This window comes from Caulobacter sp. GW822-FHT01G02 (assembly GCF_058802865.1).
Window position 1 is genome coordinate 167641 of the sequence record NZ_JBXAON010000008.1, and the last position, 56158, is coordinate 223798.

The 56158-nt window shown below is 66.2% G+C and carries 55 protein-coding genes and 1 pseudogene (2 of these 56 running past the window's edge); 26 read left to right on the top strand and 30 right to left on the bottom strand.

Annotation, left to right across the window (positions count from 1 at the left end):
- A protein-coding gene (locus AC1RNC_RS22205) for a hypothetical protein (protein WP_062098335.1) crosses the window boundary here: on the bottom strand, window positions 1-1080 show its 5' portion. Its footprint begins 75 nt before the window's first position; 1080 of the gene's 1155 nt are visible here — the first part of the coding sequence; it begins with the start codon at window positions 1078-1080; the stop codon falls past the left edge of the window.
- A gap of 210 nt (window positions 1081-1290) precedes the next feature.
- Between AC1RNC_RS22205 and AC1RNC_RS22210 the strand changes: the two genes are divergently transcribed.
- From AC1RNC_RS22210 to AC1RNC_RS22235, 6 genes are all read left to right on the top strand, one after another.
- Window positions 1291-1545: a hypothetical protein gene (locus AC1RNC_RS22210; protein WP_062098333.1), complete on the top strand. Its 255-nt coding sequence runs from the start codon at window positions 1291-1293 to the stop codon at window positions 1543-1545.
- Window positions 1546-1685: 140 nt separating this feature from the next.
- A complete protein-coding gene (locus AC1RNC_RS22215) occupies window positions 1686-2090 on the top strand; it encodes a hypothetical protein (protein ID WP_156447795.1) in 405 nt (134 codons plus the stop codon).
- A 34-nt stretch (window positions 2091-2124) separates the two neighbouring features.
- Window positions 2125-2442 carry a DUF7673 family protein gene (locus AC1RNC_RS22220; RefSeq protein ID WP_062098329.1) on the top strand — a complete coding sequence of 106 codons (318 nt, stop codon included), beginning with the start codon at window positions 2125-2127 and terminating at the stop codon, window positions 2440-2442.
- Between the two features lie 157 nt (window positions 2443-2599).
- Window positions 2600-3232 (top strand): DUF6088 family protein, encoded by a 633-nt coding sequence (locus tag AC1RNC_RS22225; protein WP_492888313.1) that lies wholly within the window; start codon window positions 2600-2602, stop codon window positions 3230-3232.
- A 144-nt stretch (window positions 3233-3376) separates the two neighbouring features.
- The gene (locus AC1RNC_RS22230) at window positions 3377-3874 is read left to right on the top strand and encodes a hypothetical protein (protein WP_492888314.1); all 498 of its coding nucleotides are present in this window, start codon (window positions 3377-3379) and stop codon (window positions 3872-3874) included.
- A gap of 87 nt (window positions 3875-3961) precedes the next feature.
- On the top strand, window positions 3962-5242 hold the full coding sequence (locus AC1RNC_RS22235; protein WP_492888315.1) for a hypothetical protein: 1281 nt from the start codon (window positions 3962-3964) through the stop codon (window positions 5240-5242).
- 60 nt (window positions 5243-5302) lie between these two features.
- Here AC1RNC_RS22235 and AC1RNC_RS22240 read toward each other — a convergent pair whose 3' ends face one another.
- A complete protein-coding gene (locus AC1RNC_RS22240) occupies window positions 5303-6529 on the bottom strand; it encodes a hypothetical protein (protein ID WP_492888316.1) in 1227 nt (408 codons plus the stop codon).
- Between the two features lie 168 nt (window positions 6530-6697).
- Between AC1RNC_RS22240 and AC1RNC_RS22245 the strand changes: the two genes are divergently transcribed.
- A complete protein-coding gene (locus tag AC1RNC_RS22245) occupies window positions 6698-7537 on the top strand; it encodes a hypothetical protein (protein ID WP_492888317.1) in 840 nt (279 codons plus the stop codon).
- A 129-nt stretch (window positions 7538-7666) separates the two neighbouring features.
- Here the strand turns inward: AC1RNC_RS22245 and AC1RNC_RS22250 are convergent, their stop codons facing one another.
- On the bottom strand, window positions 7667-7864 hold the full coding sequence (locus tag AC1RNC_RS22250) for a LuxR C-terminal-related transcriptional regulator (RefSeq protein ID WP_492888318.1): 198 nt from the start codon (window positions 7862-7864) through the stop codon (window positions 7667-7669).
- Between the two features lie 334 nt (window positions 7865-8198).
- Between AC1RNC_RS22250 and AC1RNC_RS22255 the strand changes: the two genes are divergently transcribed.
- The 5 genes from AC1RNC_RS22255 (at window position 8199) to rplI (ending at window position 13632) form a co-directional block, all read left to right on the top strand.
- Window positions 8199-9254, top strand: a complete 1056-nt coding sequence (locus tag AC1RNC_RS22255) for a type IV toxin-antitoxin system AbiEi family antitoxin (protein ID WP_492888319.1) — start codon at window positions 8199-8201, stop codon at window positions 9252-9254.
- On the top strand, window positions 9239-10108 hold the full coding sequence (locus tag AC1RNC_RS22260; RefSeq protein ID WP_295113436.1) for a hypothetical protein: 870 nt from the start codon (window positions 9239-9241) through the stop codon (window positions 10106-10108). Before AC1RNC_RS22255 ends, AC1RNC_RS22260 begins: the two co-directional genes overlap by 16 nt.
- Window positions 10109-10296: 188 nt before the next feature.
- Window positions 10297-11466 carry a hypothetical protein gene (locus AC1RNC_RS22265; RefSeq protein WP_492888320.1) on the top strand — a complete coding sequence of 390 codons (1170 nt, stop codon included), beginning with the start codon at window positions 10297-10299 and terminating at the stop codon, window positions 11464-11466.
- Window positions 11420-12571 carry a hypothetical protein gene (locus AC1RNC_RS22270; protein WP_492888321.1) on the top strand — a complete coding sequence of 384 codons (1152 nt, stop codon included), beginning with the start codon at window positions 11420-11422 and terminating at the stop codon, window positions 12569-12571. Before AC1RNC_RS22265 ends, AC1RNC_RS22270 begins: the two co-directional genes overlap by 47 nt.
- Window positions 12572-12594: 23 nt before the next feature.
- The gene (rplI, locus tag AC1RNC_RS22275; protein WP_492888322.1) at window positions 12595-13632 is read left to right on the top strand and encodes a 50S ribosomal protein L9; all 1038 of its coding nucleotides are present in this window, start codon (window positions 12595-12597) and stop codon (window positions 13630-13632) included.
- Here rplI and AC1RNC_RS22280 read toward each other — a convergent pair.
- From AC1RNC_RS22280 to AC1RNC_RS22295, 4 genes are all read right to left on the bottom strand, one after another.
- The gene (locus AC1RNC_RS22280) at window positions 13629-14399 is read right to left on the bottom strand and encodes a hypothetical protein (protein WP_492888323.1); all 771 of its coding nucleotides are present in this window, start codon (window positions 14397-14399) and stop codon (window positions 13629-13631) included. The genes rplI and AC1RNC_RS22280 overlap by 4 nt on opposite strands.
- 69 nt (window positions 14400-14468) lie before the next feature.
- Window positions 14469-15251: a hypothetical protein gene (locus AC1RNC_RS22285; RefSeq protein WP_492888324.1), complete on the bottom strand. Its 783-nt coding sequence runs from the start codon at window positions 15249-15251 to the stop codon at window positions 14469-14471.
- A gap of 3 nt (window positions 15252-15254) precedes the next feature.
- Complete coding sequence (locus AC1RNC_RS22290) at window positions 15255-18122, bottom strand: Eco57I restriction-modification methylase domain-containing protein (RefSeq protein WP_492888325.1); 2868 nt, start codon at window positions 18120-18122, stop codon at window positions 15255-15257.
- Between the two features lie 37 nt (window positions 18123-18159).
- Window positions 18160-18615, bottom strand: a complete 456-nt coding sequence (locus AC1RNC_RS22295) for a MerR family transcriptional regulator (protein WP_492888326.1) — start codon at window positions 18613-18615, stop codon at window positions 18160-18162.
- Between the two features lie 330 nt (window positions 18616-18945).
- Between AC1RNC_RS22295 and AC1RNC_RS22300 the strand changes: the two genes are divergently transcribed.
- A complete protein-coding gene (locus tag AC1RNC_RS22300) occupies window positions 18946-19551 on the top strand; it encodes a hypothetical protein (RefSeq protein WP_492888327.1) in 606 nt (201 codons plus the stop codon).
- On the top strand, window positions 19552-20346 hold the full coding sequence (locus AC1RNC_RS22305) for a hypothetical protein (RefSeq protein WP_492888328.1): 795 nt from the start codon (window positions 19552-19554) through the stop codon (window positions 20344-20346). It abuts the gene before it with no gap.
- A 48-nt stretch (window positions 20347-20394) separates the two neighbouring features.
- Here the strand turns inward: AC1RNC_RS22305 and AC1RNC_RS22310 are convergent, their stop codons facing one another.
- The 3 genes from AC1RNC_RS22310 to AC1RNC_RS22320 all read right to left on the bottom strand — a co-directional run bounded on the left by AC1RNC_RS22310 (window position 20395) and on the right by AC1RNC_RS22320 (window position 21445).
- Window positions 20395-20670, bottom strand: a complete 276-nt coding sequence (locus AC1RNC_RS22310; protein WP_492888329.1) for a hypothetical protein — start codon at window positions 20668-20670, stop codon at window positions 20395-20397.
- 101 nt (window positions 20671-20771) lie between these two features.
- Window positions 20772-21269, bottom strand: coding sequence for a hypothetical protein (locus AC1RNC_RS22315; RefSeq protein ID WP_492888330.1), 498 nt, complete (start codon window positions 21267-21269; stop codon window positions 20772-20774).
- Window positions 21266-21445, bottom strand: coding sequence for a hypothetical protein (locus tag AC1RNC_RS22320; protein ID WP_492888331.1), 180 nt, complete (start codon window positions 21443-21445; stop codon window positions 21266-21268). The genes AC1RNC_RS22315 and AC1RNC_RS22320 overlap by 4 nt, the downstream gene beginning before the upstream one ends.
- Before the next feature lie 302 nt (window positions 21446-21747).
- Between AC1RNC_RS22320 and AC1RNC_RS22325 the strand changes: the two genes are divergently transcribed.
- Window positions 21748-24249 (top strand): PAS domain S-box protein, encoded by a 2502-nt coding sequence (locus AC1RNC_RS22325; protein WP_492888332.1) that lies wholly within the window; start codon window positions 21748-21750, stop codon window positions 24247-24249.
- A gap of 20 nt (window positions 24250-24269) precedes the next feature.
- On the opposite strand, the gene AC1RNC_RS22330 is transcribed toward AC1RNC_RS22325, so the two are convergent.
- The 12 genes from AC1RNC_RS22330 to AC1RNC_RS22385 all read right to left on the bottom strand — a co-directional run bounded on the left by AC1RNC_RS22330 (window position 24270) and on the right by AC1RNC_RS22385 (window position 33144).
- Window positions 24270-25625 carry an MFS transporter gene (locus AC1RNC_RS22330; protein WP_295105851.1) on the bottom strand — a complete coding sequence of 452 codons (1356 nt, stop codon included), beginning with the start codon at window positions 25623-25625 and terminating at the stop codon, window positions 24270-24272.
- Between the two features lie 5 nt (window positions 25626-25630).
- Window positions 25631-25984: a PhnD/SsuA/transferrin family substrate-binding protein gene (locus AC1RNC_RS22335; protein WP_295105848.1), complete on the bottom strand. Its 354-nt coding sequence runs from the start codon at window positions 25982-25984 to the stop codon at window positions 25631-25633.
- 149 nt (window positions 25985-26133) lie between these two features.
- Complete coding sequence (locus tag AC1RNC_RS22340; protein WP_295105846.1) at window positions 26134-27171, bottom strand: flavin-containing monooxygenase; 1038 nt, start codon at window positions 27169-27171, stop codon at window positions 26134-26136.
- A gap of 220 nt (window positions 27172-27391) precedes the next feature.
- Window positions 27392-27721, bottom strand: coding sequence for an ArsR/SmtB family transcription factor (locus tag AC1RNC_RS22345; RefSeq protein WP_295105843.1), 330 nt, complete (start codon window positions 27719-27721; stop codon window positions 27392-27394).
- A complete protein-coding gene (locus AC1RNC_RS22350; protein WP_367119555.1) occupies window positions 27705-28031 on the bottom strand; it encodes a FecR/PupR family sigma factor regulator in 327 nt (108 codons plus the stop codon). The genes AC1RNC_RS22345 and AC1RNC_RS22350 overlap by 17 nt, the downstream gene beginning before the upstream one ends.
- A gap of 108 nt (window positions 28032-28139) precedes the next feature.
- A complete protein-coding gene (locus AC1RNC_RS22355; RefSeq protein WP_066683144.1) occupies window positions 28140-29429 on the bottom strand; it encodes an arsenic transporter in 1290 nt (429 codons plus the stop codon).
- An 88-nt stretch (window positions 29430-29517) separates the two neighbouring features.
- Complete coding sequence (locus tag AC1RNC_RS22360; RefSeq protein ID WP_066683143.1) at window positions 29518-30558, bottom strand: substrate-binding domain-containing protein; 1041 nt, start codon at window positions 30556-30558, stop codon at window positions 29518-29520.
- Between the two features lie 26 nt (window positions 30559-30584).
- Entirely contained in the window at window positions 30585-31001 is a 417-nt protein-coding gene (arsC, locus tag AC1RNC_RS22365; protein WP_066683142.1) for an arsenate reductase (glutaredoxin), read from the bottom strand.
- A gap of 36 nt (window positions 31002-31037) precedes the next feature.
- Window positions 31038-31574, bottom strand: coding sequence for an arsenate reductase ArsC (locus AC1RNC_RS22370; protein ID WP_066683141.1), 537 nt, complete (start codon window positions 31572-31574; stop codon window positions 31038-31040).
- A complete protein-coding gene (locus AC1RNC_RS22375; RefSeq protein WP_066683140.1) occupies window positions 31571-31942 on the bottom strand; it encodes an ArsR/SmtB family transcription factor in 372 nt (123 codons plus the stop codon). The genes AC1RNC_RS22370 and AC1RNC_RS22375 overlap by 4 nt, the downstream gene beginning before the upstream one ends.
- Before the next feature lie 78 nt (window positions 31943-32020).
- Window positions 32021-32761, bottom strand: coding sequence for an arsenical resistance protein ArsH (gene arsH / locus AC1RNC_RS22380; RefSeq protein WP_066683139.1), 741 nt, complete (start codon window positions 32759-32761; stop codon window positions 32021-32023).
- Between the two features lie 56 nt (window positions 32762-32817).
- Window positions 32818-33144: an ArsR/SmtB family transcription factor gene (locus tag AC1RNC_RS22385; protein WP_066683138.1), complete on the bottom strand. Its 327-nt coding sequence runs from the start codon at window positions 33142-33144 to the stop codon at window positions 32818-32820.
- A gap of 82 nt (window positions 33145-33226) precedes the next feature.
- Here AC1RNC_RS22385 and AC1RNC_RS22390 point away from each other — a divergent pair, with 82 nt between their 5' ends.
- Window positions 33227-35050: a Tn3 family transposase gene (locus AC1RNC_RS22390; RefSeq protein WP_492888333.1), complete on the top strand. Its 1824-nt coding sequence runs from the start codon at window positions 33227-33229 to the stop codon at window positions 35048-35050.
- A 53-nt stretch (window positions 35051-35103) separates the two neighbouring features.
- Here AC1RNC_RS22390 and AC1RNC_RS22395 read toward each other — a convergent pair.
- The 3 genes and pseudogenes from AC1RNC_RS22395 to AC1RNC_RS22405 all read right to left on the bottom strand — a co-directional run.
- A pseudogene (locus AC1RNC_RS22395) lies at window positions 35104-35610 on the bottom strand (aquaporin); the annotation flags it as partial.
- A gap of 4 nt (window positions 35611-35614) precedes the next feature.
- Entirely contained in the window at window positions 35615-36148 is a 534-nt protein-coding gene (locus AC1RNC_RS22400) for an arsenate reductase ArsC (protein WP_101714486.1), read from the bottom strand.
- A gap of 11 nt (window positions 36149-36159) precedes the next feature.
- Complete coding sequence (locus AC1RNC_RS22405) at window positions 36160-36516, bottom strand: ArsR/SmtB family transcription factor (RefSeq protein ID WP_101714487.1); 357 nt, start codon at window positions 36514-36516, stop codon at window positions 36160-36162.
- Between the two features lie 56 nt (window positions 36517-36572).
- Between AC1RNC_RS22405 and arsH (AC1RNC_RS22410) the strand changes: the two genes are divergently transcribed.
- Together arsH (AC1RNC_RS22410) and AC1RNC_RS22415 are read left to right on the top strand one after the other, a co-directional pair.
- Complete coding sequence (gene arsH / locus AC1RNC_RS22410) at window positions 36573-37307, top strand: arsenical resistance protein ArsH (protein ID WP_492888334.1); 735 nt, start codon at window positions 36573-36575, stop codon at window positions 37305-37307.
- On the top strand, window positions 37304-37813 hold the full coding sequence (locus AC1RNC_RS22415) for an arsinothricin resistance N-acetyltransferase ArsN1 family A (RefSeq protein WP_101714488.1): 510 nt from the start codon (window positions 37304-37306) through the stop codon (window positions 37811-37813). Before arsH (AC1RNC_RS22410) ends, AC1RNC_RS22415 begins: the two co-directional genes overlap by 4 nt.
- A 112-nt stretch (window positions 37814-37925) precedes the next feature.
- Here AC1RNC_RS22415 and AC1RNC_RS22420 read toward each other — a convergent pair whose 3' ends face one another.
- The 4 genes from AC1RNC_RS22420 to AC1RNC_RS22435 form a co-directional block, all read right to left on the bottom strand.
- Complete coding sequence (locus AC1RNC_RS22420; protein WP_492888335.1) at window positions 37926-41063, bottom strand: error-prone DNA polymerase; 3138 nt, start codon at window positions 41061-41063, stop codon at window positions 37926-37928.
- On the bottom strand, window positions 41060-42535 hold the full coding sequence (locus AC1RNC_RS22425; RefSeq protein WP_492888336.1) for a DUF6504 family protein: 1476 nt from the start codon (window positions 42533-42535) through the stop codon (window positions 41060-41062). The genes AC1RNC_RS22420 and AC1RNC_RS22425 overlap by 4 nt, the downstream gene beginning before the upstream one ends.
- Window positions 42498-43259 (bottom strand): ImuA family protein, encoded by a 762-nt coding sequence (locus AC1RNC_RS22430; protein WP_244906800.1) that lies wholly within the window; start codon window positions 43257-43259, stop codon window positions 42498-42500. Before AC1RNC_RS22430 ends, AC1RNC_RS22425 begins: the two co-directional genes overlap by 38 nt.
- A gap of 204 nt (window positions 43260-43463) precedes the next feature.
- Window positions 43464-43856, bottom strand: coding sequence for a MerR family transcriptional regulator (locus tag AC1RNC_RS22435; protein WP_099504407.1), 393 nt, complete (start codon window positions 43854-43856; stop codon window positions 43464-43466).
- 690 nt (window positions 43857-44546) lie between these two features.
- Between AC1RNC_RS22435 and AC1RNC_RS22440 the strand changes: the two genes are divergently transcribed.
- The 8 genes from AC1RNC_RS22440 (at window position 44547) to AC1RNC_RS22475 (ending at window position 55751) form a co-directional block, all read left to right on the top strand.
- Complete coding sequence (locus AC1RNC_RS22440; protein WP_492888337.1) at window positions 44547-45800, top strand: TolC family protein; 1254 nt, start codon at window positions 44547-44549, stop codon at window positions 45798-45800.
- Window positions 45797-46996: an efflux RND transporter periplasmic adaptor subunit gene (locus tag AC1RNC_RS22445; RefSeq protein ID WP_099504403.1), complete on the top strand. Its 1200-nt coding sequence runs from the start codon at window positions 45797-45799 to the stop codon at window positions 46994-46996. The genes AC1RNC_RS22440 and AC1RNC_RS22445 overlap by 4 nt, the downstream gene beginning before the upstream one ends.
- A gap of 12 nt (window positions 46997-47008) precedes the next feature.
- Window positions 47009-50251 (top strand): efflux RND transporter permease subunit, encoded by a 3243-nt coding sequence (locus tag AC1RNC_RS22450; RefSeq protein ID WP_099504401.1) that lies wholly within the window; start codon window positions 47009-47011, stop codon window positions 50249-50251.
- 100 nt (window positions 50252-50351) lie between these two features.
- A complete protein-coding gene (locus AC1RNC_RS22455) occupies window positions 50352-50663 on the top strand; it encodes a DUF190 domain-containing protein (protein WP_338064190.1) in 312 nt (103 codons plus the stop codon).
- Between the two features lie 45 nt (window positions 50664-50708).
- Window positions 50709-51980 carry a calcium:cation antiporter family protein gene (locus AC1RNC_RS22460; protein WP_099504397.1) on the top strand — a complete coding sequence of 424 codons (1272 nt, stop codon included), beginning with the start codon at window positions 50709-50711 and terminating at the stop codon, window positions 51978-51980.
- A gap of 67 nt (window positions 51981-52047) precedes the next feature.
- Entirely contained in the window at window positions 52048-52920 is an 873-nt protein-coding gene (locus AC1RNC_RS22465; protein ID WP_206679138.1) for a cation efflux transmembrane domain-containing protein, read from the top strand.
- Window positions 52921-52974: 54 nt separating this feature from the next.
- Complete coding sequence (locus AC1RNC_RS22470) at window positions 52975-55188, top strand: methyltransferase domain-containing protein (RefSeq protein ID WP_246842001.1); 2214 nt, start codon at window positions 52975-52977, stop codon at window positions 55186-55188.
- Window positions 55185-55751: a hypothetical protein gene (locus AC1RNC_RS22475; protein ID WP_099504452.1), complete on the top strand. Its 567-nt coding sequence runs from the start codon at window positions 55185-55187 to the stop codon at window positions 55749-55751. Before AC1RNC_RS22470 ends, AC1RNC_RS22475 begins: the two co-directional genes overlap by 4 nt.
- Before the next feature lie 56 nt (window positions 55752-55807).
- Here AC1RNC_RS22475 and AC1RNC_RS22480 read toward each other — a convergent pair whose 3' ends face one another.
- A protein-coding gene (locus AC1RNC_RS22480) for an aspartyl protease family protein (protein WP_168193568.1) crosses the window boundary here: on the bottom strand, window positions 55808-56158 show its 3' end. 801 nt of this gene lie beyond the right edge of the window; the window shows 351 of its 1152 coding nt (coding positions 802-1152); its start codon lies beyond the right edge, outside the window; its stop codon occupies window positions 55808-55810.

The window sequence follows — 56158 nt, forward strand, 5'->3', positions numbered from 1 at the left end:
CCGGTTGAAGGACCATCCTGTCTCCGCGGTCAGGTCCGAGGCCAGCTTGATCGCGCGCCAGGCGTCGAAGTCGTGGAACGGGTTTAGGCCGATGATGTTGCCGCGACGCGGATCCTGGGCGCTTGGCCCCGACTGCAGCTCGACAAAGAGCCGCCTGGCGGCGCGGCGGTCATAACCGGTGCGAAACAGCAGCAGCGCGCTCAGCGCCAGAAGCGCCGACGGCGCGCCCACGCTCGCGAACCTATGGGCCGGGACCTTCGGCTCGTGCAGGTCGGCGTGGATGGCGATGAACTTCGCCAGGTCCAGGGCCGCGGCATATTCGGCGCGCAAGGCCCCGCGGTCGAACTCGTCTTGGCCGTCAAGCTTCGCCGCCAGCTTCGCGGCGGTCTTCACCGACGCCTCGGAGATCCCGTCAAGGCGCTGAACGACCGGCTGGTCACGCCGCGTCACCTCATCGACGGCGGCCCTTCGCCATTTGAAGGTGGGGAGGTCGCCGAAAGCCGGATCGAAGGCGTCCAGGTCGTCGGGCGGTCCGTCGGCCGAACGCGCGGATGGCTGACGGGCCTGGGTCGCCAGCCAGGTGAAGATTTCGGGCCGCGCCACCACCTTGAAGCGGCTGGCGACCTTGGCCTCGAAATACCAGCGCCGCATCGCCTGCATCTGTTCGGACGTGAAGACCTCGCGCTCAATGCCGCGCGAGACAAGCTCACCGACGGCGCGGGTCAGCGCCGAGCCGGCCGTGCTGCTGAACCGGACCTTCTCGGCTCCGGTCGGCTGCCCCGTCTCATTGCCGTAGAATTCGCACAGCCGATGGTGAGCGTCTTCGCCGGTCAGGGATCGAAAGCGGAAATGGCCCTGACGCACGAGGCGCCCGGTCTTGTTCCGGCCGGCCCGGACCACCAGGGCCCCATCGACCGAGCAGCAGGTGCAAATGACGTCCCGCCGGATCCACGCGCGCTCCGCCTCGCTCACCTCGCCCTTGGGATCGACCTGCGTCAACGCCACCTCGCGCAGGCGCGCCAGCAGCTGCTGAAGGTCCAGTTCTTGGGCGAAGGTCTTGGAATAGGCGGTGGCCGGCATGCTCAAGCTCTTGTTTGGTCGCGGCTTTGTGGCGCGCCTCGACCCTGTGAAACCCGGTGAAGCGAGCATCCAAAATGGCGTGGCGCAAGGTCGCGCGGCGCAGCCTACGGCAGGTGGCGGCCGCTCGCCGACCCCGGAAAGTTATAGGGTTGCCATCAAGGCCGGCCGCGGGCGACCTAGCGGCGGGCGCAACAGGGAACCGAGCCGGCAATGTCTCCAGGGCCCTGGAATCGCGATGACGAAAGCAAGATCGACGTCCTGGGCCGCATCCTGCGGATCATCGGTCTGGTCCTTTGCGTCGTCGGTCTATGGCAGCTGACGCAAGGCTTTCTCGCGGCGCAAAATCCCGCCATTGCGCCGGCCGCGTCCTGGGCCGCGCCGGCGATCCTGGGCGGCGTCCCCATCGGCCTGGCCTGCCTGGCGCTGGCCAATCTTCGACGCGGTCGCCGCCGGCGGGGCGGGTAGGCGGGCGCGGGCATCCGATCCAGCCTCGGTTCTGGCTTCGGATTTCGCCGACTCGGGCCCATCATCATGGTTCAGCCCAACAGCTTATGGTCCGAGCCATGGCGTCCGAAGTCCCTCCGAGCGATCTGACAGAGGCGTCGGTGACGCTTGACCCGGCGCTGGACGCCTTCTTGCGGGCCAGGATTGAAACCTCTGGACGCTCGATCGCCGGGGAGATCATCGCCGTGCTCGTCGAGGCCATGCAAGCGGCCGAGGTTCCTCCGCCGCCGACGAACGCCAGGTTCGTGTGCTCCGAGGAGCTGATGGCGCAAAAGGCCGAATGTCAGGACTGCCATCAGGCGATCCGTCACAACGCCAAGCTCTGGGCCGAGCGGCACGTCGCCGAGACCGGCCATGTCGTCCATGTTTCGCTTCACTTCGACATGCGGGGCCAGGGCTGGCAGGACCGGCTCTCGGCCGAGCGCCGGGCCGAGATCCAGGAGGTTCAGAAACCCGGCGTCGGTCAGGCGCTCGCCCAGTCCCTCCTGGTGAAGACCAAACACTAGCCGACCGGCCGCGCGTTGGTGGTAGGATGAGCTGATGGTGCAAGCTGTTGCCTTCATGGACCCTGCGACGTTCGCGGCGATCGAGCGGCTGATCCGCGCCGCGCGTGGCGACACCCACCAGTCTCGGTACGCCGCCAATTTTCTGCTGGCCTGGTGGAACGCCAAGGACCTGGGCGGCTTTGACCTGACCGACATGTGGGGCGTCGACGAGGCGCTCAGCGACGACATGGTGAGCGTCTTCCGCTTCGTGTCGCGCCACAATGAGTACCCGAGCACCTATAGCTTTCGGTCCGAATTCGAGGAGTTGGTGAGGCTGTGGCGGCCGCATCTGTTCGAGCCGGCCGACGCCTGACCCTCTTAGGGCGCTGGCGTTGCCCAGCGGCCGGATCGTTGGCGGCCGTCAGGCGGACGGAGGCGCGGCGTGGACCATGGAGCTGACCGCGCCAATGTCCGAAATTTGTCTACATATTTCGGACATGAGCAGCGGGCGATCACAACTGAGCTCAATCATGGACGAGCGGATCGCCAAGGCGGCCGGCCGCCAGGTGTGGACGCCGTCGGACTTCACCGACCTTGGCGGTCGCGACGCCGTGGACAAGGCGCTGCAAAGGCGGCACGCGCAAGGGGTTCTTCGCCGGATCGACCGGGGGCTCTACGACAAACCCAAGCTCAACAGCCTGACCCAGCAGCTGAACCCGCCGGACCCGTCCGCCGTGATCGACGCGGTGGCGCGCCGCGACCAGATCCGGCTGCTGATCGACGGCATGACGGCGGCCAACGACCTGGGCTTCACCAACGCCGTGCCGGCCAAGATCGTGGTCCATGCCGACGCGCGCCTTCGGTCGATAAGCCTTGGCCAGATGGCCATCACCTTCCGGCCGACGGCCGCCAGCAAGCTTTACTGGGCCGGCCGCCCCGCCATGCGCTTGGTCCAGGCGCTCCACTGGCTGCGCGACACGCTGGGCCAGGAGGAGGTGGGCCAGGACTATGCGCGACGAGTGGCCCATTTGCTGGCCGATCCCAAGACCGGACCCGCCCTGCGCAAGGACCTGGCCGACGGCTTCGCCACCCTTCCCAGCTGGATGCAAGACCTGGTCCGCCCGCACATCGCCGATGAGCTGGCCCAGACCCCGACGTCCTGATGAACCTCGCCTTCGACCAGGGTCGCGCGTTTGGAGGCGCTGCTGAACGCGCCCAACGTGATCTCGCGCGCCTAGCTCAGGCATCTTTACGCTTACGACGTTTTGTCGTAGCTTCTATACGACAAAACGTCGTAAGGAGCGGTCATGGATATCGTCGTGAACGAGGCCGTCGAAGCCGCCCGGTTCCGCGAAGCGATCACGGGGCTGGAGCTCAACCAGAGCCGCTTCGCGGGCCTGATGAACGCCTTGGGCGATCGCCGCGAGATGAAGACCATCCTTCGAAGCATCCAGCGCATGGCGGGCGAGGAGGCGCGGGTCTCAGGCGAGATGCAGGTGATCCTGACGCTTCTGGAGCGCGAGCAGGCGCGGGCCCAGCGCTTGGTCGCCGCCACCGAATGGCGCCCACGCGGCGACGGCGGTTATGTCGCCGAGATCCAAGGGGTTCGCTTGTCGATAAGTCCGCAGTCGCGCGGCCGCTGGCAGATCCACGCCCAGCACGTGGCCGAGGGGCCGGGCGGATACTCGCCGTCGATCCCCCACTGGCGTAACAGCCTCGAGGAGGCCAAGCTCCGCGCCGTCCTGGCGGTGGATGAAACCCTCGACCATATCGAGCGGATCAAGGCCGAGCTGGCGGACCGCTGACGGCGGGCGGCCCGCGCCCTGGGCAGAGCGCTTTCGCACCGCTGGGCGCACGACCACCTGGCAAGCGCCGCCTATCGAGAAAACGCCATGTTCGAGCCGACTAAGTTTCAGGGCCAACTGACCGACGGGCAAAGCGCCCTCGATGTGGCCTTCACCGCCACCATCGACAACACCGGCGCCCTTGGCCTGGCGTTCGAGACCCAGATGCGCTCGCGGGAAACCGCGATCCTGCATGGCGAGGGAGAGGGGCGAAGCGTCAAGTACCTGCGGCTGGAAGCTCGCGCCAAGGACGGCGCGGCCTTCGCCTCCGACAGCTTCTACATCACCCACTGGGGGTCGCGCAGCGACGAGACGGGCTCGGTGATCGAGTTCCGCGGCGGCTGCGCCCAGGCCCAGATCACCCGCAAGCTCGACAAGCCGGTGACGTTTCATCAGCTGACCTGGTTCGTTCGCCGCCTCACCGGTTTTGGCCGACCGTCCCGGTCAACGCCCCTGGGCGACGTCTATCTGCTGGCGGAATCGCAGAAAGCCGAGAACCCCCAAAGGCTGACCGGGTCGATTGGGCTCCAGGGCCAGGGCGCCGCGCCTGACGGGTGGTTCGACGAGGCCGACGAGGCCCTGGCCCACGTCGCACGCGTGATGTCCTTCGCCACCGGGATCGTGCTGCGCCCCTATGTCGAACGTCGTGTCGACGGCGATGCCGAGAGGGTGACGATCACCCAGCGCGCCGACACCCCCGAACCGCTGCTCGAGCCCTTCGTCTTCCTGAACCAGGAGCCGATCTTCGCCCACGCCTGCGCCATGGACGCCGACGCCCGCGCGCGGTTCAAGACGCTCGACGGCGCCGTCAGCTGGCTGCTCGCGCCCGGATACTATGACGAGATCCGCTTGATCTCGGCCATGACGGCGCTGGAAAACCTGGTGGACGAACTGGGCTCGGACGATGCTGCGTTTCTAGCCAAGGGCAGGGCCTGGGATCGCTTCGCCTCGGCCGTGCGGGCGCTCATCAAGGAGCACGACATGCCCGAGGCGATGCGCAACAAGGTCGCCGAGCTCAAGCGCCGGTCCTTCATCGAGAAACTGGACCTCCTGCTTGAGCAACTGGACGTTGCTCGCCACGACATCGCTCCCGAAGCGGTCACCGCCATGATCGGAGCGCGCAACACCGTCGTCCATACCGGGGTCTATTTTGATCCTGGCAAGGCCGATCAGGCGGACCTGTGGGACCACCTGCTGCTTGCACGCGAACTGGTGACCCGCATCCTGCTGGCGGCCCTGAAGTTCGAGGGCAACTATTTCGCGCCGCTCTACAGCCCACAGGAGCAGCTGCGCTTTCCCAGCTGCCAGCCCCTGACCGCTCCTCGGTGACCCAGGCCGTGGAGACCTGTGCGGCCGCTCAATAGTCCCTCGCGCGTGACGCGGCTCCAGCTAGACGCCCTCCTCGGGCTCGCCAAGATAAAGGTGATGCAGACCGGTCAGGAACGGAAGCCGAAGGCGCCACATCCTCTTGCGCAGAACGCCGGCGAGGTCCGAGCCCGGCTCGAAGTGCGCCTCATCGAACACCTCCGTCAAATCCACCCGGGTCATCTGCCGTCCCTTGGCGAGGGGCGCGACCGGGTCGAGGACCGCCAGCTTGTCGACGGCCATGACCTCGAAATTGGGGTTGTCCAGACGTGAAGGGTCGTAGACGGCGCGGATTTCAACGGCGTGGGCGCCCTCGGCGACCAGGGCGGGAATCTGGACGACGAGGGCGTCTTCGAAGGCCTTCAGCAGCGAGAAGTATCCGTTCTCGATGCCGGCGGCGCGCAGGCCCTCTATCCGGGACTTGTGACGACGCACCGTCTCGCCGAAATCCCAGTCGCCGAAGGCTTCGCAGGTGAAGGAGATCGATGCGCTGTAGCTCCCGCCGCGACCGATATAAGGAGCCAAGCCCTCGTCGAAGAGCTCCAGCGCCCTGGCCGGATCGGTCTCATGAACGATCTTGTCCATGACCTCGATGGCTTCTTCCATCTCGAACTGCGTCGATTGAAGCTTGCGTTTCTCGGCGTAGAACTCGTCCGGGATCGAACCCCAGCCATTGAAGACCGGCAGGGTATAGTCGAAGTCGATCTGCTCCTTGCCCAGCTTGATATAGCGACCGCTCAGCAAGAACCTTCGATTGGCGCGGAAGTCGGCGTTCTTCAGCGCGTGGTCGATCTGGTCGAGCGCCTTGGAGCGAAGGCCGACGGCGTAGGCCGGACTGGCCAGGATCGCCGCGCCGGCGACGACGTAATCGCCGTCCTCGTTCAATCTGAATATGACGGCGATGTCCTTGGCCGACAGCAGGAACATCTTCGGATCGTCCTCCGCGCCGGTGCAGACCAGCGCGAAGAACTCCGCGTGCGGCGCGCCCTTGGCGTCGAGCACATAGGCCGATGGGATGGTGATGGTGGTCCTGCCATCCTGAATGAACTTGACCTGGATGATCCCGAGCCGCGGCGGGTCGGTGTCCATGAAGTTGGCGTTGGTCAGCTTCCGCTGAATCAGGAAGTCCACCCCCTGAATGTCGACCGATCGCTCCAGCACCCAGAACCGCTCGAGCAGAAAGGCCCGGGCGCGCGCTTCGCCAAGGGCGCCATTCTCCATCCGCTTGAGCCACGCGGGTCGGTCGGTCATGCACGTCTCCATGGACGGCCGCCTTAATGCGAGGTGGCTGCCAGATCCAAGCTTAACCGCTGAGGACCGCGCCGCCATCAGCCAGTTCGCCAAGACCCGGCCGATGGTCCTTTCGCGTCGCTCTTTGCGCAGCGCGTCGCCGATTTGGCGCACCCGCCTCGTCTCGACTTGACGATCGCGCGCGCTCTTCTGGTAGAGCTACGGGAGTTCGTCCTCATGAACAGTTTAGATTCATGCACCATGGGCGAGGCGGGCGGTTGTAGCCAGTTGAGAGCCAAGATGAGCGAGCAGGGGCGTTCGGGCCAAATTCAAAGCCCCGTTCGGACCATGGCCGCGCTGTGGTCGATCGCCGCCCTGGTCGCCGGATGCGGCCCGGCGCCGGCGGCGTCCGAAGCGCCTGACAAGGTGACGCCGGTCGCCCGCTTCGAGGGCGCGCCATTGTCCGGCGGACCGGCCGACGCCAAGGGCGCGGGCTATACCGACTGCGCGATCCCCGACGGCGGAAACGGATATTATGGTTTTACCTGCGCCAAGCCTAAGCCAAGCATCGCCGGCGTCGCCGCCCTGAGCGCCAAGCTTTCCCTCGGCTACGATAGCGCCGCGACCGAGGCCGACCGGGTGCCCGAAAAGTCTCGTTACCAGGGCCTGACCTTCGAGTTCGCCGAGGCCCATGAGACCTATCCCTGTGAAGTCGAGGGTCCATTCGGTTGCCCCGAAAACCCCGACCAGCCGCTGGTTCGGCTGGCCCGCAACCTGATCGCGGACGGCTGGCTGTGGGAGTCGACCCGATATGGCGATGACTTTTACAAGCCTGGCCAGCTCATCCTGCTGCGCATGTCATCGCGCCACGACGATGGCAGGACATCCGTCGAGATCTCCGAGATCTCGTCGACGGACCTGGCCGAGCACCTGGGCCGGATTGCCGCGCGCAGGAACGCACAGCTGAAGGACCACGAGGCGAACGCCAAGTTCATCCAGTCGATGAAGGCGGACGCGGCAAAGCCGTAACGCGCCGCGATTTGCCCGCTTGCGCGCCCGGGGATGGCGCGGGTGCGCACGCGAGATTGGCAAGGCGACATAAAGCGCAACGAGAGCTTGACCATTGTTAACGCCGCCGCCTAGCGCATGGGGAGCGCGTTACGCAGTTTGATTTTGTCGAGCAGCCGCGAACGCTGCCACGATGGAGAGGCGGCGAGGGCAAATGATGATCGTCTGCATGAAGGTGTCGACCGACGCCGGCCCGATGCCGAGCAGGGGTCCGATCTGTTTCGAGGTCAGGTGTTGCGCGGCCAGGTCGAGGATTTGGCGCTCCCGGTCGGTGAGGCGCTCAATCATGCGATTTTCCGCCGGAGATAAGCCGAAACCCTACAACCATAGGTTATTTTGGCCCTAGGCTGCACAGGGGTCAAGGGTCGCGGAAAGCGCGTGTCCTGACAAGTTGCGTCGGCTCGGCCCTTCGCCGGTAAAAGCTTACTAGGTTTAAGACCTCGACGCTCGACGCATGGGCTCGGTCGGCTTCCCCGCGTCGGAGGCACACGCCGCGGCCTAGCGCCGGATTTCAGTGGATCGTGCCGTTTCATCGTTCGCTGAAAACGTAAGTTCTGGTGAAACGCTTGACACGTTTCAGTAGATGACGCACTTTCAACGCATGTTGAAATACCCCGATCCAATGAAAACCGAGGAGGAGACGATCGCCGCCCTGGCGGACCTGATCGAACACATCCCGATCGCCCGCCTCCAGAGCCTGGTTCGCGACGCCGCGATCGAGGACCGCGGCGTCGACGCGGTCTTCGAGCTCGATGTCGCTGACCGTCGCTACCGTCTGGTTTGCGAAGTCAAGAACGACGGCCATCCGCGCGCCGCCCGCATGGCGATCGACCAGCTGAAGCACTGGTCCTTGACCCGTCCCCGCGCCGAACTGGTGTTCATGGCGCCTTACATCTCTGAGCAGGCCCGCCAACTGTGCGTGGACGCCGGCGTCCACTACCTGGATCTTTATGGCAACTATCGCCTGGCGCTGGACAACCTCTTCATCGAGCGCTCGGTCGCCGACAAGCCGCCGGTGGAACGCCGGGATCTGAAGTCGCTGTTCAAGCCCAAGTCCGCGCGCGTCCTGCGCTGGATGCTCAAGGCTCCGGACCGCCCGGCGCGCCTGAAGGAAATCGCCGAGGGCGCGCGGGTCAGCCTGGGTCAGGTCCACAACGTCAAGGAGGGCCTGCTGGACCGCGAATGGGCCGGCGCCACGGCCGACGGCCTGGTCCTGACCGATGCGGACGGGCTTCTCGACGCCTGGCGGGAGGCCTACGAAGCGCCCGGCCAATCGCGTCGCTACTACACGATCCATCACGGCGACGCGCTGCTGGCCAAGCTCAAGGCTCTGATGGGCCGCGACGGCGAGACGCCCAGGCTGGCCCTGGCCTCCTATTCGGCGGCCAACTGGCTGGCGCCGTATGGCCGCAGCGAGACCACCTACCTCTACGCCTGGCCCGACATCCTGTCCGAACTGGAGGCGGCGCTTTCGCTCACCCAGACCGCCAAGGGGGCCAATGTGCTGGTCACCGTCCTGGACGACGAGGGCGTCCTGCTCGACGCGGTCACGCCGGCCCCGCAGGTCGTGACGACCTCCCCGGTCCAGACCTATCTCGACCTCAACGACAGCGGCGATCGCGGCCGCGAAGCCGCGGAGTTCCTCCGCCATCAGGAGCTCCAATGGCCAAGACCGTGATTGAAGATCATCCCCCCGCCTATGCCTACGACGACCGCACGATCAAGGCGGTCAAGTCCGTGCTGCTGGAGATCGGCCAGGTCCTGGGCAGCTACCGCAACAAGTTCGTGGTCGTCGGCGGCGCGGTGCCCTGGCTGCTGCTCGACAACCCCCAGATGCGTCATATCGGCTCGCTCGACGTCGATCTGAGCCTGGACCCGGTCGCCCTGGGCGATGGCGAGTACGCCCAACTCGTCGACGAGCTCAGGAAGCACGGCTACGCCCACAACGAGGATCCGAAGAAGAAATTCCAGATGATCCGCACGATCGAGGCCAATGACGAGGGCCCGCCGATCCAGATCGTCGTCGACTTCCTGATGCCGCGCGACGCCAAGTTCGAAAAGAACGTTCCGCCCCTGGTGGAAGGGTTCGCCGTTCAGCGCGCGGACGGCGCGCGACTGGCGATGGCGTTCAGCCAGGGCCTTCCCCTCGAGGGCGAAATGCCCCGAGGCGGCAAGAACCGCATCGAGATGAAGGTCGCTTCGATCCCGGCCCTCCTGGCGATGAAGGGCTTCGCCCTGGAGGGGCGCCTGAAGGACAAGGATGCCTACGACATCTATTATTGTGTCAGGAACTATCCCGGCGGCGTCGAGGCCTTGGTCGCCGACTGCGCGCCCCTACTAGACGACCCCGAAGCGCTCACCGCCTACAAGATCATCGCCGAGAAGTTCCTCGAGCGCGACTATCACGGCCCCAAGAGCGTCGCGCGCTTCGCCGCCGAGGGAAAGATCCTGGACGACCGCGACGAGGATCAGTGGCAGACCGACGCCTTCGGGCAGGTCAACGCCTGGCTTCGCGGCCTCGGGCTCGCCTGATCGACCCGGCGCCCTCGCCGACGAGCGCGGCGGCCGCGGCGCAAGCCGCCTCGCCGGCCCGGCCTGACCGCCAGGGTCTGTTGCAACCGTCCACAGGTTCGATCGGCGCGGGCCCTTTCCGCCACCCGGCGATGTTGCATCCTGTCGCTGGATGCGACGCGATTCGCTATGGCCGCCGGGGTTCCCCATTGGCGCACGAGCTAAAGACTTCGTCGGCCGGCCAGGTGCGCCTGGTCCTCGCGATCCTGTCGCGCGACGAGCGGGCGCGCTTTCGCCAGGCCATCCTGCGCCGACGGCTCCAGGTTCTCGACCGCGCGCTCACGCCCGCCGATGATCGACCCTGCGCCCTGGCGCTTCTCGGCGAAGGCGGACGCAGCGAGGTCTTCTTCAATGGGCCCGCCGACGGTCTTGCGGACCTGGCGCCGGTGCGGCGCGCCTTGCAGGCGCTGATGGCCAGCGCGCGCTTCCACGACGGCGCCCTCCTGGTCCTTGGCCGCGACAGGCCGCGCGACCTGCCCAAGGCCCAGGCCTTCTATCCGCACTTGCTGGTCGAATTGCGCGAGGCCAGGGACGCCGGCGAGCGTCGTCAGCTCTGCGATCTGGGCCTGGCGGGCCTGCCGCGGGACGAAGCCTCGGCCGTCTCGGCCCTGCTGTGCTGGGAACGGGCGCGATTGAACGCCGGCGTGCGGCCCGAGGCGGCGATCTATGATTTCGCGCGGGCCGCGTCCGATTTCAGGGCGGCCGCGGCGCCGGCCCGGGCGCGGGCGGCCCTGCGATGGGCGCGGCGCCTCGAGCGCGACCGCCAGCTTGACCTCTTCGACGGCGCCCAGGACATCGCCGCGCCGAGCGCGCGCTACGAGGTCGTGCCGGCCATGCTCGCCGAGGGCGTGCTGGCCGCGCCGTTCGACGCTTCGAAGGACGAGGCCGGCATCTGGAGCGCCGTTGGCGAGGTGCGGCTCGACGCCGAGGCGCTCGACGCCGCCGACCTGCAGGAGGCGCCCGTCATCACCCAGGCGATGCCCGTCCGGGTGTTGGCGGCCGATGCCTATGAACTGTCCTTCAAGGTCGATTTGTCGCCGCGGGCCGCCTTGGGGCTTGGCGTCAATCCCGGGCTGCAGATGTTATGCGCCTTGAGCGCCGACGCCTGCGAGGTCACGCCAAGCGTCCAGCCTGTCCCCGCCGGCGCGACGGCGCGGTTTTATTTGACGGGTCTAATCGAGGACCAAACGAATCTTAGCTTGACCGTGGTGGCTGAGAGCGGACAGACTTCGCAGCTCAGAGTTGTTCTGATCGCATCTCCAAGGGGAGGACATGCCAGAATACGCCTATGTGGGACTGGTGCCCGTCGAGCCGCCTAGGCCCACGCAAGGCGGCATCTGTGTCTTCGTCAGGTCCACGCGCGTCGGCAGCGGCTCGGCGCTCTATTGGCGAACCCACTTCCACTTCCCCGACCGTGAGCCCATCATCTTCCTGGCCGAGCAGGAAAGGCTCAACAACAGTTTGCCAGGCCTCCTGGCGGACTTGGATGACGCCCTCAAACCCGGCCGTAGCCCGGCCAAGGCGCAGTCCGACGTGCACGACATCGGACGCCGGTTCACCGCTCTGCTCCTGGAGACGGCGCCCGGCGGCGACGCCCTGGACCAGCGCACGGCCCTGGCCCGAGCCCTGCGCGACCATCCCGACCAACCCATTCAGGTCAGCCACAACCTGCCGCTGCCGCTGGAGCTTCTCACCCTGGAGGCCCCGGTCGGCGGGATCGCGCCGTTCGAGACGATGCTCGGCGGGCGGGCGGGCATCCATTACCCGACCAGCACCCGACACGGTCGGCCGCCGGGCGCGGGGGCGGCGTTCTTCCACGACGCGGAAATGAGCAGCGTCGAAGACGACCATTGGCGCGACGCCTTGGGGCAGGCCTTCGGCCTGGTCGATCAGCATGCCGAGCTGGTCGTCGGCGACCTGGCGGGCGCGACCGCCGAGCTCAATCGGCTTTACGGCGGAACCTCCGCCTGGGCGCATTTCCAGTGTCACGCCATCTATTCGAAGTTCGCCAAGAAGCTGCAGCTCACCCGCAAGTTCGAGGTGGACGAGGAACGCTTCCGCGGCGGCGGCCGCTATCTGGTGGCGGTGTTCCTGAACTGCTGCCGCGCCACCGAGCTGAGTGAGGACGTCACGGTCCCGCCCCTGGAGAACGCCCTGCGCGGCAGCTGGAGCGAACATTTCAGTTCGGTCGGTCTCGTTCCGGCCGTCATCGGGCCGTTCTGTAGTCTGGAGGACGAGGAAACGGTGGAGTTTGGCCGGGCCTTCTACAAGGCTCTGGCCAGCAGCGAGGACGTCTATGACAGCTTCGTCGCCGCGCGCGCCGAACGGCTTGCCGAAGGCCATGCCGCGGCGCTTGTCTATCGCTTCCTGGGTCATACCTCCGTGCAACTGCCGTTCGCCAACCGCCAAGCGCTCGCCGCCTGAGGAGCATCGCGATGAAGGTCATCTTGCTTGAGAGACTCGCGGGACATGGCGACCTGGGCGACGTCGTGACCGTCAAGGACGGGTTCGCACGCAACTTCCTGCTGCCCCGCCGCAAGGCCATGCGCGCCACGGCCGAAAGCCTCATCCATTTCCGCGCCCAGCGCGCGGCGATCGAGATGCGGGCGGCCACCGCGTTGATGACGGCGCGGGCCAAGGCCGAGCAGATCAGGGACCTGACCGTGTTCCTGGTCGAACAGGCCACCGCCGACGGCCAGCTCTACGGCAGCGTGCGGCCGCGCGCGATCGCCAGGGCCCTGGCCATGCAAGGCGTGGCCGTGCGGTCCGAGGAGATCCTGCAGCCGCTGACCATCCGCGCCCTTGGCCGTCATGTCGTGAAGATCCAGCTGCACCCGGACGTCATCGCCCATGTCGACCTGGTGGTGGCCCGCAGCGAGGCCGAGTTCGGCGACCTGGGGATCGCCGATCTCACCTGGGACGAGCGACGCGACCGCGCCATCGCCATCCTTCAGGCCCTGGCGTCGGACGCCACAGCCCTGAACGACGCCACCGAATCCTTGGTCAAGGTGGCCCGGTTCGCCGACGACGCGGCCGGCGAGCGCGCCTGGAACGCCGTTCGCGACGACAAGAGCACCGATTTCGAGGAGACGGTGAAGAGCGTGCTGGGCCTGTTGGAGGTCAACTGCCTGGTGTCGCTGAAGGGCGATTTCGACGCCTACGACACCTCGCTCATCCATATGCAGATGGCGTTCCGCGGCGCCCTGCCGACGCGGCTGGGCAATGATCGCACCTTCCGCCTGCTCAGCAGCGAGGCGATCGATCGCGCCCAGATGGATCTTTCCCTCTATGCGGTGAACGCCATACCGACCGGCGAGGTCGAGCGCGAGGTGTTCACCGCCAATGACGGGGCGACGGCCGGCGTACGCCTCAGCCAGACCCTCAAACGGCTCGACCGGCACAGCGGGGACGAGCCTTTGGAAGTCTGGGCGATGGCGCAGGTCAACGGCGCCTGCGTGCACCGGCGCGTCTGGACCTTCGCCTAGCGGAAGTCCAGCGTGTCCCCGGCCACGCCGGTGGCGGCGACATATTCCGCGTGGAGGTCCTGACCGGGCGTCTCGCCCATGAGCTCGCGCGGCCCCTTGGGATAGACGATCCGCAGGCCGCCGCCGAAGGTCTTGGGCTGGAGGACGATGCAGCGCACGGCGAAGACCACGGGGGTCGGATGCGTGACCTCCAGCCCCCCCGACTTGCTGACCTCGACCTTGGCGCCCAGCTCGGCCGACACCGCGTCGGCGGCGTCGGCTTGGGCCGAGACCGAGCCGCCGTCGGCGTCCACGAGCTGGATCGTGTAGCGCGTCGTGGAAACCACCGCCGTGATGACCACGCCCGCCAAGCCGCGCGCCAGCGGACCGTCGGGACGGATCTTGCTCTTCAGGATCGCGCGGTCCAGCCCGCCCTGATCGGCTTGGACAAGCTGCCCCTCGACCCAGCGGAAGGCCACCTGACGAGCGCCCTTGGCGGCCAGGGCGCCCTTGGCCTTGGCCACCAAACCGGCCAAACCGCCGACGCCGCCCTTGGCGTCGAGATTGTAGTCCCGCGAGACGGTCCGGTTGAGGTCGGCCAGATCGCTGACGTCCGACGTGGTCAGATCGCTAAAATCGCCGTCCAGCAGGTCCGCGAGCGTGTAGGCGCCGACCGGCCGTCCGTTGTCCTGAGCCTGGACGTCGAAAACCTTCACCCCCGTGCGCGGCAGGCGCAGCTGGTGCAGGCCGGTGTCGGCGAACAGAACCTCTTCGAACGATTTGGCCACGAGATCGACCCCAAATTGCGCCCGCACCAGATGCGACCCAGGAGCGCCGACGTCAAGGCTCAGCTTTCCCTATGCGCCCGGACCGGTCGCTGATCGGACCTCGGGGCGGGTGGGATTGGCGGTCGCTCGAGATGGGGCGGCCATGTCGATCCATAGGTGGCTGATCTGGATGGCGCTCAGGGCGCCGGCGCGGGCGTGCGTCGACTCCAACCGCATCAGAAGGGGGTCGGGGCGGGCGACGCTGCGCAGCGCCTCGCTGTCGGTCCAGTCCAGGCCGTTGTCGGCCACCAAGGCGGCCACCCAATCGCCCATGCGCTCGACCCATTGATCGAGCGTGTCCGATTGCACGTAGGCGATCATCAGGGCCTCGTCGTGGGCGCCGCCGTGATGTCCCGCCTTGAAGCGCTGGATTCCGCCGGTCGTCGACAGCGCGCTGTGCAGATACTCGCGGGCGTCGCGGCGAGGATCGGCCGGGACGGGGAGGCGCTTGCACTCGATCGGCAGCAGGCTGTCGTAGTGCGAGTGGGCGCGCCCCTCGATCCAGATCGTCGCCCCGCTGGCGGAGGGGACAAGATCGATCTTGCGGCCCCTATGCTGCTCGTCGGGCTCCTCGACGCGGAACTGCAGGATGTCCCAGCCCGGCGAAAGGCGCGTTGCGCTGTTGAGGTGGGCGCACAGCTGCGAGGTCAGCAGGGTTTCGGCGGTCTCGGGCCGCCGCAGCGGGTGGTCTCGCCACTTGGGCAGCTCCTGGGCGATGAAGCCGATGAGGTTTCGCCTGAAGCCCGCGGGGCGCTGGACGTCCCGGGCGAAGACACCAGCGCCGATCGAGACCGGGGAACTGTCGGCCAGCACGCGTCAGAACCCCTGAAGACGCAGATCGGCGAGCATCTCGTCGGCGTCCCGCAGGGCGACGGACTTCAGCCAGAACCTCAGGCGGTTGGGTTTCAGCATGAAGGCGAACCGTCCGTCATAGAGCCGCGCGACGCGGGTCACCGACAGGCTCTGTCCCCTCTGGGCCCGCAGCAGTGCGTCGACCTGGGTCGCCAGGGCGTCCGACCCCGACCAGTCGACGTCCCCGGCGCCAAAGACGAAGGGCTGGCAGACCACGCCGGGCCAATGGAAGGCGGGCAAGGCCTTGAACGGCTGGTCGGGATAGACCGTCTGGACCTGACGGACGAAGACCTCGGCGAAGTCCCCCAGCCCTTCGTCCGCTGGCCGCTTCATCGCCGGGGCGTCGCTTCCGCGGCGCACGAAGTCGCGCATATAGGTCACGATGTCCGCGCACAGCAGGGCTTCGTTGTCGCTCAGCTCGAGGTCTTCGCCTTCGGGATAGGGGATGGCCAGCACATCGGCGCTGGCGATGGAGGTCGCGCGCCGATTGAACAGGCGCCCGCTGACACCGGCGGCGTAGGCGCGCAGGGCGACGTCGTTGCGGTCGATCCATCGCTCGACCCGCCTGAGCTTGGGCAGATCGCGAGCGGGGGCGGCGAAGCCGACGATCTCGTCCTTGAAGGTCAGATAGCCCTGCTCGCGCACGCCGCGGAACAGATCCTGGTGTTCCTTGATCAGCAGCATGGGGGCGGTGAAGCGGCGCGCCGATTTCGGATCCTTGATCATCTGGGCCGGTACCGTGGTGACGGCGGCCTCGTCCAGACCGTCGGACGACAGCGCCCGGGTCGGCAGCAGGGGCTTGCCGATCAGGTGTTCCGCCGGTCGGTCGATGCCTTTCTGGCCCGCGATGAACCCTTCGCCATAGTCCCAGCCCTCGGCCTCGGCATAATCGCCCAGGGTCCGCAAGCCGCGCAGGCGCTGCACGAAGCTTAGAACCCTGGGGCCGCCTAGCAGGTTCGCCCGCCAGACGTCGGCGCTCTGGCCGATCGCGCCGCGCGGCAGCCAGTGCATGTCGTAATAGTCGATCTCGAAGCCTTGCTCGGCCTCCGCTCGGCCGTTGCGGCGAAAGACGGCGTGGAGAAGCGTACGATCGGCCTCGGGCGCGGCGCTTTCGGCCACGGCGATGACGATCTTCGGGTCGGCTTCACCCTTCTTGAACAGGCCCCGGACCGAGACGAAGTCGAGGACCTCACGCACGTTCCAGCTGGCGAAGTAACGGGCCCGGAAGGGCCCCGCGAGCTGATTGTAGAGGAACCCCGACGGCTGGATCATGCTGATCAGCCCGCCAGGCGCCAGCATCGCCGTCGCCTCATGCAGGAAGAGATAGGCCAGTTGCTTGTCGGCGAGGTCGCCATGCTCGGCCTGGTAGGCGTCGTAGCTGCGCTGGGCCGCCGTCGTGGTCATCGCCGACTCGAACGGCGGATTGCCGAGGATCACCCCGACGGGCGCGCCAACCAAGCCCTCTTCCTTGGCCTGGAAGAAGCACCTGTGATGCAAGGAGACGCCGCCCAGGCGCGGAAACAGCTTCACGCTCGAGCGGATTTCCGCCGGTTCGAGCGCGTCGCAGAGCGCCAGGCACAGACTGAACGCGGCCAGTTCCACCGCGCCCTTCTCAAGGTCGACGCCATGAACCCGGCCCAGCAGGGCGCGCAGCTGGTCCACGCCCGGCCGCTCCCAATCGTTTCGGCTGCGCCAGTAGAGGACGAGACGCTTGTAGGCCTCCACCAGGAAGACCCCCGAGCCGCAGGCCGGATCGAGGATCACCTGGTCGGTGGCCAGGAGGCGCTCGATGCGCTCCCAGCTGAGCGCCTCGTCCAGCATGAGCCGGACCAGCATCGGCGGGGTGTAGACCGAGCTGTCGGCGTCGGTGACGAAGAGCTGGTAGATATGGCTGATCAGCTCGACCGGCAGGTCGCGGAACGAGTAGAGCCGCCAGAAGCTGAGCTGTCCGCCCGGGGCCTCGTGGCCCTCGACGAGGCGGGCGAAACGCTCAAGGTCGCCGCTGCCGCGCAGGGCGGTCTCTTCGGCCGCCGTGAGCGAGAAGATGTTGCCGTTGAAGCGCGCCTCCAGCTCCTTCAGCATCGCGATCAGGGCCGGCGCCTGGCGCAGCACCTCGAAGAAACGCGTCGCCTGGGGCTGGAAGTCACCGAAGAACGCCGGACGCAGGACGTCGCGTTCCTCGAGATAGGCGATGAGCAGGGACAGGATCAGCAGACGCCGACGCAGCTCGACCGGCAGGATGGACTGGGCGATCAGCTCGGCGTTCAGCGCCCGCACGGCGTCCACGAGCTTGCGATGGGCGGCCTTCTGGGCCGACAGCATCAGGTGACAGATCGCGGGATCGTCCCAGAGCGTGCCGTTGCGCAGCTGGGCCGCGTCCCACCAGGCTTCGGCGCGGGCGATGCGGCCCGCCAGGTCGAGCGTGCGGAAGGGCTTGCAGACCATCCGGCCGTCGGCCGCCATGAAGTCGGGATCGTGCGCGCAGCGGAACAGCTGCACCGCGCCGCCAACCTTGCGGTAGACGAGCGGCACGCCGCCCCAGCTCCACAGGCGTTTGTGAAGCTCGGCGAACGCCTCGTCGGCCCCGGGCTCGGAGATGAAGATGAACGCCTGCGCCACCGGCGCGCGTCCGTTGCGCCCGGCCTCGAAGAACACCGCGGCCGCCCCGTACTGGGCGGCGCGTTCGACAGCGGCCACCTCCTCGGGCGTTCGGCCCTCGGCCTTGAACCCGGCCACCGGCGTCAAGCCGTCGATGGCCGGGAGATGATCGATCGCCAGGTCGAACAGCCAGTGTCCGGTCGGCGCCTCGATGGAAAAGAGATCGGCCGTCATGTCCCGGCGTCCCAGGGCCTTGGGGATGGCGCGACGATCATCGCCCACCTCGGACCGGAACCGGCGGAAACTGTAGGCCCGGTTGCACCGCTTCGGGTTCCACATCGACCAGACGGGCGCGCAAACGCTCGACCAGCGGCCGGCACGGCGCCGACAGGATGAGGCCTTCGCCAAGATCGCGGCGCGCATCGCTGGCCTGCAGAAGCCTGACGCCCGTGGCGTCGAAAACCGCGACGCAGGTCTCGAGCATCATCCACGAGCATCCGTGGCACGCTTGAACCAGCGAATCGAACGAAGATGCCAGGGCGTTGGGGCGAACGCCGTATTGCGCCACCAGGTCCGAGATCAGCGCCAGGGCCACGACGTCGCCCGGCGTGAAACTCGGCGCATGCCCCTTGTGCCGCGCCAAGGCGGGGATGTGCTCGCGCCACCGACGCAGGGTCTCGAACGGTATCTCGAGAAGACTTCGGACCTGGCCCTGGGTGAACAGCATGTGCACCGGTACGCGCGACGTCGGGCCTGGTCAACCTGTTGTTTTGGACAGGTTGAGTCGGGTTCATTGCCATTGTCTTCCGTAAGGCCGCGCTTTCGCCAGGGTCGGAGGGGACTACGACGATCGCGGACGCAGGCGATGGCCATGGGATGGGCGCGGCAGAAATCGACAGCCGGCGATGCGCGGATCGGCCGCGCGGCGTCGGGATCGCCCTTCTGGTGGCGGCTAGTCTTCGCAGAGGCGCCATGGCCAATCGCCAGCGCAACGATCGTCTCGCCGACCGCGCGGAATCGTAGGAGCCTCCTTCGATCGCGAGGGGAGGGGACTTCGATGTCGGACCAGCACCTGAGTGTCGGCCAGGCCTTGTCGCGGGCGATGGCGCGCGCCGAGGAGCTGCGGCGTTCCTCCGATCGCAAGCCGCGTATCCGCCTGATGACCCAATGGGGCGACCATGCCGACGGCGTCACCATCGTCGCCCGCGTCGCGGCCAAGACCAACGCCGAGCTAGAGGCTCAGGCCGATCTTGGCGTGCGTCACGTGCCCTTCGCCGAACTGGACGCGCGCGCCGGCGAGCTCACCGATCTCGTCGAGGCGGCCGCCGCCGAGGTTCTCGCCGCGGTCGCCGCGGCCCCGCCGCCGGGGCCGCGACCCAGCACGGCGGACGATTTCGACGCGGACGCCTATGAGGCGGTCGAGCAGACGGCGCTGAAAGGCATGTTCGGGGTCGCAGACGAGGTCATCCGCAACGCGCCCGCGGCCCTGTCGACAGGATCGACGGCCGAAGCCTGCGTGTCGGCGGCCTTGCGGGTGGCCGTGCTGGCGGCGATCGCCGCCAGGATCGATCAGCCGGACCTGTTGGACATGCTGAAGATGGCCATCAGCGACCTTCGCAAGGACCAAGGAATGATCCGGCCGCCCGGCGCTCAGGCCCATTGAATGGCGGATTTCAACCGGTCGGCGGAATCGGCTTCTGACATCCTCAACGACATCGCGCGCACCGAGCAGGAGCTTCTGGAGATCGTGGCCCGCTATGTGGGGCTGGGCCGGCCGATGTACGCCGCCCACATCTTCCTGATGGGCGTCGGGCGACGCACGCTGGCCCAGAGCCGCGCCCTGCGCCAGCTGATCGAGGACAAGAACCACCTGGTGGTCCTGGCGCTGATCCGGCTGCAGCTGGATACGGCGTTTCGGTTGCACGCCGTCTTCTGGGTCGATGATCCCGAGGCCTTCGCCAAACAGGTCTTCGAAGGCGGTCAGATCAACCGGATCAAGGCCGCCGACGGCCAGCCGATGACCGACAAGTATCTCAAGGAGAAGCTGCTGGCCGACTATCCGTGGATGCAGGACGTCTATGAGAACACCAGCGGCGCGGTGCATTTTTCGGCTCGCCACATCTCGGCGGCCTTCTCGGTGAAGGATGTGGAGGAGGGGACCATCAGCCTGGCGCTGGGCCCCGTCGATCCCAAGCACACGCTGGAGGACTACCGCGAGCTCCTGGCCGTCACCCGCCACATCAACGCGATCCAATCGGCGAGCCAGCGTGCGGGGGTCGGCGCGACCAGCAACGCCAGGGCCAACCGCGTGGCGGTCATGCCGTCGGCCGGCAGGATCCATAGCGACATCAGGTTGACGATCAGCCCGGTCAGGACGAGCGATCCGACGACGATCCGCGGGCGCAGCCCCGCCATCCACATCAGGTCCCCGACCTCGGTCAGCCACAGCCGCGCGTAGGCCAGGCTGCCGATGACCAGGAAAACGCAGATCAGGACAACCATCAGGTCAGACATCGGCGCGCTCCTCGGCCTGGTCGGGCGCGCCGCCGGGCAAGGGGGTCTCCTCGTCGGGCAGCTCAAGGATTTCGCTGACGACGTCGTCAGGGATCGTCACGATCAGCACATTGCGGATCTGGCTGGCCTCCAGCACCAAGACGCCGGCCAACGGACGGCGGCGAGAGGTCGAAAGCCGCAGGTCGGCAAGGTCTTCCTCGGCCTCGTCGCCAGCGACCGGATCGCTCGCCGGTCTATGGACCGGGACGCGGTAGGTGTAGGTCTCCACCCCGTTCAGGGTCAGCCCCTTCAGGTCGCCGTCGAGGCTCTGGCGCGCCTCGACGATGACCCCGCGATAGCCCAGGCCCGTCCCGTCGCCCTGGGGGACGGTCAGGACATAGGCGACCGGCTGAAGCCCGTGGCGGATCGGCAGGATGATCTTCTGAACAGCCAGCCCTGGTTGCCCAGATCGACGCCGCCCACGACCAGGACGAAGCCTCGGCTCATGACGATGGCGACCGCCAGCCCGGCCTCGGCGCCGACCATGGCGAGAAAGCCCACGATATCCCCCAAGCCCGCCTTGCCGCCCTCGGCGAGCCGCACGGCCGCCTCGTAAGGGTTGGTCGCCAGGCCCCAGAGCTTGGTCAGGTCCGGCCACCGGCCCTGAAGTTCGCGGGCGACGCTGACGCCCAGGTCAAACAGCGCCCAGCCCAAGAGATGGGCCAGCATCGAGACGCCCAGCACCACCACAAGGCCCAGGGTCGAGGTGATCGGCAGGTCGATACGGCGCGCGCCATACCGGCCCGACTGCAGGTGGACGGCCATCAGGGCCACCAGGCCCGGGAGGATGAGTGTCAGGCCGCCAAGAAGGGCGAGCGTGAAGTTCACGCCGCTTCGGGCTTGGCTTTTACGTAGGTCAGTCGCCCGTCTTCACGGGTCAGGACGGCGCTGGGACCGGCCGCGAGCTTCGCGCGCGCCAGACGATCGAGCTCCTCATAGCCCCCCACCTTGCGGGCGGCGGCGGCGACGCGGATCTGGTCCTTGGTGCTGGTCAGTACGGCCATGTCGACTCCTGGACCGAATATAGGCGCAACTTGCTTGCAAGAAAACACCGGCGGCGCCGCTGGGTTTCCGGGACGCGCGGGGCGCGGCCCAGGGCGACAAGGCGACAAGGGCGATGATCAGCGCCATGGCCGCGGCGCAGGCGCGCGAGCGCTGTTCGAGCCATAGCGCATCGCTTCGCCGGCCCGGCGGACCGCCACGCATGGCGTGACAGGACCGCGGTTCACATGGCAATCATGACGATCGTCGTCCCCGAGATGTCGAGCCGCTTCGGCCCAAGGGCCAGGCCCAGCACGAGAGACGAATGGCCGATCAAGACTCCATTGCTCAAGCCGCGCTGACGGTGATGGACGCCATGCTCGACGCCGTGGTGGCGATCGATCCGCACGGCGTCATCCTGGCCTGGAACGCGGCCGCGACCCAGATCTTCCGGTGGACCCGCGACGAGGCGGTCGGGCGGGCGATGGGTGAGCTGATCATCCCCCCACAGCACCGCGACGCCCACCACGGCGGCATGCGTCGATACCAGGAAACCGGCAAGGCCCAGGTTCCCAATCGCCGGATCGAGATTTCCGCCCTCGACAAGGCCGGCCGCGAATTTCCGATCGAGCTGTCGATCATCGCCACGCCGGGCGGCCCCGCCGCCTTCATAGGGTTCCTGCGCGACATCAGCGATCGCCGGCGCGCGCAGGAGCGCCTGGCGCTCAGCGAGGAATCCCTGCGCCTGACGACCCAGGCCGCCGAAATCGGCATTTGGGACCTGGACCTGATCACCGACATCCTGACCTGGTCGGACCGGACCAAGGCGATGTTCGGCTTCTCGCCTGAGGCGGCCTGCACGCTGGACGACTTCTACGGCGGGCTGCACCCGGAGGACCGGGAGGCGACGAGCAAGGCGTTCGCCGCGGCGCTCGATCCGGGCCTGAGAGCGGTCTACGACGTCCAGTACCGCACCGTCGGCAAGGAGGACGGCGTCGTCCGCTGGGTCGCGGCCAAGGGCAAGGGCCTGTTCGACGCCGAAGGCCGCTGCGTGCGCGCCGTCGGCACGGCCATCGACATCACCGCCAGCAAGCTGGCCGACGCGCGCCACGCGTTCATGCTCGAGCTGAGCGACCTGCTGCGCGGCGCCGAAACCGACGTCGCGCTACAAGCCGCCAGCGCCCTGATGGGCCGCCATTTCGGCGTGTCCCGCGTGGGCTATGGCCTGCTCGATCCGGTCGAGGACGTCTTCGACTATTCGATCTGCTGGACCGACGGGAGCGTTCCGCCCCTGCTCGGTCGCTTTCCGGCCCAGGCCTTCGGCCGCAAGATCGTCGCCAAGCTGAGCGCTGGTGAGACCGTGGTCGTCGACGACCTCTTCAGCGATCCGATCAGCGACGAGGTCGAGACCCTGGACACCGCGTCCAGTGTCGACACGCGCGCCATCCTGGTCGTGCCGTTCCTGCGGGAGGGCCGCCTGCGCACCATCGTCTATCTCAACGACCGGCCGGTCCGGCGCTGGAGCGCCGAGGAGATCGGCTTCATGGAGGAGGTCGCCGAACGCACCCGTCAGGTCATCGAGCGCGGCGAGGCCGAGGCCGCGCTCCTGACACTGACCGCCACGCTGGAGGCGCGGGTCGAAGCGCGCACGCGCGAGCTGCGATCGACTGAAGAAGCCCTGCGCCAGTCCCAGAAGATGGAAGCGATCGGCCAGCTCACCGGCGGCATCGCCCACGACTTCAACAACCTGTTGCAGGGCATCACCGGCAGCCTGGACCTCATGCAGCGCCGCTTACAGGAGGGGCGCGTCGCCGACCTGGATCGCTATCTCGTCGGCGCCATGGCCTCGGCCAGCCGCGCCTCGGCCCTGACCCATCGGTTGTTGGCGTTCTCGCGGCGCCAGCCGCTCGACCCGCGCTCGGTGCAGGCCAATCCGCTGATCGCCTCGATGGAAGAGCTTCTGCGCCGCACCCTCGGGGAAACGGTCGACCTGGTCTTGTCGCTTCCCGAGGATGTCTGGCCCACGCGGTGTGATCCCAACCAGCTTGAGAACGCCGTGCTCAACCTGGCCATCAACGCCCGCGACGCCATGCCCGACGGCGGCAAGCTGACGATCAAGACCGGCAACATCGCGGTCGACGACGCCGAGCCGGCCGGCAAACGCGGTCCGCCGCCGGGCCAATATGTCGGCATCAGCGTCAGCGACACGGGCGTGGGCATGGACGCCGACACGATCGCGCGGGCCTTCGAGCCGTTCTTCACGACCAAGCCGACCGGGCAGGGGACGGGTTTGGGCCTGTCGATGATCTACGGTTTCGCCCGGCAATCTCAAGGGTTCGCCGAGATCGAGAGCGAGCCTGGCCGGGGCGCGACCTTCACGCTCTATCTTCCCCGGGATGAGGGCCAGGCCGACGACCATGATCCGACCGTCGCCCTGGTGCAGCTCAAGGGCGCTCATGACGGCGAGACCGTCCTCGTGGTCGAGGACGAGCCGGTCGTTCGGGCGCTGATCGTCGAGGTTCTGAGCGAGCTGGGCTACCGCGCCCTGGAGGCGGACGACGGCCCCACGGGCCTGGAGATCCTGCAGTCGACCCAGCCCATCGACCTGTTGATCACGGACATCGGATTGCCGGGCCTGAACGGACGCCAGATCGCCGACGCCGCGCGCCTGCAGAGGCCGGGGCTGAAAACCCTGTTCATGACCGGCTACGCGGAGACCGCGGCGGTGGCGTCGGGTTTCCTGGATCCCGGGATGGCGATGATCACCAAGCCCTTCGCGATGGACGCCTTGGCGGCGCGAATCCGAGAGTTGATCGAAGGCCGCTGAGCCGCGCCATGGCTTCCGCATCAAGCGGGGCGCTCGTCCTGCGCGTTCGCCGGCGCGGGCCGTGTCTCGGGCATCCTGGCCAGCACCGGCAGGACGGCGACGGCGACGACCGCGATCATCAGGCCGGGCATCAGGGGCGAGCCCGTCCTGGCGATCAGCTCGTGGGCGACATAGGGCGTCGCGCCGCCGAACACCGCGGTCGCGGCCGTCGCGCCGAGCGCCAGGCCGCTGAGCCGCCCTTCGCCGGGGAACTGCTCGGCGGTCGCCACCGCGCCGACGGCGCTGACAGCCCCGCCCACCGCCGCCAGCAAGGCCGCCCCGGCCAGCGCCGCGCCGGTCGAGGCATGGGCCATCAGGGCGAAGGTCGCGACGGGTAGAAGGCCCGAGCACAGGCAGACCGCGACCAGGACGGGCTTGCGGCCTAGGCGATCGGACAACGCGCCGACGACCGGCGTGACCAGGACCACCACCAGGGCCGCGCCCGTCGAGAGCCACAGGGCGGTGTTCTCCGCCATCCCGCCCGTCCCCGACAGGAAAGCCGGCACATAGGTGATGCCGACATAGTAGGTGATCGAACCCAGGGCCGAGATCGCAAAGCCGCGCAGGATCGCCCTGCGATGATGGCGCAAGGCGTAGGCGAGCGGCCGGGGCGGCACGGTTCCCGCGGCCTTCTGCCGTTCGAAATCGGGCGATTCGTGCATGAACGACCGGGCGATCCAGACGGTCCCGGCCAAGGCCGCGCCGATCAGGAACGGAATGCGCCAACCCCAGCGGTCGAGATCCAGGCTGCTCAGGGCGCTGACGGTGATCGCCGAGACCCCGGCCGCCAGCAGCCCCCCGACTTCGCTGGCCGCCGACGCCGACGACGTCACCAAGCCGCGCTTGTGGGGCGCGGCGCCCTCGATCAGATAGGCGACGACGCCGGTATATTCGCCGCCCACCGAAAAGCCCATGACGCAGCGCAGGAGGATGAGCAGCCAGCCCGCGGCCGGACCGATGGCGGCGGCGGTCGGCAGGAGCGCGGTGGCCAGCATCGCGCCCGTCATCAGGCCCATGGAAAGCAGCATCATGCGGGTGCGGCCGTAGCGGTCCCCGACATGGCCGAAGACGGCCGCCCCGAGCGGCCGCATCAGATAGGCCACGGCGAAGCCGCCCAGGGTCACGGCCAGCGACGCGCCGCCGGGACCAAAGAAGACCCGCGACAGCACGGTCGCGAAATAGAGATAGAGCGTGAAGTCGTACCATTCGACCACGGTGGAAAACGCCGCCACCGCCATGGACGCGCGCGAGACGCCCGTGCGCAGCGCCGGCTCGGCGACCTGAGCGTCAACAACCGACGCCTTCGGCGCCGAGGAGGGCAAGGTCCAGTCCGTCATGGGTCCTATCCAATCTCGCCATAGCCGGCGGCGGCGGCCTGCCGCTCGTGCTCGAGGATCGCGTCGTAGGCGTCATCCTGCGCCGGGCCGATCACGGTCAGGCGAAGGCCGTCGCGCACGCCCTGAAAGGCCGGCTCGCGGCCGATCGCGACCAGGGCTTGGCGCAGCCCCTCGACGAGCTCCGGCGGCGTCGCCGCGCCGGTGACGAACGGGATCGATGGGCTCTCCGCCGTCCGCGCCAGCACCCGCAGGCCCTGCAGGAGGTCGGGCCGATGGTCGCCCGCGAAGGCCCAGGTCACCGCGTCGATCGACGCCACGTCGGCCTGAGCGTCACGGACATGCTCCAGGGGGCACCTCAAGGTTTGTTCGCTAAACCTCGCTTGAAAGCACAAACCCAGAACTAGGTGGTAAGCCGCCTGATGTAGGGCTTACCTCGAGGTTTGTGCGCCAATGTACGCTTAGCAGTACGAAGCCAGAACCTAGGCGCGAACAGTCTCATGCCGGTGCTCTAGGTCATCACTCTCCGGATCTGTGCTGCAACAGCAGCGGCGTCGCGCCCTACCCCACGCAGCACGCCTGAACTGAAGCTGCGCAGACCTGGTTGTCCGACGAAATAAATTCCGGGCTGCCCAATCGCCCTACCGTCACGCTGAAGTAGCGTGCCTGCGCCATCCACAAGGCCGGGAAGCTTCGTAAAACCGACGTTCGGTCGGTAGCCGGTCGCGAAGATCACCGCATCGATTCGCTCCTCAACGCCATCAGCCCAAACCACACCTGTCTCGGTAAAGCTGGTGAACATCGGCTTCGCCAATGGCGCGCCCCGCTTCAGTGCGGCGCTGTAGTGACCGTCGTCGAGCACTGGCGTTCCTTGATCCGACAGGCGCCGCGAACGATCCACGCCAGCCAAGTTGAACCAGAAATGGATATCGCGTCCCAACAAGGTCTGCGGGATGAAACGCACGCGACTCCTCACCGCCAGCGTCACGTCAGCCTCAGCAGCGAGCTCGACCGCAACTTGGACAGCAGAGTTAGCGGCTCCGACCACCACCACGCGCCGCCCACGATACGGCTCTGGATTGCGATAGCCGGCAACATGCAACGCCATTCCGCCGAAGCGCTCGTGTCCCGGCAATCGCGGCATGTGCGGGGCCTCAAAAACGCCTGTGGCAATCACGACCGATCGCGCGACGTACTCCCGGCCAGCCGTTGTCCGTAGCCAAAAGCCTTCAGGAGTTCGCTCGACGGAGGTCACCCGCTGGCCAGTCAGCACCGGCAGGGAGAGCGCATCAGCATAGTTTGCCAAATAGGCCGACACCTCATCCCGGCGCGGGTAGCGCTTCGGATCGCCGGGAAACGCTCGATCAGGTAAAGCCGAATAGGCGGCAGGTGAGAAGAGTCGCAGAGAGTCGTAGTAACGCGGCCAGGAGCCAGCCACCGCCGCTCCGCCTTCCAGGATTGCGAACTTCAAGCCAGTCTTGAGCAGCGCCCAGCCGGCGGCAAGGCCGCTTTGTCCACCACCCACCACGAGGACATCATACTTCTGCATCGATCAGCTCGCGACCGGTTCAGACGTGTTCGAAGCCCCTTGGTGCAACGCCTTGTCGTCGTCCTTGAAATTCGGCGCGGTCAACCTGAGCCGCAGCAGATGGCGCCCCAGCGGGCCCGCCCATGCGGCCGGCATCAGGATCGCGGCGGACCGACAACTACTCTTCATTATATGCATGTTTGCGTCCATATGCATATGTTTCTCAAAGCGGATTGCGGCTCTAGCCTCGGCTAGGGCAACAAAGCGGCGACAGGGCTCTGACCTCTTCCGACATGCTCTGCAGTTTGTCGGCCAGGGCGCGCCCGTCGAGTTCATAGAACACGTGCCGCCCCTCCCGGCTGGCCGTTACCACGCCGGTGTCACGTAGAATCTGGAGATGGCGGGAGATCACCGAGCGATCCTGTCCGAAGCCCTCGGAGATCGTCGCCACGTCCGCTCGCCCCAACTGCACCAGCTTGGTCAGCAACTGCAGCCGGACCGGCTCGCACAAGGCACGAAAGAAGCCTACGTCGAAGGTCCTGGGTCGCTCGAGTTTAACGTCTGTGGGCATGAACGCTCTGAGTTGGCATCATGTGTATATATGTGCACATATGCAGGTGTAAATCATCTTCCGCTTTCAGAGGGGCGCCTGGAGCGGGTCGCTGGCCTGCCGGCAGACCCGGACATTCTGGAACTTCGGTCAGTCCTGCCGCGCACTTCTCAACATTTCGCCCACCCCTGCGGCGAAATCGTATCGCCTCCACGAACGCCGCCTCATTGGCAGGATCCGATGAGCGCCAGCGCCGGAATGCGTCGGCGTCCTCCACTGAAAAGGCGCCGGAATGCAGGCGGTTGACCCACGAGAGACTCTCTCGCTCCAAACGCGAAAGCTTCGCTCTGCCCCTCGCCTCAGCTCCTAAGCTCCGACGCCAGCCTCTCCATCTTTGAACGGCCCCGACGACTGTCGCCGGGGGGCGCTCGCTCCCCTCTTACCCGGCGATCGTCAGCCTGAGCGCCAGGGCCGCGAGGGTGATGAGGAGGATCGGCGTGGTCAGGATGATCCCGACTTTGAAATAGTAGCCCCAGGAGATCTTGATCCCCTTGGCGCTGAGCACGTGCAGCCACAACAACGTGGCCAGCGAGCCGATCGGGGTGATCTTGGGGCCCAGGTCGCTGCCGATCACGTTGGCGTAGATCATCGCCTCCTTGACCGCGCCGGTCGCGCCGCTGGCCTCGATGGAGAGCGCGCCGACCAGGACGGTGGGCATGTTGTTCATGACCGAGGACAGGAGCGCCGTCAGAACGCCCGTGCCGAAGGCCGCGCCCCAGACACCGCCTTTGGCGAAGTGATTGAGCAGGCCCGCTAGCTGGTCGGTGAGGCCCGCGTTGCGCAGCCCGTAGACCACCAGGTACATGCCCAGCGAGAAGATGACGACCTGCCAGGGAGCGCCCTTCAGGACCTTGCGCGTGCTGATGATGTGGCCCCGGCCCGCGATCACCAACAAGACCAGGGCTCCGACCGCAGCCGTGGCGCTGACAGGCACGCCTAGCGGCTCGAGAGCGAAGAACCCGATCAGGAGCAGCGCCAGGACTACCCAGCCGGCCTTGAAGGTCGCGGGATCCTTGATGGCGGCCGCCGGCGTTTTCAGCTGGGCGACGTCGTAAGTCTTGGGAATGTCGCGACGGAAGTAGATCAGCAGCGCCCCCAGGGTCGCGGCGATCGCCGCCAAGTTTACGGGGATCATGACCAGGGCGTAGCGCCCAAAGCCGATCTTGAAGAAGTCTGCCGAGACGATGTTGACGAGATTGGAGACCACCAGCGGCAGGCTGGCCATATCGGCGATGAAGCCCGCCGCCATAACGAAGGCCAGGGTCGCCTTGTCCTTGAAACCAAGGGCCATGAGCATGGCGATGACGATGGGGGTGAGGATCAGCGCCGCCCCGTCATTGGCGAACACCGACGAGACTGCGGCCCCCAGGAGCACGATCGAGGCGAACAGGAGCCGCCCCTTGCCGCCGCCCCAGCGCGCTACGTGCAGCGCGGCCCATTCGAAGAAGCCCGCTTCATCGAGAAGCAGGCTGATGATGATGACCGCGATGAACGCGCCGGTGGCGTTCCAGACGATGTGCCAGACGGTCAGTATGTCGGCCAGGTGCACGACGCCGGTGACCAGCGCCAGCGCCGCGCCGATGCTGGCGCTCCAGCCGATGCTGAGACCCTTGGGCTGCCAGATGACCAGGGTGATGGTGGCGATGAAGATCAGCAGGGCAAGGATCACGGACAGGCTCTGGACTGGAGACGAAAAGACGGCGGACAGGATTGACTGTCCGCCGCACCAACTTGCGGGCGCGTTAGCGCCCTGCGGTTCAGCTCTTGGGAGGCGCCATCTGCGTCAGCTGGGAGGCAGCAGCTTTGGCCGCTTGGTGCTGGGCCGGAGGCAGAAGGATGAGGCCGCGGCCTTGCAAGTAGCCGCCGCGCCCCGTGGCCGCGTCGGAGACGAACTCGGCCAGGAAGTCCTTCAGGCCGGGCGTTACGCCGACGTTGGCCTTCTTGACGTAGATGTAGAGCGAGCGCGACACGGGGTACTGGCCGCTGGCGATCGTCTGGGCGGTCGGTTTGACGCCGTTGACGGCGGCGGCCTTGATGCGGTTGCCGTTCTCCTCGAGGAAGGAGTAGCCGAAGACGCCCAGCGCCCCGGGGGTCTTGGTGATGGTGCCGACGATGGCGTTGTCGTTTTCGCCGGCGTCGATCCAGCCGCCGTCCGTGCGCATAGGATCGACCTTGGCTTTGAAGGCCTTGTCGTCCTTGTCGTGCAGAGCCTTGATGGTCGGGAACTTCTTGGCGCCGGCCTCGACGCCCAGCTCTATCCAGGCGTCGCGGGTGCCCGAGGTCGGCGGCGGGCCGTAGACCAGGATGCGGTTGCTGGGGAGGTTTGAGCCGACCTCTTTCCAGTTCTTGTAGGGGTTGGCGACGAACTGGCCGCCCCGCAAGGCGTTCTGCGCCAAGCCCAGATAGAGGTGCTCGAGCTTGAAATTGTAGTCGGGCGCCTTCTTGTCCATGGCGATGACGATGCCGTCGAACCCGATCTTGATCTCGACGATGTCCTTGACGCCCTTGGCCTTGCAGGCCTCGAACTCGGACTTCTTCATCGGACGCGAGGCGTTGGCGACGTCGGGGAAGCCCTCGCCCAGGCCGCCGCAGAACATCTTGAAACCGCCGCCGGTGCCCAGGCTCTCGACCTTGGGCGACTTCTTGCCGGTCTTCTTGGCGAAGTTCTCGGCCACGCGGGTGGTGAACGGGAAGACGGTGGACGAGCCGGCGGCCCAGACGTAGTCGCGGGCGGCGTGCGCGGCCGAGGCGCACGTCAGCAAAGCCGTCGCCGCAGCGACGCCGAGGAGCTTTTTCATCTTGCTGTTCCTGAGCGGTCGGGTGGTTAGGTCAGGGAAACGACTTCACCGTCTTCTTTGGTGAAGCTGGCCGGCTTGCGATCAAGCAGATCCAGGACAACTTCAGACGGCCGGCAGAGCTTCACGCCCTTCGGCGTGACGACAATAGGCCGGTTTACAAGGATGGGTTGCTCGACCATGGCGTCGAGAATTTGGTTCTCCCCGACGCCGTCATCCAGGAGGCCCAGCTCGGCGGCAGGCGTGCCCTTCTCGCGCATCAGCTGGCGGAAGGTCAGGCCTGCTTCGGCGGCTAGCTCGCGCAACTGGTCATGGGTCCAGCCCGCGACGAGATACTCCACGACCTTGGGCTCGTAGCCGGCCGCCCGCACTATCGCCACGGTGTTGCGCGAGGTGCCGCAGTTGGGGTTGTGGAAGATCACGATCGGAAAGTCGGCGTCAGCCATGGGTCACCAGGAAGCAAATGAAGGGTCGAAGCAGGATCAGGCGGCGGACTCGTCGGGCGCCTTGGACTTGCCGATGTCGTCCAGTCGGCGCTGCAACGACAGCCGGTCGAGCGAGGCCATCGGCAAGGCGCAGAAGAGCGTGATGCGGCTATTGAGCTGGCGATAGGCTTCGGCGAAGGCCAGAGCGATTTCGGCCTCCGTCCCTGTGGCCAGCGACGGATCGGGAATGCCCCAATGGGCGGTCATCGGCTGACCCGGCCAGATCGGGCAGGCCTCGCCGGCGGCGTTGTCGCAGACGGTGAAGACGAAATCGAGATCCGGGGCGTCAGGGTTGTTCAGGATCGCGAACTCGTCCCAGGCCTTCGAACGCAGCTCGTCGGTCTTATAGTTGAGATGCTGAAGCAGATTGATGGCGTGCGGGTTGATCCTGCCGCTGGGCATGGACCCGGCCGAATAGGCCTTGAAGCGGCCAGCGCCGACCCGGTTCATGATCGACTCGGCGATGACCGAGCGGGCCGAGTTGTGCGTGCAGAGAAAGAGAACGTTCAGCGGTCGGAAAGCCGTGTCGATCATGCCGTCTCCAGTTCGGTAAGGCAGGTTCCATCGCACTCGGCGGCCTTGGCGACGATCTCGCTCAACGGTGCGCAGATCTGGGGATTGCCGCCGCAACAGTCCTCCATGAGGAAGCCCAGCAGCGTGCTCATGGCCGCGTAGTTGGCCGAGTAGATGATCGATCGCCCCTCGCGGCGCGAGGTGATCAGGTCGGCGTGGCTGAGGATGTTGAGGTTCGCTGACAGGGTGTTAGGCAAGATCCCGGTGGCCTTGGCGATCTCGCCGGCGGGCATTCCCTCGGCGCCCATCTGCACCAACAGGCGAAAGATACCCAGACGGCCCTCATGTCCAAGGGCGCTCAAGGCTGCAGCGGCAACTTTCGATTCCATATTTCGACCTTACTCGAAAAATAAGACGAACTGAAGACAAGAAAACCCGCGACCAGCGGGCCGCGGGCTTCGATGAGATCAGGCCGTTTGCGGCGCGCGCTCGTGCGCCATTGCCGCCTCGCCCAGGACGACATGTTCGGGGATCCGACCAGAGGCTTTGCGCTCGCTGTAGCGGTCGACCAGGTAGTCGGCGCGATCGCGCGTCAGAAGGGTGAACTTGTAGAGCTCTTCCATCACGTCGACGACGCGGTCGTAGTAGCCCGACGGCTTCATTCGATCGTGCTCGTCGAACTCCTTGTAAGCCATGGCGACTGACGACTGGTTGGGGATGGTGATCATCCGCATCCACCGGCCGAGTAGGCGCATAGTGTTGACGGCGTTGAACGACTGCGAGCCGCCGCTGACCTGCATGACCGCCAGGGTGCGTCCTTGAGTTGGCCGCACACTGCCGATCTCCAGTGGGATCCAGTCGATCTGCGCCTTCATGATGCCGGTGATCGCGCCATGGCGCTCAGGACTGCACCATACCTGGCCCTCCGACCACAGCGAAAGCTCGCGCAGCTCCTGGACCTTGGGGTGGTCGGCCGTCGTGGCGTCGGGCAACGGCAGGCCGGCCGGATCGAAGACGCGGGTTTCGGCGCCCATACGGTCGAGGATCCTCTGGGCCTCATAGGTCAGCAGGCGACTGAACGACCGCTCCCGCAGCGAGCCGTAGAGCAGCAGGATCCGCGGCGGATGGGTCGAGATCTTGGGCGGCTCGAGCTTTTCAAGGGTCGGGTGATCGGCGAACTCTGCGGCCAAGGCAGGGAAATCAGACACGGCGGCTCCAAGCAACGAGACTCCTAGTGGAGTCGTGGTTTTGATTCAAAAAAGGGTCAGGCGGCGCTCGGCGCGGCGCAGTCCAGCTCGAGGCCAGCGCAGCAGCTCTCGGTCAGATAGGCCGCCAGGGCCCCCACGAGCTCATAGTTGGCGGTGCAGATCACCTCGCGGCCGCGACGCTCTTGCCGGACCAGGCCGGCCCGCGACAACGCGGTCAAGTGGTGCGACAGGGTCGAGGCCGGGGCTTCCATAAGCCGAACCAGATCGGTGACGTTGGCCCCCGCCGCGCCGGCTCGCACCAGCACGCGGAACAGTCGAAGCCGCACGGGGCTCCCCAAGGCGGCCAGGCCGCCGGCAACGGCGTCTTCAGAGAGTAGCGACATTCACATAACTATATTTCTAGTGAAATAGTGGAGTCAACACGGAGCCGATCACCTTGCGCCTCCTTCGGTGTTAACGGCTAGGGTGTCGAGAGGACCGGCGACAGGAGAAGGCGCGCTGCGCCGGTTCGCCCCGACCTTTCTAGAGCACATACGCTTGCGCGCCGGCACGGGCGGGGCCTCTCTGCTGAAGGCTGTCGAACTTCTGCGAGAGCTCAACCGGACAGCCCGTCGCGAGATCCCCGACGACGCGCCGATGCCGTTTGCCTCCAAGCATTGGAAGGCCCTCGTCAAACCGTCAGGGCCTTCAATCAACAGACGCCTGTACGAGACGGCCGTGATGGCGACGTTGCGCGATCGGCTCAGATCGGGCGATGTCTGGATCGAGGGCTCGAGATCCTACAAGCGCTTTGCCGACTATCTGCTACCCAAGGACGAAGTCGCGGCAGAGGCTGAAGCCTTGCCGGTCGACGTGGAGATGGGGGCCTACCTGGCCGAACGGGCCGGTCTTTTAGATCAGCGCCTGGCGAGCTTCGCGCGCCGCCTGTCGAAGGGCGACTTGGTCGGTGTCGTGTTGAAGGGCGAGGAGCTATCGGTCACGCCGGTGAAAGCCAGCACCCCTGACGAAGCCAGAACCCTCGATCGAGCGATCGATGCTCTGCTCCCGCGGGTTCGGATCACGGAGCTGCTCAGGGAGATCGACGCGCTGACCGGCTTCTCGTCGATGTTCCGCGAACTGCGCTCAGGTAAGGTCCACGACAATCCCAGTTGCATCCTGGCCGCGGTCCTAGCCGACGCCACCAATCTTGGCCTGGAAAGGATGGCCAACGCCAGCCAGGGAGTCAGCTACGCCCAGCTCGCCTGGACGCAGAGCTGGTACTTGAGCGAGGAGAACTATAAGGCCGCCTTGGCCAGGATCATCGAGGTCCACCACGCTCAGGCGTTCGCCCGCCATTGGGGCGATGGCGAGGCCTCTTCATCCGACGGCCAGTTCTTCAGGTCCGGCCGGCGTCGCGGCGGCGCCGCCGAGGTCAACGCTAAGTACGGTCCAGAGCCGGGCTTGCGGATCTACACCCACCTGTCGGACATGCACGGCTCGTTCCATACCCGGGTGCTGTCGGCCACTTCCTCGGAGGCGCCCTATGTGCTCGACGGTCTGATCGGCCGCGGTGGCGGCGAGCACTACACCGACACCGGCGGCGCCACCGACCACGTGTTCGCGCTCTGCCATCTGCTGGGCTACCGGTTTGTGCCTCGCTTGCGCGATCTCCAGGACCGCAGGCTAGCTATCATCGGCGCCAAGCCGCGCCATAGCATCCTCGAACCCCTGCTCGGACGGCCGATCCGCGTCGATGTCATCGAAGAAAACTGGGAGGACATCGTCCACCTGGCGGCGTCTCTGAAGGCCGGTTCCGTCGCACCCTCGGTGATGCTCAAGAAGCTGTCGGCGTTCAAACGGCAAAACCGCCTCGACATGGGCCTGGCCGAGGTTGGCCGGATCGAGCGCACACTGTTCACCCTCGACTGGCTGGAAAGTCCGGAGCTGCGCCGGCGTTGTCAGGCAGGGCTCAACAAAAGCGAGGCCCGCCACGCTCTGGCCCAGGCGGTGTTTGTCCATAAGCAGGGCCGCATCGCCGACCGGACACTGCAGAACCAGGAGCATCGCGCCTCTGGACTGAACTTGGTGATCGCGGCAATCGCGCTTTGGAACACATTATATATGCAGCGTGCCGTCGAGCATCTGCGGGAGAGGGGGCAGGTTGCGCCCGACGACCTTCTTGCCCATCTTTCGCCGATGAGTTGGGCCCATATCGGGCTGACCGGTGACTACCTCTGGGCGGATGCGGCGAAGCACCGCGGCATGAGGCCGTTGAACGACCCAATGGGCGACAGACATTACGCCGCATAACAGGTGTTCTTGGTTCGTACTTTTAGCCGAGGTTTAGCGCACAAACCTTGAGGTGAGGCCAACCAGTAAACGGCGGTGATATAGAGACCCACGGCCATGGGCGTGCTGTCGGGCTTAAAGCGCATTGTCGCCAGGATCGTCGCTATCAGTCCGAAGGTAGCTACGGCTTCGGAGAACGCCTGGGGGCCGCCGGCTCGCAGCTTGGTGGAGACCTGAAGGATCGGCTCGCCAAACATGGCGTGCGCGGCCCAAACACCCAGCACAGCGCCGGCCACCTGGGTGATCGGATAAGCCAGGGCGAGGCGCCACGGCAGCTCTCGCCGCAGCGCCATGATCAGCGTCACCGCCGGATTAAAGTGCGCCCCGGAAATCGGCCCAAAGACCCCGATCAGCACGACCAGGGCCGCGCCGGTAGCCAGGGTGTTGCCCAGTAAGGCGATGGCGACGTTGCCGCCAGCCAAACGCTCGCCCATGATCCCGGAGCCAACCACGACTGCGAGCAGCAGGGCCGTGCCGAGGCCTTCCGCGACGAGGCGGCGCGTGACGCTGAAGGACTGCATACGACTAGGCGGCCGTATCGTCGGCGGTCCTGCTCTGGCCGATCTCGTCGAGGCGACGCTGGAGCGACAGGCGATCCAGCGAGTTCATCGGCAAGGCGCAGAACAGGGTGATGCGGTTGTTGAGCTGGCGATAGGCGTCGGCAAAGGCCAGGGCGATCTCGGCCTCTGAGCCGGCGGCGTCGCCGGGGTTGGGGATACCCCAGTGGGCGCTCATCGGTTGGCCTGGCCAGACCGGGCAGACCTCGCCGGCGGCGTTGTCGCAGACGGTGAACACGAAATCGAGTTCCGGGGCATCCGGGTTGTTGAGCACCGCGAACTCGTCCCAGTTCTTCGAGCGCAGGTCGTCGGTCTTATAGTTCAGGTGCTTCAGCAGGTTGATCGCATACGGATTGACGACGCCACTGGCCATCGAGCCGGCGGAGAAGGCCTTGAAGCGCCCGGCGCCAACGCGGTTCATGATGCACTCGGCCATGATCGACCGCGCCGAGTTGTGGGTGCAGAGGAAGAGGACGTTCATCGGGCGATGCTCGGTGATCATGCGGGCTCCTTTTACGTCAGGCAGGTCCCGTCGCAGGCCTCGGCCCTGGCGACGATCGCGCCGAGCGGGGCGCAGATTTCAGGAGAGCCGTTGCAGCAGTCTTCCATCAGGAAGCCGAGGAGGCCGCTCATCGCGCTGTAGTCCGCTGAATAGATGATCGACCGGCCCTCACGGCGGGAGGTGATCAGGCCCGCGTGCGACAGGACGTTGAGGTTGGCCGACAGGCTGTTGGGCAGGATGTCCAGCGTTCGGGCGATGTCACCCGCCGCAATCCCCACCGGGCCGGCCTTCACCAGCAGGCGGAAGATTGCCAGGCGGCCTTTGTGGCCAAGGGCGGAGAGCATGTTGACAGCGGGCTTTGATTCCATATTTCCAATATGCTCGAATTATCCGACAGTTCAATGACGCAGTTTTGGAGTCGCCCGTGACCGAGTTTCCCGCCCTCGATCCTAAGTTCCTCGCCAAGGTCGACCGTGACCGGCTTGAGATCACGGCGCCGTCGACGCATCCGCCACGCATCTTGCTTCTCTACGGGTCGCTGCGAGAGCGCTCGTTCAGCCGCCTGCTGGTGGAAGAGGCCGCCCGCATCCTCCAGGCCCTGGGCTGCGAGACCCGCATCTTCGATCCGCGCGACCTGCCCTTGCCCGACGCTGTCGGCCCAGATCATCCGAAGGTCCAGGAGCTTCGGGCGCTGTCGCAGTGGTCGGAGGGGCAGGTTTGGTGTAGCCCCGAGCGGCATGGCGCCATCTCGGGGATCATGAAGGCTCAGATCGACTGGATCCCATTGGAGATCAGCAGCGTCCGTCCGACGCAGGGCCGGACCTTGGCGGTGATGCAAGTCAGCGGCGGCTCGCAGTCGTTCAACGCTGTCAACACCCTGCGCCTGCTGGGGCGCTGGATGCGGATGATCACCATCCCCAACCAGTCGTCCGTGGCCATGGCCTACAAGGAGTTCGACGAGAACGATCGCATGAAGCCGTCCAGCTACTACGAGCGCGTCGTCGACGTGATGGAGGAGCTGGTGAAGTTCACCCTGCTGACCCGCGACCGGGCCGACTACCTCGTCGACCGCTACAGCGAGCGCAAGGCCAACGGACGCATCCCCGAGCATGTCGCTCTCGCCGCCGAAGCCATGAACCACGAGACCGCCACCGCATGACCGCCAACACCCTCACCGCTCGTCCGGCGACGATCGCCGACGCCGACGCCATGGCCGCCATCTACAACGAGGGCATGGAGGACCGGGTTGCCACCTTCGAGACGAGCTTACGCACCGCGCAAGACCTTGCAGGGTGGTTCGACGGACAGCACCCGGTCATCGCCGTCGTCGATCAGGACAACCAGGTCGTCGCCTATGCTGCGACCTTCTCATACGCCGACCGCTGCTGCTACGCGGGGATCGCTGAGTTCTCGGTCTATGTCCGGCGGTCCCACCGTGGCAAAGGCGTCGGCGTGGTCGCCATGACCGCGCTGATCGACGCGGCGGCAGAGGCGGGGTTCTGGAAGCTGCTGTCGCGCGTGTTCGTGGAGAACAAGGCCAGCCTGGGTTTGCTGCGTTCGGTGGGCTTCCGCGAGGTCGGAGTGCACGAAAAACACGGCAAGCTCGATGGCGTCTGGCGGGACGTGGTCGCGGTGGAAAGGGTTCTGGAGGCCAATCTCGCCTAGTCAGGCGCCCACAGGCCGCAGCAGCCGCTCCCCGCGGCCGACGCTGTCCTCGCCCACACCCCGCCTGCAAGCCATGGCGATGCTCAAGTGGCCTGCTCGATAGCCGGTAGGTTCAGCAGAAATTGCGACTGCGCTGGGCCCAGGCCATGTCGCCTTGGTCGCCCGATCGCGATTGTAGCGTCTGCAGGACGTCGCCCAGGTCGTGGACCTTGTAGGCGACCAGGTGGACCACATCGCCTTCGCGCTGGATCCGCCCATCGACGCCGAGCAAGCCGGCGCCCAGGATCACCCGGCGCTGCTTCTCGTAGAGCGTTGGCCAAATGACCAGATTGGCCACGCCGCTCTCGTCCTCGATGGTGATGAACATCACGCCCTTGGCCGATCCTGGCCGCTGGCGCACCAGCACTAGGCCGGCGGTCTGGATGAAGTCGCCATCGCGACCCTCACCGACCTTGCGGCAGGGCGCGCGACGCTGGCGGGTCAGATCCGTCCGAAGCAGCGCCAGGGGATGGCGGCGCAGCGACAGGCCAAGATTGCCGTAGTCCTCGACGATCTCGCGACCCTCGGTCATGGCCTTCAGCTGGGGCGCCGGCTCGTTCAGCTCGCTGGCGTCGGGCTGATCGAACAAGGGCAGGGCGGTGTCGCGCAGCGCCTTGATCGCCCACATCGCTTCACGGCGGTGCAGCCGCAGGCTCGGCAAATAGGCGTCGGCCTCGGCCAACTTTCCCAGCATTCCCGGCTTTAGCCCCGAGCGCCGCCAGAGATCGTCGATGGAGGTGTAGGGCTGGTCGCCACGCGCGGCGACCAGGGTGGCGGCCTCCTCGTCGACCAGGCCCTTGATCATCCGCAGACCCAGACGAACGGCCAGGCGCCCCTCGCGGCCGGTCGGCTCAAGGGTGCAGTCCCATCGCGAGCGATTGACGCAGACGGGCCTGACCTCGACGCCATGCTCGACCGCGTCACGCACGATCTGCGAGACGCCGTAAAAGCCCATGGGCTGGGAGTTCAGGAGGGCCGCGCAAAAGGCGTCCGGGTGGTGGCATTTAAGCCAAGACGAGGCGTAGGCCAGCAGCGCGAAGCTGGCCGCATGGCTTTCCGGAAAGCCGTAGGACCCGAACCCTTCCAACTGGGAGAACGTCTTCTCGGCGTACTCCAGCTCGTAGCCCCGGGCGACCATACCGCCCACCAGCTTGTCGCGAAAATGCGTCACCCCGCCGGTCATCTTGAAGGTCGCCATGGCGCGGCGCAGCTGATCGGCCTCGCCCGGTGTGAACCCGGCGCACTCGATGGCCACGCGCATGGCCTGCTCCTGGAAAAGCGGAACACCCAAGGTCTTGCCCAGGACCTTCTCCAGCTCGGGCGTGGGATAGCTGACCGGCTCCAGGCCCTCGCGCCGGCGAAGGTAGGGATGGACCATGTCGCCCTGGATCGGGCCGGGACGAACGATCGCCACTTCGATCACCAGGTCGTAGAAGCTGCGCGGCTTGATGCGCGGCAACATCGCCATCTGGGCCCGGCTTTCGATCTGGAAGACGCCCAGGGTGTCGGCCTTGCGGATCATCTCATAGGTGCGCGGATCCTCCGGCGGAATGGTGGCCAGCTGCAGATGGACGCCCTTGTGCTGGGCGATCAGCGCCAGGCCCTTCTGCAGGCAGGTCAGCATGCCTAAGGCCAGAACATCGACCTTCATGAACTTCAGCTCGTCGATGTCGTCCTTGTCCCACTCGATGATCTGGCGGCTTTCCATGGCCGCCGGCTCGATCGGCACCAGCTCGTCCAGGCGGTCTTCGGTCAGGACGAATCCGCCGGGATGCTGGCTGAAGTGGCGCGGGGTGTTGAGCAGCTGCTGGGCCAGCTCTAAGGTCAGCCGCAGCCGCCGGTCCAACAGGTCCATGCCAAGGTCGACGGCGTGCTTTTCCTCGATCTCCTCGCGCGAGAAACTCCACACTTGGCTCGACAGGGCCTTGGTCATGTCCTCGGGCAAGCCCAGGACCTTGCCCACGTCGCGCACCGCGCCGCGCGGGCGAAAGCGCTGAACGACGGCGACCAGCGCGCAGCGATGTCGCCCGTAGGTGTTGAAGATCCACTGCATCACCGTCTCGCGACGCTGGTGCTCGAAATCGACATCGATGTCGGGCGGCTCGTTGCGCTCCTGGCTGACGAAGCGCTCGAACAAGAGGTCGTTGCGCTCGGGATCGATCGAGGTGATGCCCAGCACGTAGCAGACCGCCGAATTGGCGGCCGAGCCGCGGCCCTGGCAAAGGATATCCTGGGAGCGTGCGAAGCGCACGATGGAATTGACCGTCAGAAAGTAGGGCGCATAGCCCATGATCCCGATCAGCTTCAGCTCATGGTTCAGGGTCGCGCGGACCTCGGCCGGCACGCCGTCGGGGTAGCGCTCGGCCGCGCCCTCCCAGGTCTGCCGCTCCAGGGTCTCCTGGGGCGATCGCCCCTCGTTGACCTCGCTGGGATACTGGTAGCTCAGCTCATCGAGATTGAACCGGCAACGATCGGCGATCGCCACGCTCATCGCCACCGCGTCAAGGTGCTTGGCGAACAGGCGCTCGATCTCGGCCGGCGTCTTCAGATAGCGGTCGGCGTGGCGATCACGCTTGAAACCGACATCGTCGATCGTCGTGCCCTCGCGGATGCAGGTAACGACGTCCTGCAGCATCCGGCGCGAAGGCTCATGGAAGAGCACCCGGTTGGTGACCACCGGGGTGACGCCGGCGGCCCGGGCCATCTGGTCGAGGCGATAAAGCCGCAAGGCGTCGCCGGGGCGCCGGCGCAAGGTAAGAGCCAGGTGAGCGTCGGCCCCGAAAATCGCGGCCACCTTCTTCAGCTGCAGGGCGCAAAGATCGTCGGCTTTGTCGGGGATCAGGATGGCGACCAAGCCCTCGGCGTGGGCGGCAACGTCGTCCAGGTCCAGGTCGCACTCGCCCTTGCCGGCCCGGTGCTTGCCCAGCGACAGCATCCTGCAGAGCCGGGAATAGGCGGGGCGGTCGGTGGGCAGCACCAGCAGGGTCATGCCGTCGCGCAGCGCGAGCTCGCATCCGACGATTAACCGAACCCCCGTGGCCTTGGCCGCGATATGCGCGCGCACGACGCCGGCCAGGCTGTTGCGATCGCAGATCGCCAGCGCCTCGTAGCCCAGGGCGGCGGCCTGGTCGAAAAGCTCGCCCGGCGAGGACGCGCCGCGCAGCAACGAGAAGTGCGAGGCGCACTGCAGCTCGACGTATGGGGCGCTCACGCGAAGATCCCCGCGATGAACCAGCGCTGCGTGCCGGTCGCAGGATCTTCGCCATCGCCGTCGCGGTAGAGCCAAAAGCGCTCTCCGGCATCGTCCTCGACCTGGTAGTAGTCGCGCGAGCGCGCCAGTTCGGCGTCAGCCTTCCACCATTCGCCAAACACCCGCTCGGGCCCATCGGCGCAGCGCACGCGCCGGCGAACCCCGCGCCAGGTGAAGGCGGCCGGCGGCGCGTCGGGCAACAGGGCCACCGTCTCGACCGGTTCTGGCCGGGCAAAGAGTCGCGAAGGTCGGGGCCAATCCAGCGGCCAGCAAAACTCCTCCACCGCGTCGAGCGCGGACGCGGCGCGCACCGAGCGCTCGGGCAGATCGCTTTCGGCCGAGGCCAGGCGATAGACTTGGCCAGCGCCCAAGCGATTGGTCAGGGTGTCGACCAGGGCCGACAGGTCGGTGGGGGCGTTGTTGTCGCCCAGGCTCTCGGTCTGCTTGAAGACCAGCGATTCCGCTCCAGGCGCGGCGAGGATGATCTTCTCCACGCCAAAGCCGGGATCGACGTTTTCGAGCTTTTCGCAGAGCAGCCGGGCCAGACGCTTGGCGTCCCGGGTCGGAGAGGCCATGGCGATCCTGGCCGTCTCGGTACGATTGTCGACCCGCACGAAATAGGCGTCCAGGCGCCGGGCGCCGAGGCTGACAGCTTCCAGCGCCGCGCAGAGTTCAGCGACCAGCTGGGTGACGTATCGCGCCATGGTTTCGGGCGCCCCGATCGGCTCGGCAAAAGCCCGGCGGGCTGTCAGCGTCTCGGACGCCATGACCGGCTCGATGGGCTCGGCGTGGCGGCCGAACGCCTGGTCCAGGCGCCGCACCGGGGCGTAACCGATCCGATGGGTCAAAGGCCCCTTAGGCGTGGCTTCCAGCTCGCCGACGGTATCGAAGCCCAAGCGACCGAGCGCCTCGACCGTGGCGACCGGAAGACGCAGCGCCACCACGGGCAGATCTGAGATGACCCTTCCGATCACGCCAGGATCGGCAACGTAGATGGCTCGCCGGCTGTAGCGGGCCAGGGCGTGGGCCGCGCCCCAGGTGTCGGCGATCGCGACCTGAGACTGCAGACCCACCTTCTCCAGCCGGCTGCGGATGTCGATCAGCATCTTCTCCTCGCCGCCGCGCAGGTGCGCAGCGCCGGTCGCATCGATGACCAGGCCGTCCAGGGCGTCGGGAGCGGCGATGGGCGAGTAGAGACGCTGGGCCCAGAGCGCCAGGCGATGGAGCGCGGCCGCGTCGCCGTCCGCGTCCAGGTCTTGCAGCACCAGGCCCGGGACCATGGCGCTCGCGTGAGCGACGGCCTGGCCAAGTCGAACGCCGGCTTCCACCGCCGCGGTGTTCAGATTGGCCACGGCGCGGCGACGCCCCACCCGCCCGACCATGACGACGGGGACGTCAGGCGGCGGCGCGCTCTTGCCCAGGCTGCGACGCAACCGATCGGTCGGCCACTGCGGTAGGAAGACGGAGATGACCCTTGGCGTCACAGGCTTCAATCTCGATGTCGAAAGCTTCGCCAGCGCGGCAACGCATGAGTTCCAGGAGCCAGCGGGCCCGGCCGACGCCGGCGGTTGGCAGGGGGGAGGAGGGGAGAGCCGACACTCTCCACCGGGTGGTGGCCGCCGTCGGCTGACCAAGATCGGCCGCATCGGCGATCCGTCGCCATCGTCGGATGGCGATCGCCATCTGGCCGCTCTTCTCGGCCGCGAGCTGAAGACGGCGGGACGCTGTCATCGACAGTTTGGCGACCTCGCCGACCACGCCGGCCAGACCGCGATACTTCAGCCCCTCCTCCATCGCCCCCAGGATGGCCGCCTCGTCGCCGGCTTCGGCGAAGATGACACGCTTGGGGGGCAGACCCGCCTGCGCCAGGGCCGGCGCGAAGAGATCGCGCTGACGAAGACACCAGAGCACCGGGCCATCCGCCCGCGCGAGGATCCCGGCCGCGAAGCTTGCTGCGGCGGCGCCATGCAGCGCGCCCTCGGCCCCGCCGGCGACTTCGTGCAGCGCGCCCATTGCCAGACCTTGACCGGGCAACCGCTCATCGATCGCCTCCACGCCGAAAGGCAGGACCCGGCCGCTGGCGCTGTCGGCCAGCTCGATCAGGCGAACCTGACGTCTGAGCGCGTCGAGCGCGGCGGGTGAGCGCGGGAGGGACATTTGAACCAAAACTAAGAAGTTCTATCTTTGTTCTCATCCCGATTTATGAGTCAACGCCGGGTGCGTCCGTGTTTGACGCCCAAGCTCTACGATTCATGCGAAAACGTAAGGGCTTGTGCCGATTCAGATATTTTTTGTCGCAGGCGTAGCAGCGCCTGCTGGTCAGCCAAAGCCGATACCGCCGAGCGCAGGAAGGTCGGCCATCTATCCGGCCAAAGCCTCAATCACCCGGCAGTCGGCAGCCCGGCCGTCACAGGTCGCGGTCACCATGCGCCGCAGTTCGCTGCGCAGCGTTTCCAACTGGGCGATCTTAGTCTCGACATCTTGAAGTTGCCGGGAGGCCAGGGCGTTAGCCTCGCCGCACGGGCGTTCAGGGTTGTCTGCCAGATCCAGCAGGTTGCGGATCGCCTCGACTGAGAAGCCGAGCTGCCGCGCGTGGCGAATGAACGCCAAACGTCGGACGGCGTCGGCGTCATAAACCCGACGGTCGTTGGCCGCGCGCCTCGGCTCGGGGAGCAAGCCAATCTCCTCGTAAAAGCGGATGGTCGGGACCTTGACGTCGGCGGCCTTGGCCAACAGGCCGATGGAGAGGGTCATCTAGAGGGCTCCTTGTTCATACGAATAGGCCCTGGTTCCACAGCGGCGAACGAAATCTTTCGGGCGACGCCGCCCCATCGAACGATGGTTTCGGGCTCTTGCGCTGCATTTCGATAGCTGATTTCCGCCGGGCTCAGCCGAGTAAAGAAAACGCTTGATCCTCTAGCCACTAGAGGAAGCAAGATGCCGACGAGTCAAGGCGCGGTGTCTTATGAAAGCGCGCCCAACAGCGTGCGCCCGTTCGTGGCGTTGGAGTATCTGGGGTGGCCATGGACAGGCTGAGGGCTTGGGGAAAGGGCATTGCGCAGCTGGCGATCGCTTGCGCTGTCGCCTTGTTCGCTCTTGCACCAAGTCTCGATGTTGCCTTCTGCCCCGAAAGCAAACCTGCGCCGACCACCTCGTCAGCGGCCACCTTTCAGCAAGTCGCGATGGCGACCAACGCAGAGCGGGGTAGACCCTCTCCGGCTCTGGTCGGGTTTTGCCTTTACGGCCATTGCCAACATAGTGTGGCCTTTCCTCCGCCTATGGCGGCAGATCATGCGCCCGCCAGCGACCGACCGACCGAACGCCACGCGTTGGCGAACACGGCATTGCCTGTGTCGAATCCCGAATTTGAATTGAATCGACCGCCTCGCGCTTGAGCCGCTACGCGCCTGTGGCGCGCCGCCTCGTCAAATCGTGAGAAGGTCTATGTCCCTATCTGTTCCTCAAAAGCTGCGCCTTAAGCTGCTGCTTGGCCTTTCGTTGCAGTCACTGCTAGCCGGCGCCGCGCTCGCTGACCCCGCGCCGCCGTTCAGGGAGCTGCTGCGTCAGGCCCAGGCGACGGCCCCCCGTTTAGCCGAAGCGCGGGCCGAAATCGCGCGCGCCGAAGGGCTTGCACGCCAAGCTGGCGCTATGCCCAACCCGACACTGGGCGTCGAAGTCGAGAACTTCGCCACCAGCAATGGGGTGAACATGGCCGAGACTACGGCTTCGATCGAGCAAACGATCGAACTCGGCGGCAAACGATCGGCGCGTATCGCTGCCGGACGCGCCGACGTCGAAGCCGCGCGTCGGCGCGCGGCGAGCGCCCAATCGGAATATACGTTCGATCTCGCCGCCGCCTACGCAGAGGCAGACGGCGCCGATCGCCGGCTGCAATTGGCAAGCGAAGGCCTTGAACTCGCGCAGGAAGACGCCCGTGTAGCAACCGTCCTAGTCCAATCCGGGCGTGAGGCGGATCTGCGGCGGGTGCAAGCCCAAGCGGCGGTGCAGGCAGCGCGCGCTGCGGTTGACCAGGCCAGGGCCGCGCGCGCTACGGCTTTCGCCAATCTCACCGCCATGGTGGGCGCGCCGGTGTCCTACACCTCGATCCCGGTCAGCCTGCTCGACGAAGCCACCAAGACCCTCCGAATTCCAGATCCGAACCCCCTTTCGAGCCCTGCCTATCTGGCAGCAGAAGCCGAGCGCGATGCGGCGGCGCGGCGCGTACGGGTGGAGCGGAGCCAGGCGGTGCCAGACGTGACCGTCTCGTTCGGGGTCCGCAAAATGCAGGAAGACAATTCCACCGCCATGGTGGCCGGCGTCGCGATGCCGTTTCCAATCTTCAGCCGCAATGGCGGTAACATCAGCGCGGCGCGAGCTGAGCTGAATGCCGCAGAGGCCCGCCTCAATTCGGCTCGGCTCGATGCCGAAGCCGCGGCGCGATCGGGCGTTGCTCGCGTGAGCGCCGCAGAAACGCGCCTGGTTGCGGCTCGGGAAGGCGAGCAAACCGCCGAGGAAGCCTACCGCCTCACGCGCATCGGCTATGAAGGCGGCAAACTGGCCTTGGTAGAACTGCTAAACGCCCGTCGCGCGCTGACCGATGCCCGCACTCAGATGATCGACGCCGCTACCGAGCGGCTGAGCGCGCAGGCCGCGCTCGCCCGTCTAGCTGGCGTCCCCCCCTTTGGAGATCAACCATGAAGCACGACCACAAGCAGGTCTCCGCGGCGGGCGCGGTCAGCCGAAACGCCCTTTACGGCGGGATCGCCGTGGCCGCGATCCTGGCCGCCGCTGGCGGCTTCGGCCTCGCAAAGCTCACGAGCAACCCGCCGGCGAAAGTGGCTGCCGAAGCCGGTGAAGAGAAGAAGCCGGTCGGCGCGCCCGACGCGGTCGAAATGGAGGCGGGCCGCATCGCCGCGAGCGGGCTTTCAGTCCAGACGGTGTCCGCCACCGGCCTAGCCGCCGAGATTGTGGCGCAGGCGACCGTGGAAGCCGCACCGGGGGCCCAGGCCGTGCTTACCGCTCGCGCAGCCGGTTCGGTCAGTCGGATCAACAAGCGTTTGGGCGAACCGGTGCGCGCCGGCGAAGTATTGGCGTTGGTGGAAAGTCGCGAGGCTGCTCAGATCGCGGCCGCACGGAGTGTGGCCGCCGCCAAGGCCGACTTGGCGGCCAAGGCGCTCGCGAGAGAGCGCCATCTCTATGAACAGCGTGTCAGTGCGCGCCAGGACCTCGAAGCCGCGCAAGCGGAGGATGCTTCAGCCCGAGCCGAGGCGCTGAGCGCCGCTGCTGCTGTGCGCGCGGCCGATGTGTCTCGGGATGGCCGATACGTCATGGTGACAAGTCCGATCACGGGTCGCGTCACCTCAGCGCCGGCAAGCGTCGGCGCATTCGTACAGCCGGAGACCGAACTCTTCCGGGTGGCGGATGCGAGCCAGCTGCAGGTTGAAGCCTCCGTGACCGCCGCTGACGCTCGCCGCATTCGTCCAGGCGATTCTGCCGTGCTTGAGCTGAATGACGGCGCCACCGCCAGCGCGATCGTGCGCTCCGTCACGCCCGGCGTCGACGAGACCACCCGGGCCGCCACCGTCGTGCTCACCCTGACCGGAGGGCAAGGGTTGCTCCAGCCAGGTCAGGCGGTGCGGGCGCGGATCACCGCGCGTCAGTCGCTCACCCAAGGCATCGTGGTGCCCGAGGAGGCTGTCCAGACTTGGGAGGGACAGGACGTGGTGTTTGTCCGAACGCAAAAAGGTTTCGTGGCCCGACCGGTCCTCGTTGGTGCTCGCGCCGCCGGGCGCGTCGAGGTCGCCTCGGGCCTCCGAGCTGGCGAAAGCATCGTGGTCAAAAACGCCTTCCTCCTGAAAGCCGAACTCGCCAAGGGCGAGGCGGAAGAAGATTAGAGGAACAGAAGCATGATCGCTCGCCTCATTTCCCTCGCGGTAAGGGGACGCTGGTATGTCGTCGCCCTTACCCTGATCATCGCCGCTCTCGGCTTGTGGCAACTCACGAAGCTTCCCGTCGACGCTGTTCCGGACGTTACGAACAAGCAGGTCCAGATCAACACGGTCGAGTCTTCGCTCTCGCCCGTCGAGATCGAGAAACGGGTCACATTCCCGATCGAAACCGCGCTCGCCGGCATCCCAGGCCTCGAGACGACCCGGTCCCTTTCGCGTAATGGGTTCTCGCAGGTAACGGCGGTGTTCACCGACCGCACCGACCTCTATTTCGCCCGCCAGCAAGTCGCCGAGCGGCTGGCTCAGGCCGGCGCCTCGCTCCCGGCAGGGGTGCAGCCACAGGTCGGGCCGGTCTCTACCGGGCTGGGCGAGATCTTCATGTACTCGGTCGAATTCGCCCGTCCCGGCCCGAACGCCCGGATACGCGATGGCGCACCCGGATGGCAAACCGATGGCGCCTATCTCACGCCGGAAGGCGAGCGGCTCGCTGACGCGGTCTCCCAGGCGGCCTACCTACGAACCGTCCAGGATTGGATAATTCGGCCGCAGTTGCGCACGGTCAAAGGCGTGGCCGGCGTGGATTCCATCGGCGGCTATGAGAAACAGTACCTCGTCGAACCCGACCCCGCGAAACTGGCCGCTTATGGCGTCTCTTACGCCGATCTTGGGAAAGCGCTCGAAGCCGCCAATTTGTCTGTCGGCGCTAACTTCATCCAGCGCGCGGGCGAAGCCTACCTAGTGCGCGCCGATGCGCGGGTGCGGCGGCTCGACGAAATCGCAGAGGCCGTGATCGCCACCCGGGGCGGCGTCCCCGTTCACGTCAAGGATGTGGCGGCGGTGCGGATCGGCGGCGAACTGCGGACCGGCGCGGCCAGTAAGAACGGCCAGGAGGTCGTGGTCGGCACGTCGCTCATGCTGATCGGCGAAAACAGCCGCACAGTGGCCAAGGCCACAGGCGAGAAGCTGGAGCAGGTTAAGGCCTCCCTTCCCCCCGGGGTGGTCGTACACACGCTTCTCGATCGGTCCGCGCTGGTGAACGCCACCATCGGCACGGTCGAGCGCAATCTGACGGAAGGGGCGCTGCTCGTTGCGGCAACGCTCTTCCTGTTGCTGGGCAACGGCCGGGCGGCGCTGATTGCGGTGCTGGTCATCCCCTTCTCCTTCCTGATGATGGCCATCGGCATGAACGGGCTGAAGGTGCCCGGGAATCTGATGAGCCTGGGAGCGCTCGACTTTGGCCTGATCGTCGACGGCGCGGTGATCATCATCGAGAATTGTCTTCTGAGGCTTGCCCACAAACAGGAGCACCAGGGCCGCCTGCTCAGTTTGCCAGAACGGCTGGAGACTGTGCTCCACGCCACGCAAGAGATGATCCGGCCGACCGTCTACGGTCAGGCGATCATCTTCTTGGTGTTCGCGCCCTTGCTGACGTTCACGGGGGTCGAAGGGAAGACCTTCTATCCGATGGCGGTCACCATCATGCTGGCGCTGGCGGCGGCCTTCATCCTGTCGCTGACCTTCGTCCCCGCGATGGTCGCCATCCTCATGCGCGGCAAGGTGGCTGAAAAGGAGGTCAAAGCGGTTCAGGCGGTGAAGGTTCGCTATGAGCCTATCCTGCGTCGCGCGCTTCTGCGGCCCTGGCCGTTCATCGGCGGCGGCTTGGCGGTCTTTGTGGTGGCGGCGGGGATCTTCACGACGATCGGCCAGGAATTCATTCCGACCCTCGACGAAAAGAACGTGCTTCTCGGTTCCTTGCGGATTCCCTCCACGGCGATGGAGCAGTCTCGCGACATGCAGTTGCACGTCGAACGCGCCGTCACGACCCTGCCGGAGGTGGAGATGATGTTTTCCAAGACCGGCACGGCGGAGATGGCCGCCGATCCGATGCCGCCCAATCAGTCCGACGGCTTCGTCATCCTGAAGCCGCAGAAGGACTGGCCCAAGGGGGTGCATTCGAAATCCGAAGCGGTCGAGCGCATCCTCGGTAAGGCCGAGCCGTTGCTCGGGAACAACTACGAGGTCACCCAGCCGATCCAGATGCGGTTCAACGAACTGGTCGCTGGGGTGCGCGGCGACGTCGCCATTAAGCTTTACGGCGACGATCTGGAAAAGATGAGCGCCGCAGCGGCTAAAATCGGCGCCACGCTTGGATCCATCCCTGGCGCGTCAGGGGTGCGGGTAGAACAGACTTCCGGCGCGCCCACGCTCGATGTCCGGTTCGACCGGGCCGCGATCGCGGGCTATGGCCTGACCGTCGAGGACGTTGCCGATACGCTGGCCAGCGCGCTCGGCGGCCGCGAGGCGGGCAATGTCTTCGAAGGGGATCGCCGCTTCGACATCGTTGTGCGCGTGCCCATGGCCGAGCGGAACGACATCGAAGCCCTGGGAGCAATGCCGGTCATGTTGTCCGGCGGCGAAGGTCAAGCGCGCCAGTCGGTTCCGATGCGCCAACTCGTGGAGTTCCGCTTCACCGACGGCCTCAATCAGATCAGCCGCGAGGACGGAAAGCGGCGCGTCGTCATCCAGGCCAATGTCCGCGGCCGCGATGTCGGTTCCTTCGTGACCGAAGCACGCGACAAGGTGGCGGCCGTTCCGCTTCCGCCGGGCTCGTGGATGGTCTGGGGCGGACAGTATGAAAATCTCAAGGCCGCGACGGCGCGACTTTCGATCGTGGTTCCGCTGTGCTTCCTGGCGATCTTCCTCATCTTGTTCTTGGCGCTCGGCGGTTTCTGGCCAGCCTTGGCCGTTTTCGCCGCCATTCCACTGGGGTTGTCGGGCGGTGTCTTCGCCCTGGCCCTCACGGGGATCACCTTTTCGATCTCCGCGGCCGTCGGCTTCATCGTCCTGGCCGGTGTTGCGGTCCTGAACGGTTTGGTGGTGATGACCAGCATACGTCAGCGGCTTGAGGATGGGGCGAGCGTCGTTGAGGCCATCTACGAAGGCGGCATGGAGCGGGTGCGTCCCGTCCTCATGACCGGCTTGGTGCCGGCGATCGGGTTCATCCCGATGGCGCTGGCGCATGGCACAGGCGCCGAGGTTCAGAAGCCTCTGGCCATGGTGGTCATCGGCGGCCTGATCACCGCCACGGCGGTCACCCTCCTCGTCCTGCCGGCCATCAGCAAGCTTCTGTTGACGATCGGCGACCGCTTCAGCCGGGAAGCGTCGGCCTCTTCCTCCAAAGCCACGGAGGCGTCAGCCTAAAGGGTGAGCCGAGCTAGACAGAGGAGTTGAACATGAACTGTGGTCCTTATTCCACCTGGTCAGGAGTGGCGTGATGGTTGCACCTGGTTCAGCGGTCCTGTTGAGGATCTATACCGACGAGGACGCGCTCTATGGCGCCGAGGCGCTCGCGGCGGTCATCGTCAAGCGGGCTCGGGAAGCGCAGTTGGCCGGAGCCACGGTGCTGCGCGGCAGCTTGGGCTATGGCCATTCCTCGCGACTGCACGCGCATCGGCCGTTTCGGCTCGACGACAACATGCCGGTGGTCATCGAGATCGTCGACGATGAAGCGCCCCTTCGCGCGTTTGTTGTCACTCTCGGCGAATTCCACGACATCGGTCTGATCACGTTCGAGAAGGTTGAGGTCGTCCGCTACGGGAACCAGACAAGCTAAACACGTCGCCGACGCTCGCGTCTCGCGGCTATGGGAGGGTCAGGAATGCGCCGATTCATGCTGCTCGTGTTGGCGGCCTTGCTCGCGGCGGCGCCGGCGATGGTCCTCAGGATCACAGGGTGGCGACCCGACCCTGTGGCGGACGCCCTTTTTTTCGGTGTCGCGGTCCTGGCTGCGGGCTTCATGCTTTCCTGGGGGGCGGAAGCCGCTGAGAAACACATTTCTCAAGGCCTCATCGTCGCCTTGGTCGCCTTGGTCACCGTTCTTCCAGAGTACGCGGTGGATCTGTACTATGCTTTCCGCGCTGGCCAGGCTCCGCAGTCGAACTACGTCCACTACGCCGCCGCCAATATGACCGGCGCCAACCGCCTTTTGGTGGGACTGGCCTGGCCTTTGATGGTGCTGCTGCATTGGCTGAAGACGCGCAACAAGGCTCTCGAACTCTCACCCGTCAACGCCGTCGAGATCGCCTTCCTTATGCTGGGCAGCCTCTATGCGTTCGTTATCCTTTTCAAAGGCGCCATTGCTCCCTTCGATTTCGCGGTGCTGTTCCTGATCTTCGCTGGCTACCTCTACCGCGTCAGCCAGTTGCCAAAGGCCGACGACGACGACGACGATGAGGACGAGGAGCCTGGCCCTGCGGCGGCGCTAAACGCGCTCCGCCCCACCGCACAGTGGGCCTGGATGGGTGGGCTTACCTTGATCGCATTCGTGGTGATCGCGACCTCCGCCGAGCCGTTTGCCGAAGCCATGGTGGGGTCAGGAAGAATCCTTGGCGTCGACGAGTTCCTCCTCATCCAATGGCTCGCGCCATTGGCCAGCGAAGCGCCCGCCGTGACGATTGCGGTCCTCTTCGTCTTGGCCGGGCGTGCGGTAAGCGGACTGACGGCCATGATCAGCGACAAGATCAACCAATGGACCCTGCTGGTCGGCATGCTGCCGCTCGCAATGAGCCTTGGGGCGGGGGGGCTGATCGGCCTGCCCCTTGACGCGCGGCAGAAGGAAGAATTCTTGCTGACGGCCGCCCAGTCGCTGTTCGCCATAATGCTGTTGGTTCGCCTGCGGATTTCGGTTCTGTCGGCGGGTCTATTGTTCGCGCTCTTCGCCGTGCAGGTCGGACTGGCCTTTCATTTCCGAGAAGACGAGGTGGCGACGGTCAATAGCCTAACAATCCTGGCTTGGACCTATCTGGGCCTAGCGGCGATCCTCGTCCCCCTCAACGGGCGCCGTGTCGTAGCTGTCCTGCGTGATGGGCTCTTAAGATCCCATCGCCGCATGGCGACCGCGCCCGAACCACATGACCTGGAGGGCGAATAACCGCCTGCAACGACTTGATCCTCTAGTGACTTGAGCAAGTAAGGTCTTGGCCAAGAGGAGGATGTGCATGCCCAACACGACGGCGGTCGCCGAAACACTTCGCTACCGGGTCACTGGAATGGACTGCTCGAGCTGCGCCGAGAAGATCCAGTCGGCGGTGTCAAAACTTCCTGGCGTGGAAACGGCGCGCGTATCGATCGCTTCGTCGATGATGACCCTGCAAGTCGACGGGGTGGAGCGACGCGCGTCCGAGATCGAGGCGACCGTGAACGGGCTCGGCTACCAACTGGATCGCGAAGAGGCCGTCGCGGACGACGACCAACGCCAAAGCGCCAAAGCGGTCAGTCATGTCACCCCCTCTTACCGACGGGCCCTTTGGGGCGTCGTCCTGATCAATGTTGGCTACGGGCTGGTGGAGATCATCGCCGGGTTTATCGCACGGTCTCAGGCGCTGAAGGCCGATGCCCTGGACTTCGTTGGCGACGGTCTGATCAGCTTCTTGGGCCTGCTGGCGATTGGATGGTCCCTCGCGTGGCGAGCCAAGTCCGCCCTGATCCAGGGTTACTTTCTGGCGTTGCTTGGTCTGGGCGTGCTCCTGAATACAGGCTACCGCGTCCTGGTCTTGAACCAGCCTGAAGCCGAACTCATGGGCCTCTTTGGGGCCGTGGCGCTGGTAGCGAACGTCGCCGCTGCGTTGATCCTGATCCCGCATCGGAAGGGCGACGCCAACGTCCGCGCGGTCTGGCTCTTCTCGCGCAACGACGCCTTGGGCAACCTCGCGGTTGTTGTCGCCGCGGGCTTGGTTTTCTGGACCAAGGCGGCTTGGCCGGACCTTGTGGTGGCGGTCGTCATCGGCGGGCTCTTCCTGCAGTCGGCCTGGTCGATTATCCGCGATGCGCGCGCCGATCTGCGCGAGGCGCAGACGCCTCAGCCGGTCTAGCCGCTCATGAGCCGGCAGCCGCCACATCTGCTGCACCGCCCGTCAGCCCAAGTAATGTCGGACCTGCAACGTGCGGTCGCGCTTGTGAATGGGGGGCAATGGCGCCAAGCGCAAATTCATGCCCAGCGGGTCCTCGCCGTCACGCCAAAGGATTCCTCGGCGCTGAACGTCCTTGGAACCGTGGCCATGAACACTGGTCCGGTCGATGATGCGCTGGTGTGGTTCGAGCGGGCGGCTGCCGGTCAACCTCGAAACCCGTTCATCCAGTTCAATCTCGGAGAGGCGCACAGGCGCCTACACGCCTATCCGACAGCGGCGAAATTCTTCCAGCGCGCCGCGGTGTTGAAGCCGGACTTTGCAGAAGCCCACGCTGCCGCAGGCGACGCCTTCAGGATCATGCGACAGGGGGTTCATGCCGAGCGCAGCTACCAAGCCGCCCTGCGTCTATCGCCAACCCTGCCTGGCGCGCTCAGCGGGTATGGGCTCCTGGCGTTGCAAAACGGTGATCCGAGCTTGGCCGCGTCCCGCTTCGAGACAGGCTGTGTCAACGCGCCCGTCGGCCATCCCATGCGGCCCGTCCTCCTCGCCAATCTCGGCGTTGCGCTGCTGCAGATTGGCCAAGGGCTGCAAGCCTTCGACGTGCTGGCTCAGGCCGTCGACATCGCGCCTGGGGACGACGAGCACTGGCGGCGGCTTGCAGGCGCCCTTCGCCATACTCGAGTGGCGCCCGCGACCCCTGCCTTCCGTGATGTTCTATGCCGCCTTTTCGAACGAACGGACGTGAACCCACGGAATTTGGCGACCGCGGCCTTAGCGGTCATCCGTCAAGATGCGGAGATCGACGATCTCCTCAATGCGGTCGCTGCTGAACCGCGAGCGCTGACACGCACGCTTGAGGAAAAAAGTGATGCCGCCTCCCGCTTCGTCCAGGATCCGCTGTTTCGAAGCCTCCTTGCATCTGCGCCAATTCCGAACGCGGCAGTGGAGCTTCTGCTCGTTCAGCTGCGAGCTGATCTATTGGCCATCGCCAACGACGAGCCTGCAAGCCTGGAAGAGGAGCTTGGCCTCATTGTCGCGATCGCGCGACAGGCGTTTCTCAACGAATACGTCTATTTCGCTAGCGCCGAAGAGCAGAGTCGCGTTGATTCTCTGATCGCCCAGCTTGAACACGGAGACCCCGAATTCGGGGCGGGGGCGGCCGCGAGGATCGCCCTGGTGGCGGCGTATCGCCCGCTTGCCTCCACCCCGCTCTCGTCGCGACTTCAGGCCGTTGATCTCCCGGCGTTGGCCGATCTCCTCCGAGAACAACTGACCGAACCTGCCGAGGAGGCGCGCCTTCGCTCAACCCTGCCCCTGCTGAAGCCCATGGTCGACAGCATCTCGATCGCCGTGCAGCAGCAATACGAAGAGAACCCATATCCGCGCTGGACGCGCTGCGGTCTGGGTGCGCCGTTGCCGTTCCGGGAGGCTGTTCAGGCCGCATTGCCTGAGCTCGCAACGCGGGAAATTCCCGAGACCGACGCACCCCAAGTGCTCGTCGCTGGGTGCGGCACGGGACTGGAAACACTGCGCGTGACGAGCACCTACCGTAACGCTTCGATCCTAGCGGTTGACTTAAGCGGCGCCAGCCTTGGCTACGCCATGCGCAAGAGCCGAGAATACGGGATCGAGGTTGAACACCTTCAAGCCGACATTCTTGACCTCACCGCCCTAAGCCAGCGGTTTGATCTGATCGACAGCTTTGGCGTCATTCACCATATGGCCGAGCCGGTGCGAGGTCTGAAGGTGCTCTCAGGGCTGTTGAAACCGCAGGGCCTTATTTTCCTTGGGCTCTACAGCGAGATCGGCCGGCGCGCCGTTGTCGAGGCGCGACGCCACATCGCCCATGGACAGTACGCGAACTCGGCGGAGGGGATTCGCGCTCTACGGCGTGAACTGATGCTGGCGGGCGCGCCCGCCCAGCTGCAGAGCGTGGTGAGCCCGGCCTCGGATTTCTGGACGTTATCTGATTGCCGAGACCTACTCTTTCATGTGGAAGAGCATCGTTTCACGTTGCCCCAGATTGGCGAGCTTCTGGATTCAGCGGGCCTGGAGTTTCTCGGCGTGCAGTTCGGGCATCAGGCAGATCGAACCCGCTACCGCGCCGAAAATCGATCATCCGACTCGATGCGCGACCTCCGGCGCCTTCATCTCCACGAGATGAAGCATCCCGAAATCTTCGGCGATACCTATCGTCTATGGGCGCGGCGCACCAAGGCGCCCAAATGACGGAGGAGATGGCGCCGCCTCAGATCGATCTGGTGACTGAACAGGGACGAGTTCGCAGACAGGCCGCCTTCGCTTTTGCCGTATGCGTCCCGGTCCTCACACTGGCGTGTCTCGGCCTGCCCCGGCTCTTCGAATTCCCGACGTCTCTGGCCGAACGCATCGCCTTTGGCCTGCGGGCCAATCTGGTGGTCGGCTTTTGGGTGCTGCTGGCCGTGCAGAGGGTGGCGCACGTGCGGTTTGTATCGGCCGCCGACAACGCCGGGTCCGCCTTCAGCCGGCCAAGCGCGCGCTTGGCCATTCCCGCCGCGTTCCTTCGAAACACCCTTGAGCAGGCCTTCGTGACTAGCGTTGGCCTCTTGGCGCTCGCGACGGCCAAGGGCGAAGCCGCCCTGGCTTACATCGTGGGAGCGGTCGTCCTCTTCAGCGTCGGAAGGAGCACGTTCCTCCGCGGCTATCCGCGCGGCGCGGGCGCGCGGGCCTTTGGAATCGCCGTCACCGCGTTGCCCACCCTAGGCGCCTACTGCTGGGCGATCTTCGACACCTGCGCGAACCTGCTACGCTGATCCTGGTGCGAGGCGCCGTAGAACAGCGTTGCCGGGCAGCGCGACTTGCTCGAGCCTTAATAGTAGCGTCGCAGCACCAGCGTGCGTGTAGATCCATCCGACAGCGAGAGCACGGCCTTGCCTCCCGCCGGCCCGTAGCGCCATTGAGCCAAACCGCTCGATGCGTAACGCGGGCCGATTGGCACGCCATCCACGGCGACAACGATCTCGCCCTCGCGCCACCCGGCCAAGGCGGCCGGCCCACCCTGGGCGACATGGACGACGCGCAGATGACCAGACTCCACAGCGAGGCCCAGGCCAGACAAATCCCGCCTAAACGGCGTCGCCAATCGACGTGCCTCGGGTTTCAGCCAAAGGGCTTGGCCCGCGACATCCAGAGCAAATAGAAATCGCTCGAAAACGGGAAG

Bases quoted from the DNA above. Each gene is read 5' to 3' on its own strand.
- AC1RNC_RS22235 (WP_492888315.1), top strand. From the start codon at position 3,962: ATGTTCGAGCCGACTAAGTTTCAGGGCCAACTGACCGACGGGCAAAGC.
- AC1RNC_RS22375 (WP_066683140.1), bottom strand. From the start codon at position 31,942: ATGGAATCGAAAGTTGCCGCTGCAGCCTTGAGCGCCCTTGGACATGAG.
- AC1RNC_RS22270 (WP_492888321.1), top strand. From the start codon at position 11,420: ATGCCAGAATACGCCTATGTGGGACTGGTGCCCGTCGAGCCGCCTAGG.
- AC1RNC_RS22440 (WP_492888337.1), top strand. From the start codon at position 44,547: ATGTCCCTATCTGTTCCTCAAAAGCTGCGCCTTAAGCTGCTGCTTGGC.
- AC1RNC_RS22305 (WP_492888328.1), top strand. From the start codon at position 19,552: ATGGCGGATTTCAACCGGTCGGCGGAATCGGCTTCTGACATCCTCAAC.
- AC1RNC_RS22330 (WP_295105851.1), bottom strand. From the start codon at position 25,625: ATGACGGACTGGACCTTGCCCTCCTCGGCGCCGAAGGCGTCGGTTGTT.
- AC1RNC_RS22445 (WP_099504403.1), top strand. From the start codon at position 45,797: ATGAAGCACGACCACAAGCAGGTCTCCGCGGCGGGCGCGGTCAGCCGA.
- AC1RNC_RS22450 (WP_099504401.1), top strand. From the start codon at position 47,009: ATGATCGCTCGCCTCATTTCCCTCGCGGTAAGGGGACGCTGGTATGTC.
- AC1RNC_RS22400 (WP_101714486.1), bottom strand. From the start codon at position 36,148: ATGATCACCGAGCATCGCCCGATGAACGTCCTCTTCCTCTGCACCCAC.
- AC1RNC_RS22470 (WP_246842001.1), top strand. From the start codon at position 52,975: ATGTCGGACCTGCAACGTGCGGTCGCGCTTGTGAATGGGGGGCAATGG.
- AC1RNC_RS22255 (WP_492888319.1), top strand. From the start codon at position 8,199: ATGAAAACCGAGGAGGAGACGATCGCCGCCCTGGCGGACCTGATCGAA.
- AC1RNC_RS22430 (WP_244906800.1), bottom strand. From the start codon at position 43,259: ATGTCCCTCCCGCGCTCACCCGCCGCGCTCGACGCGCTCAGACGTCAG.
- AC1RNC_RS22340 (WP_295105846.1), bottom strand. From the start codon at position 27,171: ATGCAGAAGTATGATGTCCTCGTGGTGGGTGGTGGACAAAGCGGCCTT.
- AC1RNC_RS22325 (WP_492888332.1), top strand. From the start codon at position 21,748: ATGGCCGATCAAGACTCCATTGCTCAAGCCGCGCTGACGGTGATGGAC.
- AC1RNC_RS22465 (WP_206679138.1), top strand. From the start codon at position 52,048: ATGCCCAACACGACGGCGGTCGCCGAAACACTTCGCTACCGGGTCACT.
- AC1RNC_RS22230 (WP_492888314.1), top strand. From the start codon at position 3,377: ATGGATATCGTCGTGAACGAGGCCGTCGAAGCCGCCCGGTTCCGCGAA.
- AC1RNC_RS22260 (WP_295113436.1), top strand. From the start codon at position 9,239: ATGGCCAAGACCGTGATTGAAGATCATCCCCCCGCCTATGCCTACGAC.
- AC1RNC_RS22345 (WP_295105843.1), bottom strand. From the start codon at position 27,721: ATGCCCACAGACGTTAAACTCGAGCGACCCAGGACCTTCGACGTAGGC.
- AC1RNC_RS22360 (WP_066683143.1), bottom strand. From the start codon at position 30,558: ATGAAAAAGCTCCTCGGCGTCGCTGCGGCGACGGCTTTGCTGACGTGC.
- AC1RNC_RS22370 (WP_066683141.1), bottom strand. From the start codon at position 31,574: ATGATCGACACGGCTTTCCGACCGCTGAACGTTCTCTTTCTCTGCACG.
- AC1RNC_RS22220 (WP_062098329.1), top strand. From the start codon at position 2,125: ATGGTGCAAGCTGTTGCCTTCATGGACCCTGCGACGTTCGCGGCGATC.
- AC1RNC_RS22415 (WP_101714488.1), top strand. From the start codon at position 37,304: ATGACCGCCAACACCCTCACCGCTCGTCCGGCGACGATCGCCGACGCC.
- AC1RNC_RS22300 (WP_492888327.1), top strand. From the start codon at position 18,946: ATGTCGGACCAGCACCTGAGTGTCGGCCAGGCCTTGTCGCGGGCGATG.
- AC1RNC_RS22435 (WP_099504407.1), bottom strand. From the start codon at position 43,856: ATGACCCTCTCCATCGGCCTGTTGGCCAAGGCCGCCGACGTCAAGGTC.
- AC1RNC_RS22290 (WP_492888325.1), bottom strand. From the start codon at position 18,122: ATGACGGCCGATCTCTTTTCCATCGAGGCGCCGACCGGACACTGGCTG.
- AC1RNC_RS22320 (WP_492888331.1), bottom strand. From the start codon at position 21,445: ATGGCCGTACTGACCAGCACCAAGGACCAGATCCGCGTCGCCGCCGCC.
- AC1RNC_RS22475 (WP_099504452.1), top strand. From the start codon at position 55,185: ATGACGGAGGAGATGGCGCCGCCTCAGATCGATCTGGTGACTGAACAG.
- AC1RNC_RS22240 (WP_492888316.1), bottom strand. From the start codon at position 6,529: ATGACCGACCGACCCGCGTGGCTCAAGCGGATGGAGAATGGCGCCCTT.
- AC1RNC_RS22405 (WP_101714487.1), bottom strand. From the start codon at position 36,516: ATGGAATCAAAGCCCGCTGTCAACATGCTCTCCGCCCTTGGCCACAAA.
- AC1RNC_RS22385 (WP_066683138.1), bottom strand. From the start codon at position 33,144: ATGTCGCTACTCTCTGAAGACGCCGTTGCCGGCGGCCTGGCCGCCTTG.
- AC1RNC_RS22295 (WP_492888326.1), bottom strand. From the start codon at position 18,615: ATGCTGTTCACCCAGGGCCAGGTCCGAAGTCTTCTCGAGATACCGTTC.
- AC1RNC_RS22225 (WP_492888313.1), top strand. From the start codon at position 2,600: ATGGACGAGCGGATCGCCAAGGCGGCCGGCCGCCAGGTGTGGACGCCG.
- AC1RNC_RS22460 (WP_099504397.1), top strand. From the start codon at position 50,709: ATGCGCCGATTCATGCTGCTCGTGTTGGCGGCCTTGCTCGCGGCGGCG.
- arsC (WP_066683142.1), bottom strand. From the start codon at position 31,001: ATGGCTGACGCCGACTTTCCGATCGTGATCTTCCACAACCCCAACTGC.
- AC1RNC_RS22250 (WP_492888318.1), bottom strand. From the start codon at position 7,864: ATGATTGAGCGCCTCACCGACCGGGAGCGCCAAATCCTCGACCTGGCC.
- AC1RNC_RS22210 (WP_062098333.1), top strand. From the start codon at position 1,291: ATGTCTCCAGGGCCCTGGAATCGCGATGACGAAAGCAAGATCGACGTC.